Below are 57,447 nucleotides of genomic sequence, written 5' to 3' on the forward strand. Positions count from 1 at the left end.
GCGACAACCTGGTACGTTCCCGTTTCATTTTCCACTGTCCCGACATATACCTCTCTGCCTGCCTCCCCGGTCTTCTCCAAAGCGGAAATGACTTTGCCGTAGCGAGCGGATAGAGACTCCTCCACTTCCCCGATCGTGCGCCCTGCTTCCGGCTCTCCTCCAGCAATCCGGGAGAGGGCGAAAACAGCTGCCGCTGCGAAGAGCAGGGCCAAGAGCCACCACACACGTCTTTGTTTCAAGCGTTCTCCCCCGCTTTCTCTTGGGCTGCTTTGGGCAACGTCACCGTAAAACGGCTGCCTGCCCCGACTTCACTCTGGACATCCAGCCCGCCGTTGTGCACATCGATAATGCGCTTGGCAATGGACAGACCCAGTCCTGTGCCGCCTGTATCTCTTGCCCGCGCTTTGTCCACGCGGTAAAAGCGGTCGAAAATATGGACAAGGTCTTCTTCCGGTATGCCCACTCCCTGGTCGATCACAGACAAGCTCACCGTGTCCCGCTGTTCGGCGATCTCGATTCGAATAGCCTTTTGGCTGTAGGTCAGCGCATTGTCGAGCAAAATCACCAGCAGCTGCTTGAGCCTTGACTCGTCAGCGAGCGCGTACACCGCTGCGCTTTGCGCCTCGACGCGGATTTCCTGCTCGTAGGTGCGCCTCATCCATTTGCTCGTCTCTTCGCATAGCTCGACCACGTCTACTGCCCGCATATCCAGATTGGCTTCCTCGTCCGGGTTCGCCAGCATCAGCATTTGCCGCGTCAGCTTTTTCATCCGCACCGCTTCGGAATAGATCGCCTCGACAGACTCTTCCAACAGCTCCGGCTTGTTCATCCCCCATCGTTTCAGCATGGTCGCATATCCTTCGATCACGGTGAGCGGGGTCTTCAACTCGTGGGACGCATCGAGGACGAACTGCTGCTGCTTCGTGAAATGCAGCTGGAGAATGTCCATCATTTTGTTGAACGTATCCCCCATCTGGTACAGCTCGTCGTTGGATTTGACTGGCAGCTCCAGCTTTTTGAACTGGCCTTTTTTCTGGATTTCTTCCATCGTGCGAATCAGGGAGCGGATCGGCTCCACGATGAGTTTTGCGAGCATCCGGCCGGCAAGAAACGACGGCAGCAAGACGACGAGCGAAGCGACCAGCAGCACGATGAGCAATGTTTGCATCGTTTCCTGTACGTGCGACAAGCCCGTGGTTACTTCCAGAGACATGACGCTGCCGTCACCCGCAATCATCGGCACCTGGCCGACAGCATGCAGCACGCCAGCCTTTTCCACAACCTGGTACGTTTCTTGCGCACTGTATACAGGTCGCCAGTTGGCATAGTCCACATCTTTCGTCGCTGTCACTACCGGATGCGACTGTTGATTCACGATACGGATCATCTCAATCGGCGCCAAATACGCTTGCAAAAGCTCAGTCGCATCTGCCTGACTGCCTGCTTCATGCAGCCGCTGCGCGATTTTTTCGCTCTGCAGTTGAAGCCGCTCCAATTCCAGCCCGGTCATTTGCTTGTAAAAAAGCCAGTAGATCGAGGTGTTGATAATACACAGCACGAGCACGAGCCACACGGTTGAAAACAGATGAATTTTGCTGCGAATCGTCATCCCTTCTACTCCTTCAGCGAATACCCGATTCCCCGCACCGTCGAGATGAGCGGAGGATGAGCAGGATCGTCCAGCTTTTTGCGCAAATAACGGATGTACACATCGACGATATTCGTATCGCCGTAGTAGTCGTAGCCCCACACTTCGTTCAAAATTTGCTCCCGGCCGAGTACCTGGTTGACATGCCGCACCAGATAGACGAGCAGATCGAACTCTCGCGGCGTCAGCTCCACTGGCGATTCGCCGCGCATGACGAGCCGTTTCTTCTCGTCGACAAACAAATCGCCCACGCGCAGCGGCGCCTCTTCCTCTTCTTTTTTTCGCGCCCCAGCCATGCGCAAGCACGCGCGAATCCGGGCAAGCAGCTCCTCGATGGCAAACGGCTTCGTGATGTAATCATTCGCCCCCAAATCCAGTCCGCTGACTTTGTCGGGCAGCGAGTCTCTGGCGGTCACCAAAATGACCGGAGTCAAGGTGTCTGACGTGCGAATCCGCCGCAGCACCTCCATCCCGCTCAGTCGCGGGATCATCACGTCCAAAAGGACCAAATCCCACGCTGCGCTTTTGAAACAGTCCAATCCGGCTGCTCCATCCTCTGCGACCGTCACTTCATATCCTTCGTATTCCAGCTCCAGCTTCAGCAGGCGGGCAATTTTCTTTTCATCTTCAATCAGCAAAATGTTGGCCTGACTCATGCTAACGACTTCCTTTCGCTGCCGCGGGACACGGCATGCCATACGCAATCTGATACCGTAGATTAAACCATAAAAGCCTCGCGCAGTGCGGGTTTTTTTCCAGAGATTTTTCGAACATGACGTGCGGGCGATTGCCAGCGAGTGCGAGCTACATACAACACGAGCGCGAAAAGTGGCTTGCCCGCCATGCCCTTTCCCGCCGGAAAATCGCCCAAAATGCGGAAATGGCGACTTTGCCTGCCGTTCTGCGCGAATCGTATAATAGAGCCATCGAGAACAAGAAGGAGAAACGATTTTCGTTGGAATTACCCAATTGGAAAGCCATCTTTTTTTGAACGTACCTGATCGTGACCATGCAAGCGGTCGTCACATCGATGATTACGCTGGAAGTGACCAACCCAGCGCGTGTGCAAGTAGCCGCACCGCTGAACCAAGCGTCCGGATCGGCGCCTAGCGAATGGTCGCCTAATCGGAAATAAACGCGATAAACGAATAAAAAGGCCCGGACCTTTGGCACATCCAGAAAGTCCGGGCCTTTTTCTGTCACGAACGAAAATAACCTCGCCGCCGAAACGAATGAGTCTGTCGTGCGAAAAATCGAAGTACATCCTTATGACCCGCGTTGGGCTGCACAATTTGCCAAGGAGGCCGAACTGCTGCGGAATGTGTTTCAAGACAATCTCGTCACCATCCACCATATCGGCAGCACAGCTGTTCCTGGTCTGAAAGCCAAACCGATTATCGACATGCTGCACCCCGCAGGCTACGTCAAAGGAAAACATGATCTGGCACTGTCCTTGGAACCAAAAGCAATGGCCTCAGAAAGAGCGCAGCCAAACATCAAAAGAACACCTCGCCCAAAGCAGGAGCGAAGGTGTTCTTTTGTAAGTGCCTCTCGTGCATACATGATGCGTTTGCCGAGTGGCTGGCGTCTACACGCAAATCAGCGAGGCCAGGTCGCGCGGATAGTACGTCAGCATCTCGATGCCGTCTGCCGTAACGGCCACTGTGTCCGAATGGCGGAATCCGCCCAGGCCGCGCACGTATATTCCCGGCTCTACGGTCAACACCATGCCTGGCTGAATGATCGTATGGTCGCCCAGGTCAAAAAACGGCGCTTCATGACCGAGCAGCCCGATCGCATGTCCTGTATGGTGTGCGGTCAGATGCTGAATATTTTTTTCTTTAAAATAGGCTTGCACAGCTTCTTCCACCTGCGACATCGGAATACCCGGCTTGATGTGTTGAAAAGCGACGTCCTGGGCTTCCAGCATGTATTGAAAATACGTTTCCTGCTCTTTGCTCGCTTCCTGGACAAACATCGTCCGCTCCAGCTCGCTGTGGTAGCCCCACACTTCTCCTGCCGCTCCCGTGACGAGCGTATCGCCTTTTTTCAGAACGAGATTTTGCGTCACGGCGTGCGGGAAAGCCGACATCGCGCCTACCTGTCCGCGGAAAATCGCGTAAGCCGTGTTGCCGTGCGGCTTGTAATCCGGTCCCAACGTCTCGATCATCGCCATCGTCGCCTCGGAGCTGGCGCGAGTCGTAATCTCGATCTCGCTTAATCCCGGCTTCGAATACTTTTGCAGCAAGCGGTGGGCGAGGTTGCCCCAGCGGCACGATTCCTTGATCAGCTCGATTTCCGCTGGCGATTTGACCACGCGCATTTCTTCCACGACACCGTATATCGACGCAAACGACTCTGCTTCCAAAAACTGACTCACCTTCGGCCCGCGATACCCCATCGAAGAGCCGTAACCATCTGCGTCAAACCCTACGCGTTTTCCCGCAAATCCAGCTTCTACGAGCGCGTCCTTGAAATACTCCATCGGGTGGCGCAGTCCGGGGTATTCCGGATACGAGTGCACCTTGTCGACGCAGGCAAACTCTTCTGCGTGCTCATGCTCCAGGGCAGGAACGAACAGATGGGTTTCCTGATTCGGTGCGATGAAAAAGCCGATCGGCCGTTCTGTCGGGTGGAAATGAAAGCCCGTCAAATAAAAAATATCGGTGACTCCAAACAAGATCGCGCAGTCGAGCTGCTTCTCCTGGACTTTGGCAAAAAACGTTTGCTGGCGCTGCAAAATTTCGGCTTTGGAAATCGCGAGTAACATGAACATCTCCTCTTTTCTGGCAAAATGGGATTTACGCGTACAGGTGGCAGGCGACGATGTGCTCGCCCAGATCGACGACGGGCGGCTTTTCCGTCCGGCAAACCTCCATGCACGCGGGACAGCGCGGGTGAAACGTGCAGCCTTGCGGCGGATCGAGCGGGCTTGGCACATCGCCGCTGAGGATGATCCGCTCTCTCGTATCGTCTGGATGCGTGATCGGAACGGCAGACAAAAGCGCCTGTGTGTACGGATGCTTCGGTTCTTGGAACAGCTTTTCCGTCTGCGCCTGTTCTACCAGCTTGCCAAGGTACATGACTCCGACCCGGTCCGTGATGTGGCGAACCACACCCAGATCGTGGGAAATAAAAATGTAGGTCAAATGAAACTCGCGCTGCAATTGCAGCAGCAGATTGATCACCTGCGACTGGATCGATACATCCAGCGCAGATACTGGCTCATCCGCCACAATCAGGTCAGGCTGGAGGATGACCGCCTTGGCGATCCCGATTCGCTGGCGCTGTCCGCCGGAAAATTCGTGCGGATACGAATGCAGATGATAGTCAGACAAGCCGACAATTCTTAAAATCTCGCTCGCCTTTTTCACGCGTTCGTCCGGGCTGTACAGGCCGTGCACCCGCAGCGGCTCGGTTAAAATTTGCAAGATCGTTTTCTTCGGGTTGAGCGAAGCGTACGGGTCCTGGAAGACCATCTGCATCCTCCGGCGGAGGCGGCGCATCCTTTCATACGGCAATCGCGCGACATTTTCCCCGGCAAACCAGATTTCGCCCGCATTCGCCTCTTGCAGCCGCAAAATCGCCCGGCCCGTCGTCGATTTGCCGCATCCGCTCTCCCCTACCAGCCCGTACGTCTCGCCGCGATACACTGTGAACGAGACGTCATCGACCGCTTTCACCTGCTGCTTGGGCGAAAACCAGCCCTTTTTCAACTCATAATATTTTTTCAGATGCTTGACTTCCAAAAGCGGCTCAGGTCGCATGGGCCACCTCCTCCAATGCAGTCTCCTCCTCGCCCGCATACAGCCAGCAGCGACATGACTGCCTCGGCAAAGCCACAAGTGGCGGCCTGTCATGACGGCACCGTTCCATCGCCTGCGAGCAGCGCGGCGCGAAGGTGCAGCCTTGCCCGACCTCATCTGGGCGCGGGACGCTTCCCGGGATCGATTTCAGCTCCCCCTTGCGCTCGTTGGCATTTGGCATCGAGGCCAGCAAGCCTTGTGTGTACGGGTGGCGCGGCTGGTCAAAAATCGTCCGCACCTCCGCACTCTCTACCACCTGCCCGCCGTACATGACGACAACCCGGTCGCACATCTCCGCGACGACGCCGAGGTCATGCGTGATGAGCAGCATCGCCATTTGCTGCTTTTGCTTGATCTCCTTCATCAGCTGCAAAATTTGCGCCTGAATCGTCACATCCAGAGCAGTCGTCGGCTCGTCGGCGATCAAAAGCTTGGGCTGGCACAGCATCGCCAGCGAAATCATGACGCGCTGACGCATCCCGCCCGACAACTGATGCGGATACTCGTCGATGATTTGCCCGGCGCGGGGAATCCCTACCGATTGCAGCATTTCCACCATTTTTTCGCGGATTTGCCGTTTCGTCAGACTTGTGTGCTGCCTGAGCGGTTCCGCCATCTGCTGTCCGATCGTAAACACCGGATTGAGCGAAGTCATCGGCTCCTGAAAAATCATCGACATCTCATTTCCGCGCAGCTTGCGCATCTGCTTTTCGGGGAGATGGGTAATATCGCGCCCGGCAAAATGGATCGTGCCCCCCACAATCGCCGCGGCCGGCTTGGGGAGCAGCCCCATCACCGACAGCGATGTAACGCTCTTGCCGCAGCCTGATTCGCCGACAAGCCCCACCGTTTCCCCTGCATATACGGTCAAATCCACGCCGTTCACCGCTTTGACGACGCCATGGCCGCTGCGAAAATGGGTTTGAAGCTGTCGCACCTCCAAAATCGGGGAACGATTGCCCATGCTGCTCACCTCCTTCAATGTCCTTTCAGTTCCGGATCGAGCACATCGCGCAGCCAATCCCCGAACAGATTGACACCCAAAGCCGTCATGACAATCGCGACGCCAGGAAACGTAATCAGCCACCACGCGCTGAAAATGTAGTCTTTGCCTTCGCTGAGCATATTGCCCCAGGCTGGCTGCGGCGGCTGGACGCCAAAGCCGAGAAAGCTGATCGACGCCTCGGCAATGATGTAGGTAGCGATCTGCAACGACGACAGGACGATGATCGGCGTAAACAAATTCGGGACGATATGCTTGACGATGATTTCCCAGCGCGGGACGCCTGTCGCCACACAGGACAAAATAAATTCCTTTTCGCGCAACGCCAGCACTTCGCTGCGCACGACACGCGCATAGACGATCCAGCCTGCGAACACGAGCGAGATAATGATATTTTGCAGTCCCGCTCCGATCACGGCATTGATGACCAGTACAAGCAAAATGAACGGGAAGCTCAGCTTGACGTCGACAATGCGCATGATGATGATGTCTGCCCAGCCGCGAAAGTATCCGGCAACGACTCCGAGAATCGTCCCGATCAGTCCGGCGAAAAGGACCGTGCAGCTCCCGATGATAAGCGACACGCTCGTGCCATGAATCAGCCGGGAAAAGATGTCTCGTCCCAACTGATCCGTCCCGAGCAGGTGACCATCCGTCAGCGGCGGCAGCAGCTTTTTGGCAAATTCAGCCTGGTTCGGATCGTAAGGAGCAAGCCACGGGCCGAATATGCCGAGGATGACCACTACGAAAATGATGAGAAAGCCAGCCAGCCCTGTCGGACTTTTGACCAGCCGCCGCATGTAGGTTCGCCACGCTGGCTCCCTTTTTCGGGAAAGTGAGGCAGGGCGTGGATTCGCAGCGGCTTCTGTCAGCGTCGATTGATTCATGCGGCACCCCCTATTTGAAGCGAATTTGCGGGTTGACGTAAGCGTAGAGCAGATCCACGACAAAATTGATGACGGCGTAAATAAAGGCGATCAAAAAGACCCCGGCCATGACGACAGGAAAATCGCGGTTCAACAAAGACTGCATCAATAACCGCCCCATTCCCGGCCAGGAAAAGACGACCTCGACAATCACCGCCCCGCCGAGCAACACGCCCAAATCGAGTGCAACGAGTGTAATAATCGGGATGAGCGTGTTTTTCAGCGCGTACACCGAGAGAATTTTGTAGGTCGGCACACCGGACGCCTTGGCTGTACGGATGTAGTCTTTGCGCAATACATCGAGCATCGTGGAGCGTGTAAACCGGGCAAACCTCGCCACGCTGTACGCCGCCAAAGTCAGCGCCGGGAGAATCAAATGAACCAGGGAGCCGCCCCCGCCTGTCGGCAGCCATTGCAGTTGGACCGCAAACAAGTAAATCAGAATCAGTCCGAGCCAAAAGCTTGGCAGCGCTTGACCGAGCACGGTCGCGGCCACTCCAGCCTGATCGAACCACGTATTGCGCCTGTAAGCGGACTGGATGCCGATCGGGATCGCGATCAAAAGCGACAGCCCGAGCGAGGTAAAGGCAAGCTGAAACGTCGCCGGAATCCGGTTGATCACCATTTGCAGCGCATCCTCGCGCGTCCGCAACGACGTTCCGAAATCGCCCTGGACTGCTTTGGTCATAAACTCGGTGTACTGCACATGCAAAGGCCGATCGAATCCGAGCTGCTTGCGAAACTGTTCCAGCTGCTCGCGCGGGGCATCAGGCGGCAGGAAGAGCGCCGTAGGATCGCCTGACAGCCGAATGATGAAAAAGACAGCAGTCAGTGCCAGGAACAAGACGACTACGACTTGACCCGTTCGTTTGATGACATAATCGAGCATCGTATCCCCCCTTCCATGAGACGGCTTTCGCTTACTGCCCCCACTTCATTTCAAACACGAGGAACTTCTCGTCCGGTCTTGGCGCAAACTGCAAGTTTTTGGCCACCGCGTACAGGTCGCCCTGCTGCCAGAGCGGCACCCAAGCCGCTTCTTCCACCAGACGATGCTGCAGCTCGTCAAACGCCTTCTTGCGCTCTGCCGGATCGAAAATCGGCAACGCTTTTTGAATCATCGCTTCCACGTCTTTGTCGTAAAAGCCGCTGTACGGTGCTTTTTCCGTAAACAAGTTCTCAATCGTTCCCTGCGCGTCAAAAGCAGGTCCCCAGCCGAGAATGAACATGTCCTTCATTTCATGCTGGCGAATTTTCGCGAGATGGTTCCCCCACTCGTTCGCCTGCACGGTTACTTGAATCCCAATCCGTTGCAATTGCGAAGCGATGGCTTGCGCGACGTGCGTATCCATCGGATAGCGGCCGTTCGGCGTATCAAGAGTCAGCTTCAACGTCTTCGGATCGATGCCCGCTTCTTTGAGCAGAGCAACCGCCTTGTCCGGATCGTAGCCGTAATCTTTCGTCTCCGTATAGTCGGCATTGACTTTGGAGAGCGGGCCTGTCATCTTCGTCCCGTTTCCGTTCAGCACGGATTTCAGCAGTTCGTCCACATCAATCGCGTAGTTCAGCGCCTGACGCACACGCTTGTCTTTCAGCGGCCCCTCATAAAAAGTGTTCAGCGCCAAATAGTTGATTCGCGAAGATCCGACCAGCTCGATCTTGCCGTTTTCGCTGCTTTTTACGCGCTCGACCGAGTCGACCGGCACGTTTTTGAACAAGTGAATTTCCCCGCCGAGAAAAGCGGACAGCCGCGCGCTAAACTCGGGAATAATCCGGAAGGTTACCCGCTTGATCGACGGCGCTCCTTGCCAGTATTCTTCATTGGCGACCAGCTTGAGCGAATCGTCCCGCGTCCATTTGTCAAATTTGTAAGCGCCTGTGCCAACCGGGTCGGTAGCCGCTTTTTCCAGGCCGACTTCCTTTGTATGCTTCGGGGCCATGATCAACAAATCATCGGCGACCCTGAGCAAAAGCGTCGGGAATGGCTGCGATGTAATCACTTGAACAGTCTGGTCGTCGATGACTTTGACTTCCTTGACGTCCTTCCATCTGGAGCGGTAAAACGAATTGTTTTTTTCATCCAAAATGTAGTCGATATTGAATTTGACCGCCTCGGCATTGAACGGCTCGCCGTTCGTAAATTTCACCCCTTGGCGCAGCTTGAACTCCCATGTGAGCGGGTCGATGTTTTTCCATTCCGTTGCAAGGACCGGAATCAACGCGCCTTTTGCATCTCGGTCGATGAGCGGATCGTATATGTTGCGAATTTGAATATCTGTCACGTAGTTCACGTCCGTATTCGCCAGCATCGTGGCAGCATCTGCCTCGAAGCCGATCACCAGCTCTTCGGGAACGGAAGCGGGGGCTGCGGTGTTTTCGGTTCCGCCTGCAGGCTGTGGAGTGGCTGGCGCAGTAGGCGTGGTGCCCGCCGTCTCCGGTGTGCAGGCGGCGAGCAAAACGGTAAAACAGATGAACAAGAGCAGAAACAAATGATTTTTTCGTAACATTTTCATCCCCCTCGTCTTGTATTTCGGAGTGATATAACGAAAAATTCCGAATTAACTTACATTTTAACAAAGTGACTGTTTCTTGCTACGTATGTTTCTATGAATTTCGCGAGGAAAACTTGTAAGTTTTAACGAAAAAAGCGAGACCGCCATAGTCATTGCCCCCGGGATTTTCTATAATGAAAGTTGGATGAAGCTTCCATAAGCGATTATCAAAATTTTGCAAACAAAAGGGTGGCCCTATGAAACGAGAGCTGAGTCACAGACAGTTGCAAATGCTGATTCAAGTGTCCAACGCGATCAACTCTACCCTGAATCTCGATATGGTCTTCAACACGATTATGCGGGAGACGCTGGCCGTCATCGAAGCTGCGGATGAAGGCTATTTGTTTTTGTACGATCCAGAGGAAGACATGCTCGTCGCCAAAAGCATTTTCTTGCGCAGCAACGACATTCTCTCCGTCGTCCGCCTCAAGCCGGGAGAATCGATGACCGGCATCACTTTTTTGAACAAGGCTTGCACGCATTTCCCTGACCGGGACAGTGTCTATCAGGCTACGCGCACCATGTCACCGGGCAACCAGGCCAGGCTCACGGCAGCCGATCCGATTTTTCCGTACTCAGCTGCCTGTGCCCCGATCATGACCAACGGCGAGTGCATCGGAGTCATCACGCTGGACTGCTTCCACCCGCACAAATCGTTTCAGCCGGAAGATTTGCAGCTTTTGGAGGCGATCTCCCATCAAGCCGCTGTCGCGCTGGAAAAAGCCAATCTGTACCGGGCGCAAGAAAACTCGATTTCCTTGCTGGAAGAACTGAACGTGCAAATGAATCGGCAAAACCAGCTGCTGAACCGCTCGCTGGAAATTCATCAGCACTTGGCGCGACTTGTGTTGCACGGAGAAGGCTTGCAGGCGATCTTTACGTATTTGCATCAGTTGCTGGGAAAAACGTGCCTGTTGCTGGATCAGACGGGTGAACTGATTGTCGCTTCGGTCGAGCCGCTTCCAGCAGCTACGCAAAATCAGCTTGCCAACCTCCGCGCTTTTCTCCACCCGCTGCTCGTCAAGGCGACCTCGCTCCCGCTGCCGGAAGCGCCCCATACCTTGATCGATTGCGTCCTGTTCCCGATCGGGGCGAAAGCGAATTTTCTCGGCTATCTCGTCATCGTCACCACGGAAGCGCTGGAAGAAGTCGATCGCGCAGCTTTGGAGCATGCCAGCACCGTCATTTCCTTTGAGCTGGTGAAGAAACAGGCGATTTTTGAAACCGAGCAAAACTTGAAAGGGCAGTTTATCGAGGAATTGTTTGCGGGCAGGATGAGCGAGCAGCTGACTGAGCAGGCGAAGCATTTGCAGCTGGATGCGAGTCGGCTCTATCAGGTACTGACGATTCATTTCGAAGCAGACAAGCTCGACTTTGCCGAGCTGTACTCTTTGATTTTGACGGTACGCAGACACTTGACACAGCTGGCGGCAGACTTGTTCCTGAAGCGCTTCCCGCACGGCTTGATCGTAGCCAGACACGATCACCTCATTTTGCTGCTGTCCTATCCGCAATCGGTTGCCGAAGCAGAGGCTCAACGCTACTTGAAGGAACAGTGCCAAATGTTTGCCGACTACGTGGCGAACAAAAAGTGGGGGCTGCGTGCAGCCTTTGGAATCGGCAGCGTCAAGCGCGGGCTTTCCGAGGTGTACAAATCGTCGGAAGAAGCGGTCAAGTGCCTGCAATTTTTGAAAAATTACAAAACAGGCTCGTCCTACATCAGCTACAGCGAGCTGGGAGGCAAGCGCCTGCTCTTGCAAAACAGTGCGGACGAGCTGACCGACTACGTGCTGGAAGTATTGGGGCCGCTCCTCTCCTATGAAAAATCGCGCAAACGGGAATTTTTGCAAACGCTTGCTGCCTATGTAGCCAACAGCCTGAAAATGAAAGAAACGGCGCAAAGCTTGAACATCCATCTGAACACTCTTATTTACCGGATCAGGCGCATCGAGGAAATACTCGGTATCTCGCTGGCTGTCAACAAGCACTTCATGGACGTCTGTCTCGCGATCGAAGTGTACGGGCTGCTGGAGGTGCAAGTCGAGCAGCGGATGAGTCAGTTGCTTTCGCCTGCCCGTTAGTGTGGTTGGTGTGCCTGTCATGGTTGATTTGCTATGAAAAAAAGCGAGAGTCTCGCTTCTGAGCTGCCCTCTGTAAAATAGACAGGAAATAAAAAACACGTTAAGTAACCTGAGTCTGTCCGTCTGTATGAATCACGAACTCAGGTTACTTCATTTTTTCTAGAAACGCTTACGGTTGTAGGTTCAAGGGGGAAATAAAGGTGAACAAACTATTATCAGCCCTATTTACTGCTATTTTTTATTGTGCCTTGTTGGCTTTTATAGAATACACTCCAATGAATATGCGCGAAGCAAATACATATTACTTTTCATACTTTAGTTTACTGCTTATATATCTCACATACTCGGTTCCGTTTTTGATAATCGTCGGGATACCTTTCTCCATCTTCATTGAGAAAATGGAAAGTAGAATAGCATTTACCTCTCTTGTCAAAAGGTATTGGTTTAATGTCGGTCTATATATCCTATCGGGGATTATGGTAGCCTTATTTTTCTCTTTGCTCTCGAAAGGAAACATCCTGTTGAGATTACTCGATTTTGAAGGATTCTTTATTTATATCATTCCCTCAATTCTTTACTACCACTTTTTACTACTTAACAGTCTATGGATCAAAAATTAATTTGTCAGGAAGACAGGAAATAAAAATTCATGAAGCAACCTGAGCTCAGCATTCGTCGAACTCAGGTTGCTTCATGTTTACAGATACAATCATCCATCGCAAGCTTCAAGTCATACTTTTTTACAAATGCGTCACTTGTCGAACTGACGAACTAATGCCCCACCATCCAAGGCCGCTTGCTCCCGTGCTGGCGAGCAGGTGCGTGCTGCCCGTGGGCATGTCCGTGGCTGCATCCCGCTCCGTGATGTCCATGCGACTCTTTTTGCACCACTTTCGGTTCCACGCCGCGCTCGATTCTTTGCCGCAGTGCTTGTGGCGTAAAAATCAGTCCCGGAGCGGAATACAGCCGCTTTGACTGCTTTTGGCATTCCGGGCAGTCGACGCAATCAGTCACTTCGCTTATTTTCAACCATTGGATAAACGGGCCGCATTGTTCGCACAAATAGTCGTATCTCGGCATCGTCTCTGCTCCTTTTTCGGCAATTTTTCCGCTCGGTGGTCGCCTTTTACCTCGGCAAAATATCGCGGTCGAAGATGCTGGTCGGGATCGAAATCGTGCAGCAAGTGTTCGGAATGTCGACGATTCCGGCGATCCGTCCCTCCACTGGCGCGGTTCCCAGCAGCATGTACGCCTGCTCGCCCGTAAAGCCCATCACGGTTTTCAAATACTCAATCGCGTTCAGGCAAGCGTTGCGATAGGCGACATGCGCGTCCATGTACAATTGCTGTCCGGTCGTCTCGTGTACGGAAATTCCTTCAAACACGAGGTATTCCGTAAAGTGCGGCTCTACCGGGCCTGGCTTGAACACCGGATTGTTGATGATGTTGTACTTCGCCATGCCCCCCTTGATCACGTCGACATGCAAGTCGAGCCAGCCCGCCATCTCGATGCCGCCGCAAAACGTAATTTCTCCATCCCCTTGCGAAAAGTGCAGGTCGCCCATGGACAGCTTCGCGCCTTCCACATAGACAGGGAAGTAAATTCTCGTCCCTTTGGACAAGTTCTTGATATCGCAGTTGCCGCCGTGCTCGCGGGGAGGCACGGTACGAGCCGCTTCCCGCGCAATTCGCTCAAACTCGGCTCCCTTCAAGCTGCCCAAAACAGCACTGTGCGGGGTGGGCAGATTCGCCAACGGCGGCACGCGCTCCGGATCGGTCAAGACCAGATCGCGTTCTCTGCGGTTCCAGCGATCCAGCAGCTGATGAGACGGCGCCGTTCCAATCAGGCCGGGATGGAGAATCCCCGGAAATTTGACTCCCGGCAAGTGGCGGGAAGAGGTGTAGATGCCATGAAAATCCCAGATTGATTTCGCGGCTGTCGGGTAGTGATCGACGAGGAAGCTGCCGCCATTCTCCCTGGCGAAAATGCCGTTGAAGCCCCATTCCGATTGCGGCAACGCTCCAATATCCAAAATATCGACGACCAAAAGATCGCCAGGCTGTGCTCCGTTGACCCAAATCGGCCCACTCAGCACGTGCACGCGATTGAGATTGACGTCGCGTATATCTGACGGATCGTCGTTGTTGCTGATTTGTCCATCCGTCCAGTCTTTGCATTCGATGCGGAAAACCGCTCCGGGATTGACGGATACTGTCGCGGGAATGTCAGGATGCCATCGATTGTGTCCGGGTGTATCCTGTTCCTCCATCGGTTTGTTCAAGTCGACGCGAAATAATACTTCTGGCATGCTGCATCCTCCTTTATCTGCTGTAGAATGAGTGCTGCTCAGTGAAGGATGGAAGCAACATGCATGCCAATGACAGAAAATTCTTAAAAATTAACCATTCGCGATTCTTTTGCCTATATTTTCCTGTATACTAAGTGGAGAGCCTGTCGCAAAACAGGTCAGCTTGCGACTGCCCATGCTTGTTTTCCCCTGTTTTCTTTTCGTACACTTGTCCCACAATCGGACAGCCACAATCAACCATTTTACCAAGAAGGGATGCGAGTACCATTACTGAAGCCGGCGTGCTACTCTCGTTAATCGGAGCTTCATCCGTCATCGGGCGTTCGCATCATCGCGCTGTCTCTCACGCACTCTATCACCCTCCTGATTCCTTTTACCAGCACAGATTGCACCACCATTCACACGTGCAAACGATTCTTTTGTCATGCACGGCTCCTGCCTGCTCTTCCTCCGCCATGCCAGACAGCCTTTGCCCTATACACCGCTTACAGCGAATGGAAGAATGGCACAACCCTGCTTGCTCCAAAACACCGCTGCCGTTCTTGTTCACACCAGGTTCAAGCTTTTGTCCGACCTCTCGTCCCAACACACCTTCTCAAGCAAGCAATCTGTCCGAGTCAGCTACTAGCTTGCATGTCGCGCAGCACACTGACACTGCCTCAAGCTTGTCCATCCATCCGCAGCCCGATTGGCGCCGTTTGCTCTTTTTATGGGGAGAAAAAAGCCGCGAGCCGATCCTTGCGCTGGATGCAGCCCGCACGGTCGTGTTCGCCTCCCGCACGGCTCGTGAGCAATGCGGTCTTCACACCGGAATGACGTTGGAAGAACAATGGTGGACTTCCTTGGAAAAAGACTGGAGCATCGAAGAACAGTCCTTGGAGGATGCTGCCGGGACGCGGCTTTATTTGTTGCGCACGCGAACCGCTCCCTTGCCTGCCCGCACAGAACCGCATGTTTTCCCGGCGATCGCCACGAACAGTCCGCTATACCGCAAGCAGTTGCAAACAGCGCGGATTGCCGCGGCTTCGCTTTCCCATACGCTGTTATTGGGCGAAACAGGTTGCGGCAAAGAAGTGTTAGCCAAAGCGATCCACGATTCCAGCCCACGCAAAGACGGACCGTTCATCGCGGTCAATATCGCTTCGCTCCCCAAAGATTTGCTGGCGAGCGAGCTGTTCGGCTATGCAGATGGCGCATTTACGGGGGCAAAAAAGGGCGGGCAAATCGGAAAATTCGAAGCGGCAAACCACGGCACCTTGTTTCTCGATGAAATCGGAGAAATGACGCTTGAACATCAGGTGCTGCTGTTGCGCGTGCTGGAAGAGAAAAAAGTCACGCGGCTTGGCTCCCATACGGAAAAAGAGCTGGATGTGCGGATCATCGCCGCGACCAATCGACTTTTGGAGGAGGATGTGCGAAACGGGTTGTTCCGCGCTGACCTGTTCTATCGGTTAAACGTCCTGCCGATTCGCATCCCGCCGCTGCGCGAGCGAAAGGAAGACATCGCCGCTTTGGCAAAGGAGTTTCTCGGGCAACTGCACGAACAATACAAAGGCGGGCCAAACGCCCTTTGCGAAACGGTCCTGCTCGCCCTGCATCAGCACTCCTGGCCGGGCAATATCCGCGAGTTGCGTAATGTGATGGAACGCGCCTTTTTGCACGCCTTTTCCGAAGCAAGGATTTCCGTCCAACACCTGCCGCCAGAGTGGGCTTGGACGACCAGCACTGAGCAAGCACCGCAGGCAGACGATCCGTCTCCGTTGCTGCGGACGTTGGAGAAGCAAACCATTCTCCAGGCGATTCAGGATGCTCCTTCCATGAGCGCCGCAGCGAAAAAACTCGGCATCGCCCGCAGCACCCTGTATCGAAAAATGGGCGAGCTGGGGATCGGACAGCTGAGCGATAGCCGAGCCTGAAAACGTCTTTTCCATACATGGCGCGCCCGCAAGCCTTAGCAAGATTCGGCCAGGGCGCGCTTGATTATGTCCCTCGCCTCTTGTGCCACCCGTGTATCGCCCGTGTCTTTTGCCTGCCTGTAAATCAACATCGGAATGTACACAGCCATCAGACGAGCCAACAGCTTCGTTTCCTCGTCCACTTCGCCGTATTCACGGAAAAAATCATCCCGCGCCTCTGGCGGCAAAAAGCTGTAGGCGATGTTCAGATCACAGCCGGGATGTCCGATGCACATGTCTCCCCAATCAACGATTCCTGCGATCTGCCCGTTTGGAGTCACCAGCATATTTTTGAAGTGCAGATCGCCATGCATGAACACTTCCTTCGGCTGCAGACGTTTCGCATTCAGGTCGTGCAAGTAATCCATAAGGAGCGATCGGTCGCTTTCCTCGAAAGGCAAGTGCGGATCAGCCAGCAGCTGGACCATTTTTGCTTTTCGAGCCGCAACATCCAGCAAGGCCCGGTGATCAGCAAGCACGCCGTTCTCTTTGGCAATTGCTACGGGGAAGGCATGCAGCCGCTTTAAAAATCGCGCCAGGAGCGGCCCGGATGACGCCCGTTGCTCGTCAGTCAGCCCTACTGGAAACTCTCCCTGCACATACACGTACCCCAAAAACGGCACGGGATACTCGGGCGTCCCTTCCCCGTAAAAAAGCGGCTTTGCATACGGGAGTGTTACGTACGGAGCAAGCTTGGGCAAAAGTCGGCCTTCTCGTCCGATCAGCTCCACGGCGAGTTTTCTGCGCGGGAAGCGAAAGACGTATTTTGCTCCAACCAGATAAACCGTATTGTCCCATCCGTCTCCCAGCCGCTTTACCCGCATGGACGAAAGCGCGGGAAACTGGCTGTAGATCAATGCTTGCGCCAGCTCCTGCGTGACGTCCCACTCCGCTTTCCACGGATTTGCCTGTGTCATTTTTCTCACCTCTTTTTTGGTTGAATAAACTGGCAACATGGCATCCCGCAGGCAAAATAGTCTCACTTGCTGCTAATAGCCACGTGCCAAAGCTTTTCCATTATACGTCAGATGCGAGCGGCATTTGAGTTGTTTTTCCTGTAGATCGCCAGCGGGCTTCTCTCCGGCTGAAGGCAGGTGGAGCGATGGAACGGCGCGCGCGTTTTTGCTCCACCTTGTCTTTGGTTCAGCCTGGTTTTATGGACGATCTACGGGAGAGTGTGACTGTCGTTCTGACCCGCCTATTCCTCCCGGTTCTTTCAAACCATCATCGGGGGCTACACCTTTCGCCTTGACCGCTCTTTCCTCCCGATTCTTTCAAACACCCTTCGGTGGCTACGCCTTTCCGTCTTGACCTCCGATTCAGTCTCTCTCCCAGTTATTTCAAACAACCTTTTAAAGCTATCCCTATCGCTTTGAGCGCTTATTCTTCCCGCTTCGTTTCGATAGAAAGTCCGTCCACATGCTTGCGCGCCATCAGTTTGCGTTTTTTGCGGTTTTCTTTTGTTTCAAACACGATGTCCATGTCGTAATCGTCCGGGTACAGCTCCTTGCCCTCAATGTGCAGGGTGAGACGCTTTTGGTTGATTTTGAATTTCTGATTTTGAATCAGCACGCCCACGTTCCCTTTGCCATCCTCCACCGTGCACACGATACCCGTCCGGCCTAACGAAGACACGAAGACGCAATCCCCGATGGCAAAACGCTTTCTGCCGCTGGGCGCGGGGGGAGGGGAGTCTGCGTGCGACTCTGGCTTTGCTAGTTCTGTGCTGGCTGATCGAGCTGTGCTATCAGACCTTTTTTCGCTACTTGACCGTTCTCCGCTACCCAACCGTTCTATACTACCCAGCCACTCCGATCTACCCAACCATTCTCCACTCCCAAACCGTCCCTCGCTACCCAACAACTCCGATTCTACCGCAACCACCTGTTCGGCAGAACCCATCTGCTCCACCAAAGCTCCCCCAAAGAAGCCTTGCCCTTGCCCTGCCTCCCTCTCCGCTTCCTTCTCCTCGACCCGACGAACAAAATCCTCCCCTCCTGCTTGCCCCACCTCGGAAGCCATCCCCGCTTGCGTCCGGGCAAAACCATGCTGGTTAATCTCTTGCGAACGCTCGATCATGGCTCGCGGAATCCCCAGCTTCATCGCGATTAAAAAGGCATAGCTGTGGCCCGCCTCGCCAATCCGCAAGCGATAGAGCGGCTGCAACGTCTCTTCGTCAAACTCCATGCGCGCATTTTGGAAGCCTGCGGTCGCACTTGCAAAATTTTTGATCTCGTTAAAATGAGTCGTCGCGATCACCGTTGCGCCCCGCTTGTGCAGCTCCTCCAAAATAGCAATCGACAAAGCCACCCCTTCCCCCGGATCGGTGCCGGAAGCCATCTCGTCAATCAGCACGAGAGTCGAATGATCGGTGACCTGCAAAATTTCGATGACGTTGCGAATGTGCGCGGAAAACGTACTCAACGCATGCTCGATGCTCTGCCCGTCGCCAATATCGACGACGATGTTGCGGAAAATGGCAAACTGGCTGCCTTCCTTCACAGGCACCAGCAAGCCCGATTGCACCATCGCGGTCAAAAGGCCGACCGTTTTGAGCGTCAACGTTTTTCCGCCCGTATTCGGCCCGGTAATGACCAGCGTCTGAAAGCTTTTGCCAATCTGAACATCGAGCGGAACCATCTGCCGCCCCATTAACGGATGACGCGCTTCCTTGACGTCAATCCGTCCCTGTTCATTCAACTCCACATTCACTGCGCCCAACGCCAAGGCGTACTTCGCTTTGGCGAACAAAAAGTCGTACATCCCGACTGTGTCCACGTTCACATGCAGCTCTTGCGAAAACTCTTCGGCCACTGCCGACAACTGCATCAGCACTTTCGTCACTTCCCGCGCCTCTTCTGCTTTCAGCGCGGACAGCTCGAACTGCACCGCTCCGATCTCCGCGGGCTCCATATAGACCGTTTGCCCGCTCGCCGATTCGTCCAGCACACTGCCTGCCACTTGTCGGCGATGCTCTTTTTTAATCGGCAGCACGTATCTTCCGTTGCGCATGCTGATCATGTTTTCTTGCAAAATCGAACGGTATTTGTTCATCAGCGTATCGAGCTGCCGTTTGAGCCGCTCTTCGAAGACGACGATTCGCTTGCGTGTTTTCAGCAAATCTTTGCTCGCCGTATCCACCACCTGACCGTGCCGGATGCACTGCTCGATTTCCGTCTTCAACCGACTCAGCGTGTACATCGTCGTCGCGTAAGAGCTGACACGCGGCGCCGCCTCCGCTTTGCTCGCCATGTACTTGGAAAGCTGGGCGCAGCTCACGAGAAACTGATGCAGATGAGAAAAGTCTTGTTCCGTGAACACATACCCCGTTCCCAGCAGGGACAAAATCATCTCCATTCCTTCCAGCGAAGGAACAGGAACGCTCGCCCCTTGCTGCAACAGCGCTTTGGCCTCGGCGGTTTCGTCCAGTTTTTTGCGCAGCACTTTGGCTGAATCGAGCGGCTGCAGCTGTTCGACGTGCTGCCTCCCGGCGTACGATACGGCGTACTCCATCAATGTTGCTTTGATTTTGTCGTATTCCAGTCGTTGCAATGCTTTTTCGTTCAAAGTAACTCGCTCCTTTTGCTTTTATCGTGTATGCCCCTCAACGAAAAAAAGGGCGGAGAATGAACAAACGTCATTCTCCGCCCTCTTTTTGGGTCCATCCCTACCGATGCGCACGCAAACCGTACCCTAACAAGACCGCCAGCCGCTTGATCAAAAAGCAGGCAAACGATCCAAAAAGGGAATAAAAAAACCGCGCTGAACACAGCACGGATTTGGGCGCAATGATAGGTTGAAAACCTGGAGCAGTGATGATATCCGTTGTTCTTAACTAATTCCAAGGCAGGAAATGGGCCAACGCAAATAAACTTTGCAAACAGCGCAAAATTTTGGTGGGATTACTCCTTGCCTTCGATATGGAATTGATCTAGTTAAGAACTACCGCCGACATCAACATCTCTCCCTTGATAAGGTTAGTTTCACTATAGCGCACCGTTCCGGCAGCCGTCAAGAATGACAGCGACCCATCGCTCTTGACTGGCTGTTTCGCTTCGCACTAGGAGCGCAGCCGCAAAAGCTTCGCGGCTTCCTCGTAGCGCTTCTGCCTTTCCCGGTCTTGCTCGGTAGGCACTGCAATCCGCGACAAGTCGAGATTGTCCTCGATGTCGCCCAGCTTCACCACTCGGGCAATCGGGTCTTCGCTGGCCCGCCTGATAAAGTCTGGATAGCTTTCGCCTTCGCGTCTGGTCAGGGCAATCACGGCTGAAACAATCGCTTGGGAAAAACCTGCCGCCCGCAAATCTTCCTCCGTGATCGCCGTGTCTTCCAAAACGTCGTGCAAAACCGCCGCGATTCGCGTCTCGTCCGTCGGCATTTTCAGCATGACCCGCAACGGATGCAGGATGTACGGGTGATTGCCTTTGTCGGTTTGGCCCGCATGCGCTTGAGCCGCAAGTGCAATTGCTTTTTCCACCGTTCCCATCTTCCTCGCCTCCTTGACACTAATAAGCCCTTGTCCTTCTATGAGCAGCGCTCCACCTCAGACCGCCTTTTTCTTCTGAGGGCAAACAGACACAGTCCGTACAGCACAGAAGCTGCCACGCCCATGTAATACATAGGCGAACCTGCGCTAAAAAATACCCCGCCGACCTTCCAGAACAACAAGACGGTCACGCCTATTCCGGCTGCACCGTAAAGAGCCAGCTCCACGAAAACCGCTCCGGCACTCCTGTTCAGACGCAGCAATCGCATCAACCGATCGATCACGAGGGAAGCAGGGATGCCACACGCAAAAACCAGCGGAAAGGTAATCATGGCTGTAGGCAACATCATGAAGCGATCGTGAAAAAAGACGAGTGCGGCACCGAGCGTAAACAGGAAGCTGGTCATCACAGCGGCTATAAAACGGTCTGCCATGACGAAACATCCCCCCCTTCCTACGCCTTGCCTGCTTCCGCCACTGCCAGATTTTCGCGCACAAACAAGTCCGGATACGCCAGCACAAGCCCCTGCTCATCGACCGTGATGTTTTCCACAAATGAACCCGCCCGATACTCAAAGACAGACGAACCCGCATCAGCCGAAAGCAGCGTATATTGCTGCCTCACTCGCCGCCAGGTCAACTCGTAAGCCGAAAAGTACACGACGTCAATCTCCTGCGGCACATGCGGGGCAAATGACAGCCTTCTGATCGGCAGCGTATTCGTAAACGGCGTGCAGGAAATGTCAATATCCACACAGCCCGCCAGTTCGGGGATTGGCTCACCTTCCGCATTTGTCCACTCCCCCTGCCCATCTGACAAAAGGCACAGTCCGTCTGTTTTTCCCAGGTGACGAATCGTTACTTTTCTCGTCGCCCACTTGCTATCCAGTTCAATGACATAGTGGGTTCTCACCCATTCGCCCTGTTCGTTCATCCCCATTACAAGGCTGTCAAAAATCAACCGCTCATTGCTCTCGCTAATTTCCAGATGCTCGAAGCCCGATCCGCTATGCGGCTTCCAAATCACATTAGCAGGCAGCATGCCTATACCCCCGATCACACGTTCTCATTTCTTTCCATCCCCAGTTTACCACGCATTGGATGGAATTGGAATCTAGCAAACACAATTGCGCCCAGCGCAGAATACGCTATTTTCACAAGCAGAAAAAGGAGAAGCCGCATGGAAAAGACTTCATCACCCTTGAGCGAAGCGCAGATGCTATCGATCATCCGCGATGGCCTGGCTCGGACAACACAACCGAAAAAGGTTTTGATCGCAGGTGCTGGCATCGCCGGTCTGGTAGCCGGCTCGCTGCTGAAACAAGCCGGGCATCATGTCACGATCGTGGAAGCCTCGGAACGAGTAGGAGGGAGAGTGCTTACGCTGCGCGCCCCTTTTACAGACGGGCACTACGTGGAAGCAGGAGCGATGCGCATTCCGAACACTCACTTGTTGACGATGGCGTATATAGCCAAATTCGGCCTGCCACTCAACGAGTTCATCAACAGTACGCCGAACGATCTCATTTACGTAAACGGGATCAAAACACGCCGCCGTCTGTACGAGCAAAATCCTGATCTGTTGCACTTTCCCGTCGCTCCGCACGAAAAAGGCAAGTCAGCCGATGCCCTTGCCCTCATGGCCATCCGGCCGCTTATCGATTTCATCAAAAAACATCCCGCCAAGCATTGGCCCATCGTCATCAAGGAATACGACCGCTACTCGATGGAATACTTTTTGCGCCACAATCCGATCAGCACGTCGCTCTCAGCCGCTGCCGTCGACAAAATCAAAGTGATGAGCGGCTTCGAAGGATTCCCGGAGCTGTCTTTTCTGGAGATTTTCCGCGATTTCATCCTGTTCGATACGCCCACCCGCTTTTATGAGATCACGGGTGGATTCGACTTGCTTCCCCAATCGTTTGCCCCCTCCCTGAACGAACGTATCCGCTTCCATCACAAAGTGGACCGAATCAGCCAAAAAGGGCAGCAAATCGCCTTTTCCGGGGTGGACACCGCCACACGAACGCCGTTTGAGCTTACAGGCGACATCGCGATTATTACGATTCCGTTTCCGGTCCTGCAATTTATCGACGTCGAGCCGTCGAACCTGTTTTCTTTTGGCAAATGGAAAGCCATCCACCAGTTGCACTACGTCTCGTCGACGAAGATCGCCTTGCAATTTTCCCGCCGCTTTTGGGAAGAGGCTGGTCTGTACGGCGGGCAAGCGATCTCAGACCTGCCTTTGCGCTTTTCCTACTTTCCAAGCCATGGATTTGACCAGTCTGGCGGAGTCGTTCTGGCGAGCTACACGTGGGAAGACGATGCGCTCCCCTGGCTTTGCCTGTCCCATGACGAAAAAATTTGGCAAGCGCTGCGCCAGCTTGCGGTCCTGTTCGGCGAGCAAGTCTACAAGACGTTTGTGACCGGAGTTACCCATCATTGGCTGCTGCAACCTTACGCGGGTGGCGGCTTCGCCCTGTTCAAGCCGTTTCAGGAGACGGAGCTGTCGGCAGCCTTGACCTCGATGGAAGGACCAGTCATTTTCGCCGGAGAGCATACTTCGCCCGCTTATCACGGCTGGATTCAAGGCGCGATCGAGTCGGGAGTGCGCGCGGCTGTGCAGGGACATCACTCGCGCATCGGCGATTTCTAAATGTCTGAGACGGAAAGCTCGATCAGACCATTTCCTTCTGCCGTTCATCCACCTGCACTCGCACACTGCCCGTCAAAAGCTTTTGCATCAGCTCTTTTTTGATCGCGATGAGCTGTGTTTGTTTGGCCTTTTCCATCGCAAGCTTTGCGAGCACGCTTTTGATCCCGGCCACGATTTTGTGCTGTTCGGTGAGGCTCGGCAAAGGAATCAGGAGCGTCTCCACCCGTTTCAAACCGAGCTTGGGCACTCCCGTCACGCCTTTTAACGCGGCAATCTGTTTCTGGCAAAGCTCCGAGCCAAGGGCAAACATCAAAAAATCAAGGTCGATCCGGTCGGAGGTCGGGGTGATCTTGGCCGCATTTTCTGTCAAAAGAGCGCCGTCCAGACAGTCGGGAACACGGCCCGCCACTCCGAGGTAAATGCCCGCGATCGACAAGTACATATCTTGCTTGGAGATCGTGTAGCGCTTGATTTTGCCGTAAATTTCTTCGCTCACGTATTTGAGCTGTTTTTGGCTCACGGTATAATCGCGAAAATCGGACACGCGGATGTACGGATACGGAGTCTGCTCTTCCAGCAAGCTGTAGCCTTTGGGCACTCTTTTCCCGCCCTTGACTCTGGCAATCTCCTGGAGCTTGACCAGCGTCCAGCTCGCCGGAATCGTTCCCAACTCGGTTTGCCGGAAAGAAGTGTGACCGATTCCACGCGTAAACAGCTGCTGCATCAGCCCTCTTTTCACGACCTCGACTTGTTCGATCATCGCTTCTGTCTTCTCGATCACCCCATCTACTGCGGCGAGAATGGAGGCGATTTTTTGCTGTTCAGCCAACGGCGGATACCAAACCGGAATGGATTCAAGCTGCTTCGTGCTGATATTGAGCTGGGCCACGCCAGCCGCCATCGTCCACACTTGATCGCGAAACCACTTGGAGGTCACCACGTATTTCAAATATTCGCTGTGCAGCAACGAGCTGTCTTTTATTTGCAACCTGCCCACCCGCTGGTTCAATAGCGCGGGGAGGTCGGTCGCTTTGACCTCGGCAAAGTTTTCGATACTGCCTGACATGCCGAGCAGCAGATCACCCGGTTTCAGCAAATACGCCGAGTGCCCAGCCAGAGCAGTCTCGTCCATACATTTGGCCTGTGTCAAGTCCAGGCGGCCGTTCTTCATGTTGCTCATCCGCACGACGGGAACCCCTTCGTCCACGAACGCAGCGGAGGGGAAAGGATAACCGCCCTGGACATGCACAGCCCAGCCGAGCGGCCCTTTTTTCCACTCAGGCATCATATCCCAACTCCTTTAAAAAGCCGAGCATTCTGCCCTCGATCTCGCTGCGTTCTTCCTCCAACCTGCGCAGCTTGACAAGCGCTGCCCCCACATCAATCTGCGCCTCCTGCTCGGACGAGTCGATGTAGCGTGCCAAATTCAAATTATAGTCATTTGCCTGAATTTCGCTGTCGTGGACCAGCCTGCAATACTTCTCGATGTCCACCCCGCGTTCGTAGGCAGACACGATGCTCTCCACGTCGGAATCGCGCAAAAAGTTTTGGTTTTTTCCTTCGTGATAGCCCCCGGTGGCATTCAGGAAAAAGACATGCTGCCTTTTCGCCGCTTCTTTGTTTTTGTTCAACAGCAAAATGCAAGCCGGGATTCCCGTGCCGTAAAACAAATTCGGCGGAAGGGCGATCACCGCTTCCACCAGGTCTTCTGCCAAAAGTCCTTTGCGGATGGCCGCTTCTGCACCGCTGCGAAACAACACCCCGTTTGGCACCACGACGCCTGCCTTGCCGTTTGGGTTGAGCGTTGCGACCATGTGCTGGACGAAGGCGAGATCGCCTTTGTCTTTGGGCGGAATCCCGAAGCGAAAGCGGGACAGTTTATCTGCCTTCGCTTCTTCCTGCCCCCAGTTGCTCAGGCTAAACGGCGGGTTGGCGATCACCCGGTCGTATAAAATCAGCTCTCCGTCTGCAAGCAGCTTCGGCTCGCGAATCGTATCGCCTTTTTCAATCCGGTGGTCGCACAGGCCGTGCAACAGCAAATTCATCTTGCCAATCGCCCACGTCTTCAGATTGCGCTCTTGTCCATGCAGCGCGATACGGCGCGGATTGCCGCCTTTTGCCCGGATGTAGTCGGCCGTTTGAATCAGCATCCCGCCAGACCCTGCCGTCGGGTCACACACGCGCATGCCTTCCTCCGGTTTGATCAGCTTGACGATCAACTCTACCACTTTGCTCGGCGTGTAAAACTCCCCGCCCTTTTTTCCCGCATCGTCTGCAAACTGTCTGATCAAATATTCGTACGCCCGTCCCAGCATATCCGGCTCGGTCAGACTGGCGTTTCCTAAAGAAATCGCAGAAAAGTGCTTGATCAGCTGCTGCAACAGCCGGTCGGGCAAACGTTCGGAATCGTTGTAATCGATCGTCGCCAGCACCCCGGAAAGCGTGGCGTTTTCCTGTTCCAATGCCGCCAGCGCTTCGTTGATTGCCTCGCCGATCCCTTCCGTCACGCTCTGGATTCGCTGCCAGCGAGAGCTTGCCGGAACGACAAACTGGTGAGCGTCATGCTCTGCCTGCCGCGCCTCCTCGCCTGTTGTTGGCGCAATATGCACCTGGCTTTCCTCAAACACATCGTTCAGGCGTTTCAGAAAAAGCAGTCCGAAAATATAGTTTTTATAGTCAGCGGAGTCGATGCTTCCGCGCAAAATATTGGCTGACTCCCACAGGTGAGACTCCAGTTGCGATAGCGTTAGTTTGGACATGCTGACCTCCCGATTTACCATAAAGAACCACTATTCATTCATAGTGGTTCCCTGTCCTCGCATGAGCATAAAAGGGATGAGTTCTGTTGCTCGATTTTCACTTTAGCCGATTTTCCCCATGTTTACTAGCGAACACATTTTGAAAACAGGATCTCAGAAGAGCTTCGTACCGAGCACTACATAGCCTCCTGCCAAAAACCAGAGAACGTTGACGATTTCCATGATCCCGACTGTTTTGACAGGCAGTTTGACTTTTTTCGCCGCGATCGCCATTTTGACGATGCCTGGAACAAAAATCAGGCTGAAAAGCGCAGGAACTGGCAACACCAAGGGCAGTGCGAGCAAAAGCAGATGATAGACGATGCCGACGCTTTGAAACATCCGGTTGTTCTTTTCGCGGAACACGGCTTTCACGAAAAAGACGCTCCCTGTGAAATACGCCACGTTCAACGCCATCGCTGTGAGCAGTTCCTGCGTGGGAGCGCCTCCGCCAAGCGCAGCGGAGACAGGCAGCAGCATCGTCAATCCGACGATTCCGAGCAAATCGTTGAGAAAATGCCGCTCCTGCTTGCTGCGGATAAACCAGATGCTGCCCGCGGCGCAGATTCCCATCACGACGAGCGGCCAAAAGGCCAGCGCGTTATGCAGCAGCGGATAGGCCAAACATATGGCGGCCACTCCTCCGAATACGAGCAAGGTGCGCAACACTTGACGCGCGAGCTTTGGCTGCCGCATCAAGACCAGTGCCGCGTTGACCGCGATAAAGCCGCAGAGCAAGCCCGGTCCGGCCAGCAAATGCAAAACATTGTTTTCCACCAGAAATACGCCGAACAAGTACGGCACGACAAACATGGCCCAGACACCGTGTTCGCGGGGCATTACCAGGGAAGCCCCGCCTCTTTTTCCGTTCGCCACCTTTGTTACACCCCTCTTCCTGTTTCTTTCACAGCTTCCATGATCGCCGCTTTTTTCGCCTGATCCAGCACATGCTCTGCCATCGGAAACAGCAGCTTTTCTTCTTTATGAAAATGATCGTGCAAAAGTCGGTACAGCGTCGTCGTGACTTCGCGCAGTCTCGTCGTTTCGCGCCCGGCACATTGGCAACATACGGTTTCTTCGCGCAATTTGCTCAACTGGCTGACAAGCTGGCGGTGCTCCTCCATCATCATCTGGACAGGCTGCGCCGTGTACCCCAGCGACTCCGTCAAGGCGACAAACAATAGCTCCTCTTCCCGTCTGTGATGCTCCTGCAAGCTGTCCACCAGCTGTGCGATTGTCAGCCGAAACTCTTCCACCGTTTGCGCGCTCATGATTCGGCTTTGATAGACGAGCTGTTTCAGCTTTTCCATCGATTGCTCCAAGCTTGCGTGCTCCGAAGAAAACAAATGACCAAGCCGCTCTTCTCCATCCGTTTGTTGACCGTTCATACGGGTCCCTCCCCCGCCGCTTTCTCAAAGACCTCTTTTAAGTGCCTTACAAGCTGTGAACACCCTTACAATTGGAGTATAAGACGCTAGGAAAAAAAAGCCAACCTATCTTGCAACGGTTGACTTCATTTGGCAAAAGCGATCGTGTACTTGAGTTTTCCCCTGCGATCAAGTGCGGTGAGCACGATCGCGTCCTTTTCCAGCGCGAATCCAACTTCTTCTTGAACCGGAACAGCGAGAAACTGGCAATGGTTAAAATACAGGCGAACATGCTCACCTTCTTCTGTAAACTCCCATTTCGCCAAATGTCTCTCGATGATCGGGGCTGGTTGAAGCTCTGCATCTTCCGCCAAGTCTGTAATGCCGATTCGCATGCGCGCGTTTGTCAGCTGTGACAGCTGCTGGTCGAGCATCAACTTATTCATGGCTGCGCCCCTCTTTTCGATAAAGAAATACCGCCAGCGGAAACAGCAGCAGATTGACGACGGAAAGCCCAATCACTTCTTCATATCGCGCAAAGTAAAACAGGTTGACGGTATATTGGGTGCAGATCAGGTTGGCAAACAGCACGAGACAAAGCAGCAGTACCCCGCGATAGCTACGCTTCATACGGCTTCACCCCAATCGCGTATATCACGCCATGTTCAACCGCCAGCTCGATTTCCGGAAGCGGTCGGCGCGGCGGGCCCGCCAGCGGATTTCCTGTCTCGACATCAAATTTGCCATGATGGCACGGGCAGAGCAGCTCATGATTTTCCTTGCTCCAGAACACCGGGCATTTCAGATGGGGGCAAGCGTTTTGATAAGCTTTGTACTCGCCTTCCCGAACACAGACGAGAAGGGCGCTGTCATGCGTTCCCGGATAGGCAAATTCCTTGGCATCCCCTGCTCGCAATGCAGCCACTTCCGCAATTTTTTGCCTCGGCTGCTCACCTGCTTCCCCATGCAGCAGCTTCTGGGCCGCCATCGCTCCCCACGGGAGAGTGGAGACGGCGAACAATCCGGCAGCACCGACCAGCGTTTTCATAAAGCCCCGCCGATCGAGACTCCGCTCGTTCGACTTGACGATGTTGTGGGTATACGTATCATTCCGATCGGATCGTGGTTGTTTCTCTTCGTTCATGCTGCAGACCTCCTTCGACTAGAAAAGCTTCTGCACCCCTTGCAAAATACCGGGCAGACTGATTTTTACGTTCGTCTCGCTCTCCAGCGGCTCCAGGCTTTGACTGGCGATCCATTTGCCGCCTGCGAGCCGGTGCGCGGATTGTTTCTCGGCAAGCTCACTCTCCGTTAGCCACTGGAGCGTGTTGGTCGGACAAACCGAAGCGCACATCGGCGGGATTCCATCTTTGGTCCGGTCGTAGCACAGATCGCATTTGTACATCAGGTTTTGCTCCTGATCAAACTTGGGAATCCCGTACGGGCAAGCAATCGTGCAGTTTTGACAGCCAATGCACTTCTCTACGAGCGCCGAGAGCACTGCACCAGTGTCGGCGATTTGGATCGCTTGCGCCGGACAGCTTCGCGCACAAGCGGGATTGACACAGTGCAGGCACATCAGCGGGATCGTCTGACGCGTTTGCATCGGATCGACATCCATGACGTAGTTGCGATTTCGGCTGTCGTGTCCGCCGCATTGCGTGCAGGCAGCCAGGCAACTGCGACAGCCGATGCAGTTGTCCATTTCGATGTAGAGCAGTTGTTTAGCCATGCTGCCGTTCCTCCTCTTCGAGCTTGACGATCTCGGCTGCGCACGCCTTAAATTCCGGCATTTTGCTGTACGGATCAAGGGCAGGGTTCGTGAGCAAATTGATCGATTCATGCTTGCCCCAATGGTACGGGACAAACACTGTATCCGGCCGGATCGCCGCGATGACTTTTACCTGGTATACCGCTTCGCCCCGTCTTGTTTTCAGCAAAACCTTTTCTCCGTGGGCGATTCCGTATTTTTGCGCTGTATCAGGATGCACTTCCAACAGCGGGTCCGGGTACATGTCACGCAAAAACGGGATTCGCCTTGTCTGATTCCCTGACAGGTAGTGATAGACGACGCGGCCTGTCGTCAGGCGCAGCGGATACTCTTCATCCGGTTCTTCGGCTGGCGGACGATAAGGCAGCGCACAAATTTTTGCCTTGCCATCCGGATGGTAAAACGTTTTGTCGAGAAACAAATGCGGCTGTCCCGGGTCTTCTTCATCTCTGCACGGCCAGAACACGCCTTGCCGCTCTTCGATTTTCTCGTAAGTAATTCCGTAGTAGTCAGCGGTGCCGCCTTGGGAAACGCGGCGCAGCTCATCGAAAATTTCACGCGGCCCGCTCAGATGCTCGAAATATTGACCGCGGCCCATCCGCTTGGCAATTTCAATCTGTATCCACCAATCCGGCCTGGACTCGGCATACCAGCTTTGGGCCTGGCGATGGCGGATGACGCGCCCTTCCAGATTCGTCGTGGTGCCATCGTCCTCCGCCCAGCTCGTCGTCGGCAGCACGACATCCGCATATTCCGCTGATTCCGACAGGTAAAAGTCCGAACAGACCATAAAATCGAGGCTTTTCAGAGCTTCCCGGACATAGTTCAGATTGGGGGCACTGACCGCCGGGTTGGAACAGAGCAAGTACATCCCGCGAATCGTCTTGTTGTGCATCAGTTCAAACATTTCGTAGGCAGATACGCCTTTTTGCGGCATCTCCGCCACGGGAATCCCCCAGGCGCAAGCCACTTCCTGCACGTGCTGCGGATTATCCATTTTCCGATAGCCAGGCAACTGATCTGCCTTTTGACCGTGTTCCCGTCCTCCCTGGCCGTTGCCCTGCCCGGTAAAGGTCGCCACGCCTGATTTCGGACGGCCGATCTTGCCCGTCGCAAGCGCCAAATTTGTATAGGCCGATACGTTATCCGTTCCTTTGGATTGCTGTTCGACACCCCGACAAAACATCACGATTGCCTCAGGTGCCTTGCCGTAAATCTCGGCTGCGCGAATGATTTTTTCCTGCGCAATGCCTGTAATCTCGCTGACGACCTCAGGTGTATACATTTCGACCAACGCTTTTGTTTCGGCAAAGCCATTGGTGTGATTGTGAATAAATTCCTCGTCGATGGCGCCATTTTCGATCAAAAGGTGCAGCAGTCCGTTCGCCAATGCGAGGTCTGTCCCTGGCCGCAAATCGAGGTGGACGTCAGCGCGGCGGGCAAGCGGTGTCTCACGCGGGTCCACTACAATCAAGTAGCCGCCGCGATTTTGCACTTCCCAAATCCGAAACATGCTGGTCGGATGGCATTCCGCCGCATTGGAACCGGCAATCAGCAAACAATCGGTTTGGTGAATATCTGTCCACGGGACGGTTGAGCCACGGTCGATGCCAAAGCTGCGGTTAAACCCGGCAGCTGCTGACGACATGCAAAACCGCCCGTTGTAATCGATATATCGCGTTTGCAGCCCCACGCGGGCGAATTTGCCTGTCAAGTAACACTTTTCGTTCGTCATCGAAACTCCGGAGTAGACAGACAGCGTATCTTTGCCGTATGCTTCCTGCAATTCCGTGAATCGGCTTGCAATGAAAGTGAGCGCTTCATCCCAGGACACCTCTTCGAAGCCTTCCGCCGTTCCTTTCCATGCCGGATTGCGGCGGATGAGCGGCCTTTTGATCCTGTCAGGATGGTTGACCTGCTGATAAGCGGTAACCCCTTTTGGGCACATTTTGCCTAAATTGACCGGGAAGTCGTAACGCGGCTCTACCCCGATAATCGTATTCGTTCTCGTATCGACACGCAGGTTCATCCCGCACTGCATGCCGCAATAGCTGCAATGCGTGCTGACCAGCTTTTCTCCCGGATGGAGCTTGTTTTGGATCTCCTTGAAAAATTTATCCTTTTGCATGCTGGTTCGCCTCTTTCTCCGATCGGTGATGGGTAGGAATGCCGGTAAAACGGAAGATGCGATATTTTCTGCGACAAGGCAGGCACAACTCCGCAAGATGGAAGCCTTCTGCCGTTTCGAAGCGAATCTGGTTTTCCTGCAAGACATCGATCACGTCACCAGACTGCTCGGCGGACACAAACCGCTCTCCGCACACCTGGCAATGCTTCATTTCCTGCTCGGCATAATGCTCGCGATAATTGCGGGCGAAGACGCTCATCGGCCGGAACGGAATGTGCGCCAGCTTGCCAAAGGGCAAATAAATCAAGGTGACGATGACGGAAAACTGATGGATCATGCTCATCACCGGATGGCCGAAGCCGTGGAGAAACAGGTTGCTCACCGTCAAAAGCAAGCCGGTGATGCTGATGAACAGAAGCAGATAGAGCGGCAAGAAATCGTACAGAAAACTTTGCTCCGCACGGGCCTGCCAGTTTTTCAAGCGGCGGTACAGCGCCATGCACACTCCTGCGATCACCATGAACGCCGTAATGTTAAGCGCGTTGTAGAACAAAAAGGCAATCCAGCCATCCGCTTTGACTTGCAAAAGATCAATGCCCATCCCGACGACGGTGTAGGTGCCGTTATCCCCCATGGTGAAGTACATCCAGCCGAAGACGAGCGGAAATGTCACCAGTGCCGAGAGAATGCAGCCCCAGCCAAGCAGGATGTGCTGGGTCCAGCGATACCAGCCGCGATTCCAGATAAAGCGGTAGGTCGCCAGATGATCCACTGCCGTTTGCGGTGTGCTTTTGCGCAGCAACAGCCGCAACCCTTTTTTCAGGATAATGTTCGTTGGCGGTCGGTCAGCCCAAGCCGAGAACCGATAAAGAAACCCGCCGATGAACACGACTGTTCCCACCATGTAACCGTACAAGGCAAAATCCATGTGGGTAAAAAAACGAGAACCTAGGTACGAAGCCAAAAACAACACACAGACTGTATAGAAAGCCCTTCTGGCCACTTTGGACGCAAATGCCCGCTCCATGCGAACAACCTCCTCTGGTACAAAGCTTTGTCGATCGTTGGCTTTATTGTAACAAGGCCGCTGGCGCTCCAAAGTGACATACCTCACACCTGCATGCGATCGCCCAGAAGATGACACGCCTTTGTCAAAATCTCCGTGCTATAATGGGGCAGCAGGTTATGCGAGAGCAGAGCGGCAAGGAAAGCAGAGGTGCAACGATTCATGAAAAGTCTCACGTTTATTGAGCAGGTTTCTCCTGCTTTTGTTCATCAATTGGCACAAATCGGCACGAAGAAAAAAATGTCCCCTACAGAGTCCGTCCTGTTTATCGATGGGGAAGTTGCAGATAAGTTGTACTTGCTGGAATCAGGACAAATCAAGCTGACCAAAGCGACAGCCGACGGCAAGGAACTGACCTTGCAAGTATTTGGGCCAGGCGAGCTGGTCGGAATGGTCGGGCTTTTTGAGTCAGGCGTTACTTATACGTCTACAGCGACCATGCACGAGCCGGGCGAGGTCAACGTCATCCAGCGGAGCGCACTGGAGAAGCTGCTCTTGGAAAACGGTGAGTTTTGCGTCGACTTTTTGCGCTGGATGGCCATCATGAACCGGAGAATCCAATCCAAGTTCCGCGACTTGCTGTTGAACGGCAAAATCGGAGCCTTTTACTCCACGCTGATCCGCATGAGCAATACGTACGGAGAAGAACGAGAGGACGGCATTCTCATCAAGCTTTCTCTCACCAATCGCGATCTTGCCCAATTCATCGGCCTCACCCGCGAAAGCGTCAACCGGATGCTCGCCGATTTGAAAAAGCTGGATGTCATCGAGATCATGCCGCACGGATACCTGTTGATCAAAGATGTGGAGTATTTGAAAGAAGCAATCTGTTGTGACGATTGCCCGCCGGAAATTTGCCAAATGTAACAACGAACGCTGCACCTTTTGTCTCCTCCAAGCAGGAGAGCGGGTGCAGCGTTTTTTGTATAAAAAAGACAGCCACGCGAACATGGCTGCCTTTTTTTCTAGCTGGACGCAGGAACTGCCGGATTGCCTGGTTGAAGCTGCTGTGGTGTCAACTCGGTAAACATGCCTGCGTAATACTGGACGTCTCCCGCTTCATCCCGGATCGAGCTGATCGTCAGCCATTGGCGATAAACCTCGCCGCTCTTGCGCCTGTTCCAGATTTCGCCCTGCCAAAAGCCTGTGGCGGCAATCTGCTGCCACATCTGCTGGTAGAAGCCCGGTTCCTGCATCCCGGATTTTAACAGCTTCGGATTTTTGCCGACCACTTCGTGACGCTCGTAGCCCGTCACCGCAGAAAAAGCGGGATTTACATCGCGGATGATCCCTTTCGTATCGGTGATGACGATGGCTTCTCCCGTGTTGTCGACGATCGTTTTGGCCAACTGCATTTTTTCCTGATAGTACATCCAGAAGACGAGGATCAGACTGGCTAACGCTACCTCGGACAAGGCCATGAACCCGATAGCGTAGTGACCTGTAAGGCTAAATAATAGCGAGAGAATCAATGGCGGGAAAAATCCGCCAAGCCCGCCCATCGCGGAAACGATCCCGTTGACGATCCCGGCTTGCTTGGAAAAGTAGTACGGAACCATTTTGAAAATCGTCCCGTTCCCGATTCCCGCGCAGACAGCAATCGCCAGGCATCCGATCGAATACAGCTGCAACGACGGCGAGAACGACAGAACGACCCCGAACAAGCTCAGTCCGGCAAAGACCACCATTAACACCTTCAAAGCATTGAAGCGATCTCCGAGCCAGCCTCCCAGCGGCCGGGCGATGGTAGCCAGCGCAATGAATCCCGCTGTCCGCATGCCCGCGTCTATTTTATCCAACCCGAAGCTGCTGACGAGAAAGTTTGGCAAATAGACGGTAAAAGCGACGAACGAGCCAAACGTAATAAAGTAAAACAGGCTGAGAAACCACAGCTTTTCATTTCGGTAAACCCCTTTGATCTGCTCCATCACGGGAGTCTTAACCCGCGTTTCTTTACGGTCGCCCCAGACGAAGTTAAGGAGTGCAAACAGCACGAGCAACCCCAGATAAAGCTTCACAGTGCCCGACCAGCCAATCTGCTTCGCCACGATGGGCGCGAAAAACGTGGAGAGCGCGGTCCCGGCATTGCCTACTCCGTAAATGCCGTTGACGAAGCCGTGCTTTTCCTTCGGATAATATTTGGGCAAGGAAGTCACGCCTACCGAGAAGATCGCGCCGCCAATCCCCAGAAAAAACCCTCCGATCATCAAATCCGCCGCCGAACGTGCTTCACTTATGTAGTACACAGGCACGAGCAGCAGAAGAAAGCTGACGGTAAACAGCAGTCTCGCCCCGAAGCGATTCGTATAATAGCCAATCGGAATACGCAACAAGGAGCCCAGCAAGACAGGTATCGCCGTAATCCAGGCGATTTGTCCTGCTGACAATTGCAATTCCTCTTTCATAAACGGCATCAAAGAAGACAAGATGACCCAGACCATGAATCCAGCAACGAGGCTGAATGTTTGCAAGGGTAGCTGAATTTTGCGAACCATCTATCACCACTCCTTTTCTTTAGGAAAAAAACGGAGTCGGCCAGACGAGGATGTTTCTGTGTCAGGCCGAACTCCCAATGCTCATCCCCCTTTTTACCTTATCCTCATCCTCGACGCTTCGTTGTGAGGAAAATCACAATCGCGCTCATTCACAAAATCGTTTGGAACCGTGTGATCGTACGCACAGTCAATTCAGCTCGTCTTGACCTATGCTTGGGGCACGACTGAGTTCGAGGTGACATGAGATGATGACAATTGCCGATATACAAGATGTCTTTTTTCTATGCGGCTTTCCCTATTACAAGCAGCTGTCGATCCAGGGACAGCAGGCAGACTGTACGTTTTACAGCATCCATTCCGACTATCGGAAAAAGGTGGTTCTCCAGCTGACAAGCAAGGCGGAGCTTCAACACCAGATTGCCCTGGAAGTCATCAAGTTTTGGGCGCACGATCTGAAAGCGCTTGAAGAGCAATTCATCGAGCACAGCCTGGTTGACTAGAGGGCTTGCCTTCGCTGTGCTCACAAGCGCTCTGGGTGTTGCGGCGCGATTTTTTCCAGAAGCTCCTGCTTTTCCTCTTCATTCAGCAGCTGTTGGGCCATGGGAAACAGCACTTGCTCTTCTTTTTGAAAATGCTGGAGCAAAACCTCGACAGCGCTTTGCAAATAGTCAGGGAAGCCATCCTCCAAAAAGCGGTTCAGAAAGCGTTTCGCCTGTTCGTGCTCGTATTCCATCACGGCAATAGGCCCCGCCTCCCTCCCGACATACTTGGCCATCATCGTAAACAATACGTCCTCTTCCTTCGCGGAGTGAGGCTCAAGCTCGGCAATAAAGGCGTTTGCGTTCGTTTGCAGTTCCGTTAGCAATTCTTCTTTGCGAATCGCGTCGGCAGCCACAAACTGTGTGGCAAGTCGCTGAAGTTCCACCATTTTTTCCACGAGCGGACCGTGTTCTGTTTTCAGTTGGGTTAAAGCGGCACAAAGAGCGTTTTCTTCCGGAGTCATTCCCATGGAACATCCAAACGGCATCATGCTTCCCCTCCCTTTTCTTTTCACAAATCTACTGTAATGGAAAAGAGGGGGAGACGCTGTTAAGTACGTCACACCTTCCCCCTTGCGCCCCCTCCTTTTTTCGGCAAACAAAGAAAAATGACCGCCCCACAAGGGACAGCCATCTTTTCCTGCCATTAATGCACGCCGAGCATTTCTTTCATGTCTTCTTGGGCATCGCCAATCAATTTGATCCGGAACAAATCTTGAAGCACGGTGAGCACGCCTGGCTGGATAAACTCCGGCAGCTTGGGACCAATTCGGATATCTTGAATGCCCAGGCTGAACAATCCGAGCAAAATTGCGACGGCCTTTTGCTCAAACCAGGAGAGGACGATGCTCACAGGCAATTCATTGACCCCGCAGCCAAACGCTTCCGCCAGCGCTGTCGCGATCTTGACTGTAGAACCGGAATTGTTGCACTGCCCCAGATCGATGTAGCGCGGAATATTGGTGCCCGGAACGACGCCGTAATCCACATCGTTGAAGCGGAACTTGCCACAGGAAGTTGTCAGGATGACGGTTTCTGGCGGCAAGGAAGTAGCCAATTCCCGATAGTAGTCGCCGCCTTTGCCTGGTGCATCACATCCGGCGATGACGAAAAAGCGTTTGATCTGCCCCGCCTTGACGGCATCGATGATTTCCGGCGCGATTCCCAATACCGTCTCGTGATGAAATCCGGTCGTCAGCGTCTGCTCCGATTCGATATGGGCTTTTGGCAAGGCAAGCGCCCGTTCGATGAGTGGCGTAAAATCGTCGTGTTCAATTTTGGTCACGCCCTCAAGCCCCGTAATATCGTAGGAGAAGAAGCGGTCCGCATAAGTGCCTTTGATCGGCATCACACAGTTGGTCGTCGCCAGGATCGCCCCCGGAAACTCTTCAAACAATCTCCGTTGGTCAAACCACGCTTTGCCGATATTGCCTTTCAGATGCGGGTACTTCTTCAGTTCGGGATAACCGTGCGCTGGCAGCATCTCCGAGTGGGTGTATATATTGATGCCTTTGCCTGCGGTCTGCTCCAACAGTTCCCGCAACGCAAACAGATTGTGCCCGGTCACAACGATGCAGTGTCCCTCGATTTTGTTCTGGGAGACGGTAATCGGCTCTGGAATGCCAAAGCGATCTGTGTGCGCCTTGTCCAGCAATTCCATCACTTTGATGGCTGCGCCCCCGACTTTCATTGCCATTTGCAAGTGTTCCTCTAAGTTAAAGTTAACGTTTGTCAGCGTGAAATATAAAGCTTCCTGCGTGATCCCATCCACTTCCGGATCGATGTACCCCAATTGTCTCGCATGTGTCGCATAGGCGGCGATCCCTTTCAGGGCAAAAATGATCGTGTCCTGGATGCTCGCCAATTCCTCGTTTTTGCCACATACGCCGATTACCTTGCAGCCGCCCGTCGGTGTTTGCTCACATTGATAACAAAACATCTTTATTTCCTCCTCTGTGTTGGCTGATCTTCCTCTTGATCATACGGCGGCTGCGACTTGGGCGTGGTGATAAACATCACACTTTCGGACGCTTTGAAAAAATCAGCTTCTTCACGGCAAAAAACCCGCCAAATCGCTTGGCGGGCTTGTCTTTTCCACGTGAATGGAACCGTGTTACTCCACTGTATCGAGAATCGTCTGAATCTCGCGCAAGCTCACGATTTCGTGCACAGGGGTGATATCCCCCGCCAAAGTCGCGCCGTGCCGATTGATCCACATGTTGCGCATACCGACTGCATTCGAGCCTTGAATATCCGTCGTCAGCTTGTCGCCGATCATGACGCCCTCTTCCGCTGTAATGCCCAGCAGACTCATCGCATGTTCAAAAATTTCCGCCGCGGGCTTTCCTCGTCCGAAATCGCCGGAGATGACGATATGGTCGAAATAAGCGGCGAGGTTTGGCACGCCAGCCAGCTTTTCCTTTTGCAAGTCAGGCGAACCGTTTGTGAGCAGCAACAGCTTGTACTTCGCTTTCAACTGGTCCAGCACTTCGAACGTTTCTTCATAGACGATCGGGCGGCTTCTCCGCTCAGCGACGAACAGTTCTCCCAGCTTGTGTCCAAGCGCCTCGTCTTCTATGCCAAGCGCACGCAAGCCGCGCGTCCAGGCTTCCTTCCGATACGTCGGAACGAACGATTGCAGCTGGCGAAATTCCTGCTGCTTGCCTTCTGCAAATTGCGCCCACAGCCCTTCGAACGGGTTAATGCCAATCATTTTCGTAAAAGGAAATGCTTCAAACGCTTCGTACATCGCCCGTGCTTCCTGGCGCACGGCCGCTTCCAGACGTTCCCCGTCCAGCTCGTAATGCTTGGCAGCTTCCGCGCAAGTCGCCTGAAACGCCTCTTTTACACTGCGCTCATCCCACAGTAACGTATCGTCCAGATCAAATAAAACCGCTTTGATTGCCATTTCTCTCGGTCCCCTTCTCCTGCTCGTCATCTGTCTCTCCCTCTATGATTACGGAAATCGGCTGTTTTATCAACAGACTTCTGCGAAAAATCAGCCGAAGCTTCCTACAAGCTGTCAGGCTGTTCCTGCTCCTCCGCCGCAATCGGCAAGACGGTCGAAGATTTGATCTCTCGCAGCGACAGGTTCGTCTGCAACCGGGAAATGCCCAGTCGGTTGAGCTTGCGGATGAAGCTGTCCAACCCTTTGCGATCCTTGATGGCGACCTTGAGCAAGTAATCGTACTCCCCGGTTAAACAGTGGCATTCCAGCACCTCCGGCATGGAACGCAGGGCGCTCTCCAGCGTCTCCAGCTCCTTTTCCTGGTGAATGTTCGTGCTGATAAACACGAAGCACAAAAGGTCGAAGCCGAGCTTCTCCTGATCCAAAATCGCCACTTGCCGATTGATATAGCCTTCCGCTTCCAGACGCTTCACCCGGGTATGCGTCGCGGGAGGCGACAAACTCACTCTCCGCGCCAGTTCGGCATTGCTGATCGTCGCATCTTTTTGCAGCACATCCAGGATGTGAATGTCGACCTGATCCAGCACCCTGCTTACAAATGCTTCCATGCGGTTACCACCCTCTTTTCATTCTTCCAAAAACGCCAAAGATTCCTTGTCTGTAACGAATGAAATTTCCTGTACAGATACTTTACGTGAGTTTTATTTCGAATTTTCCTTATTATACAGAATCTTATTTTGAATGTTCAACAAAAATGTTATGTTCATTAACAAGCTGATTCCTAACGACACCGTTCATGAAAAAGGGGCTATTTGCTATGCCAAATCGTTATGTACTGTTGCTATTGCTCACCAGCCTGTTGTGGGGCGGAAACTTCGTCCTGGGAAAATCGCTCGTCGGGCACGCTTCCCCGCTTACGTTGACCAGCCTGCGCTGGCTGATTGCGATCGTGTGTCTGTTGCCAATGGTCTGGTGGAAAGAAAAAAAGCTTTTGCCGCCAAAAGCAGCCGTGCTGCCGCTCGTACTGATGGGCGTTACAGGTGTCGTCCTCTTCAATCTGTTTCAATTTCTTGCGCTGGAGAGGACAACTGCGACGAATGTCGGACTGATTTCGACGTTAAACATGATCTCGATTGCGCTGTTTTCTTTTCTCTTTCTGAAGGAACGAATCAACATGTTCCAAATCGGCTGCATGGTTTTCTTGCTCGCAGGCGTGCTGCTCGTCTTGTCCAAAGGCAATGCCGACTACTTGCTCTCCCTGCGGTTCAACTCGGGTGATTTGTGGATGCTGGCCGCTGTTGGCGTCTGGGGCGTGTACTCGATTTGCAGCAAATGGGCCATGACGAAGACGACTCCGATGATGTCGATTCTTTACTCGGCTGTTTTCGGCCTGGTGATCCTCCTGCCTTTTAACCTGGCTGACTTCGCCGTATCTGATTGGAATGGCTCGTTTGTCGGCTCGCTTCTGTATACCGGGGTCATCTCCACGGTCGTGTGCATGGTGCTGTGGAACATCGGAGTGCAAAAGCTGGGCGCGACTACTTCCGGCCTTTTCCTCAATTTCAACCCGATCTTCACTTCAATCTTGGCGTTCCTGTTTCTCGGCGAGCAGATGACGTGGATTCAAGGAGTGGGCAGCAGCATCGTGATTGCGGGATGCTTTCTGTTTTCATATGGCAAAACGAAAGCAAAAGCAGTGGCGACCAGCCAGTTGACCGCCCGGCAAACGTAAACACGAAAAAACCGACCCAGTTTTAACGGCAGGTCGGTTTTTATGCTTTTGCCTTCCCCCAAAGCTCCTGGCCGCAACGACTCGTTTACGTCCGCGACCAGACATCTTTGGCGTATCGGCCTTCCGCTTGCAGCTGCTCAAGCCACGCTTGCGCCTCCGCCGGGTCCGCGCCACGGACGCGCTGGTAAATCCGCAACACAGTCGCTTCCACATCCGGCGCCATATGCGTACCATCCCCGCACACATATAAGCGCCCTCTGTTATCGAGCAAGTCGACCAAGTACACGTCATCTTGTTCGAGCAGGTGCTGGACGTACGTTTTGACCATGCCGGAAGAGCGGGAAAAAGCCGTATGCAAGGTGACGATGCCGTCTCTTTGGTATTGCTCCAGCTCCTCGCGGTACAAAAAGTCCAGTTCGTTTCGGCAGCCAAAATAAAGGTGGGCTTCGCCAAGCGGCACTCCTTGTTCTTTCAAAGCAGCTCTCGCTTGCAAAAACCCGCGGAACGGTGCGATCCCGGTTCCCGGCCCGACCATGACGATCGGCAGCAGCGGATTTTCTGGCAGCTGGAAGCCCGACTCGGGAGTACGGACGAACATCCATATTTTTTCTCCGGCGCTGCGCTCTGCCAAAAAGGTAGAAGCTACTCCGTGGTATTGCCCCTGGCCGCTCCAAGCTGGCCCGTTCACTACTGCCACTGTCAAGCTGGCCTGATCTTCCCAGTGCATCGGAGAGCTGGAGATCGAGTAATATCTGGGCCTTAGCGGCGGCAGCAAATCCAGGAACTTGGCAAAAGGCAATTCGCAAGCCTCGTACTTTTCGAGCAATTCGAGCATCGTGAGCCGTTTTTTCAACACTTGCTCGGCGTAGACCGTCTCGTCCAGCAGCGTTTCCAGCTCCCGCTTGTGCGGAGGGCAAACCGTGCAGGCGGCCAGCGCTCGCAACTGGGCGCGGGTAGCTGCTTCCTGCACCTCGACGCTCGTCGACAGCAGATCGCGCAAGCTGACGGGACGATCCAAAGGGAGATGGACGGCGCTTCGCCCGTGAACGCGCAAAATCAACTGCTCCGTGCCCTGCAAACGGAATCGGCGCAAAATCCGCTCGACGATCTCCGGACGATTGTTCGGCAAGATGCCGATGTGGTCGCCCTCCTGATAGATGACTCCCGCTGGCAAGGCAAGCTCGATGTGCCGCGTGCTGCGACCGCTGCCTGGCTGTTGCAGTTCGCGGTTCGCCAGCACAGTCGCCTGGACGCAATCATACGCTTCCGCCAGCGGAACGGTTGGATGTCCTGCCACAAACTGGACTTGCAGCTCCGTCTGCTCGCCTTCTGCCTGCTCTTCCCGATGCAGGCCAAAAGCGTCCGTCAAGTCGTTCCACATCGTCTCGCGCCAGTCGTCCACCTGTTTTTCAAAATCTCCGCCCGCATCGGCTTCCCCGCGCCCGGACAGTCGCGTGCCGCCCTTTTTCGCGAGCTGCTCGTCAATGAACACAGGGACACTTTGATACGTATTCGACCAGTTCCGATCCCCGCATCCGAGCACAGCGAACTGCACGCCCGCAAGCTCCCCCGGCTGCACCTGCTCCAGCCATTTGACGAAGCCGGCCGCATTTCGCGGAGGTCTGCCGTTGTAGGACGCGGTTACGATCAGAACAGCTCCTTTTGTCGGCAGCTTTCCCGCCCAGTCGTTGAGAACGCCTACTTCACTGGCAAAACCGTACTGGCGCGCCGCATCCGCCAGCTCACGCGCTTTGCCTTCGGCCGTTCCGAGATTCGATCCGTACAGGACGAGCAGCGGAATGGCCGTGGCACCTACTGGCGTTTTCGCTGCTTGCGGCTTCACGGGAGCTTGTGCGTTTCCTTTTGCCTGCTCGCGGTGCTTGTCGGCAGGTACGCTCACTGCGCTTCTGTCTGTGCGCTGCCGGACGCGAATCGTAAAGCCATCCGGCTTGATCGTGAGCGTCTGCGCTACTTTCAACTGGTAGTTGGCGTAGTCGACCAACCGGAAATTTTGCAAAATCATCCCGAGCACGAGCGTCGCCTCATACAGCGCAAACTGCATGCCGATGCACGCACGCTCGCCGTTTCCAAACGGCTTGTAGGCATGATGCGGCACTTTTGCCGGATCGCTGAACCGCTCGGGACGAAACTCTTCCGCATCCTCGCCCCACGCATCCTTGTCCCGATGAAGCTGCGGCAAAATGACGCTGACCGTCTCACCTTTTTTGACCGGATACATCCCGCCGATTACCGTATCTTCCCTGGCGAACAAATCGAATCCGGGCGCGGTCGGCCACAGGCGCAAAGCTTCGTTCAGCACCAGCCGGATGTATTTGAGCTTTTGCACTTGCTCGTATTGCGGGATCGGCGTCGTCATCACCCGATCCACTTCCTCGTATGCCTTTTGCAGCACGCTCTCGTTTTTCAGCAAGTAGTACAGCGCAAAGGAAAGCAGTCCGCTCGTCGTCTCGTGTCCGGCGATCAAAAACGTAATGATCTGGTAACGAATATTCTCGTCGTCCAGCCCTTCGCCTGTCTCCGGATCTTTGCCATGGAGCATGCGTGCCAGCAAATCGGCTTCACCGCGATCTCCGTTCCGCTTTCTTTCCTCGATGATTTTGTCGACCAAGGAAAACATCGTCTGGATATCTTCCTGGAACTGCTGGCGCGTCTTCACCATCAACATATTCTGGATCGCGAGCCGCGAGCTTTTGTGCATCGCTTCGTTCAGCGCGCGCACCATGCTCTCGATAAACGGGCTGTGCTTTTCTTTGTAAAAACTGTTGAAGCGGTAGTTAAAGCCGCATATCCCGATCGTGTCGAGGGTGAGCCGGGTCATGTCGTCGGCCACGTCAATCGTCTCGTTTGGATTGAGTCGCGCCCACTTTTGCACCAGTTGCGAAGCGATATCGACCATCATGTCGTGGTAGCCCTTCATCGCTTGCTGGCTGAACGTCGGCAGCAAAATGTTGTGTGCCTTTCGCCAGTTCGGCTCGGTTGTCCGGCTCGTAAACAAGCCATCCCCTGCAAATACGCGCACATTTTCCAGCACTCCGCTGACTTCCTTGTCAAAGCGGGTAATGTCACATACTTCTGCCACCAGCTTGTGCCCTGTGACGATCAAAGTAGTGAAACCGGGAAGCGTAAGACGGTAGATCGGGCCGTATTCCTTCGCCAGATCGCCCATGGACAAAATCGGTTGACTTTGGTCGATAGACGGCAAATTGCCAAGTGGACCGTACGTTTTCGGTTGCGGAATCATGACTGCTTCGCTCACATGCAACATCCTCTCGCAATGAAATGGCCTTGCTTCCTGCCGGACGGCGATGACTTCGTTACCTGGCGCTTACCCCGTGAAACAATGTATCCGTGACCAGTTGCGCTGCCGGCCTTTTGGCGAGACGCCCATCCTGCACCTGCTGCCACGCAATGAAAACAAGCATGTACAGCGCATTCCAGACCCAATCCACGCTCATATCCTGGCGCACGATCCCTTTTTCCTGCAACAGGCGGATCGCGTAGCAAACCGGCTCTTTGAGCTTGTGCTCGGCCGCGATAATTTCCTCGCTGTAATAAAGCGTCGCGTCGTGCGTCAGGAAGTAAATTTTGTCGCCAAGCGGAATCAGCGCCTCGATCAGCGCCGGGATGTAGTCCTCCAGCTTTTCCTCATCGAGCGGGATTTGTCGCATGCTCTCCCCCACAACTTGAAGGGCACGCAGCCCCAACTGAAGCATCAGCTGCTCCCTGCTCTCGATGTACCGATGCAGCGTAGCGATGCCAATCCCCGCATATTCGGCGATTTCGTTCAGCGACGCTGTCGGCTTTTGAATCAACAACTCGGTAGCGGCATCCAAAATGGCGCGAAGCCGCGCTTCTTTTATGGCAGATCGGGGATGGTTCACTCGGCAGCCCTACTTTCTCATGCTCATGGTCGCACATTCATGCTTGTTTTTGATAGTTTTATCTATCATTCGATACAAATGTATATCAACTTCCAATTTCTTTCAACACAAGAACCGCATTGGTCACGGATTGTTCAAGAATCGGCTGGCTTGCAAACCGAACTGCTTCTTTGGAACTATTTGAGAAAAAAAGGATGAATTGTATACTGTTTCAAAACGAATCGAGGGGGGATTGTTCGTGAAATTCACGGATGCTCCAAAATGTTTTTCCTGCAATCAAGCCATCAAAATAAACGTGCACATTCGCCCGGTCGGAAACTCATCTACGTTCGGCACAATCGCTGAGGTGAGGCTTTTGAACAAAGTGGAGGGGGGAGAGGAAAAGCAGCTGTACCTGAGCGCCCGAGCTCAGTGCTACAATTACGCATGCCGAGCCGTCAACCTCTTTTACTACGTCGTCGGCGAGCAAAGCATGCGCTACCAACGGGTATTTCCCGCTTTCACAAGCGCAAACGGTTGATGCTGCTGCAATAAGCAAGCCCCACGTAAAAATCCCTGTCCGCGGATCACACCATGGACAGGGATTTTTACGTCTTACTTCAACAAGTTTATCGTCGTAATAATAATCGGCATCGCAAACACGTCGATCAGGAAGGCCCCGACAATCGGCACGACCAGATAAGCTTTTCGCGATGGGCCGAAGCGCTCTGTCACTGCCGCCATATTCGCCATCGCATTCGGCGTGGCACCGAGGCCATGACCCGTAAAGCCCGCCACCATCACAGCCGCATCGTAGTTTTTGCCGAGCAAACGGAACAAAACGAAGATGCCGAACAAGACGATGAAGACCACTTGCACGAACACGATCACCAGCATCGGAAGCGCCAGGGCAGCTACTTCCCACAGCTTGATGCTCATCAGCGCCATGGACAAAAAGATTCCGAGTGTCACATCGCTGATCAGGTTGATGCTTTTCATATCAATCGCATCCGGTTTGAATTTGTCAACGACATTGCGAACGATGACAGCAACGAACATCGCTCCCACATAACCAGGCAAAACAAATCCCGTCGCCGTGGAAAACAGTCCGCCCAAGTATGTGCCCACCGCCATACAAAACGTGATCAGCAATACTTGCGTGAAAAAAGCGTTCGTGGCGATAGGCTGCGCCGCCTCTTCCACGTTTTTCGCTGTGTCCTCCACTTCCGTCGGCTTCAGATTGTGCTTCGCAATCAAATACTTCACGGTCGGCCCGCCGACCAATCCCCCGGCTACAAGACCGAACGTAGCGGCAGCAATCCCGATCGCGAGTGCAGATGGAATCCCCAAATCTTCCACCGTTTGACCAAAAGCCGTCGCAGCACCGTGACCGCCTTCCATGGAAACGGCGCCAGCCATCATGCCGATGAGCGGGTGAATACCGAACAGCGAGGCCAGCGAAACACCGATCACATTTTGCGCCAAAGCCAAAAAGCCACAGGCAATCCAGTAAATGACGAGCAGCTTCCCGCCCAGCTTGATCAGCTTGAAACTCGCTCCCAGTCCCACCGTAGTGAAAAACGTGAGCATGAACAAGCTTTGCAAAGACGTGTCCAGGGAAATCTCCACTGCCCCGCTCGCTTTCAACACTGTAGCGACAATCGCAAACAACAGCCCGCCGACCACGGGCGCCGGAATGCAAAATCGTTGCAGCAAGCTTGCTTTTTTCACCAGAAAGCTTCCCAAAACGAGCAAAGCGACAGACAGAAAAATGGTACTGACCTGATTAAGTGCGAGTGTCATTGTTGTCTCCTCCTAAAAATCCCGCGATGGCCTCGTTCGTCAAATAAGCACCTAGCTTCACCGTTTTCCCGTTTTCATCCAACAGCGGATTCACTTCACAAATATCGAAAGAAAGCGTTTTCTTATGAGCGGCAACGGTACGAATTAGACTGCGGACGATCAAAGGCGTCAAGCCAAAAGGCGATGGGGCACTCACTCCGGGAGCGCTTGCTGCACTCAGCACATCCGTGCACAGTGTGAGCATGATCGCATCGCGTTCTTCCATAAAAGCGTTAAGCTGGGACACGATGTCCGCCATCCCCGCTTCCGTCATCTCTTCTTCCAAAATATAGCGAACGCCCAGCTCGTCCGCTTTGTCGAACAGTTCCTGCGTATTGCCAAACCGCTGGATTCCGAGCACAAAGTAGTCGCTGTTCGGGTCTTGCTCCAAAATTTGCCGAAACATCGTCCCGGATGAAGGCTGCCTATCGTAGGCCCGCAAGTCAAAATGAGCGTCGATATTGATGATGCCAAGCGATGCTTCTGTTCCAATATGGCTACGGACACCTGCATAATGTCCGTACAAAGTCTCATGTCCTCCGCCCAAAATGATCGGTGTTGCTGATTTTGCCAGTATCGCCGCTACCGCTTGCCCCAATTCCTGCTGCGCCTCTTCCAGTCGTTCATGCGGGCAAGCGACATTTCCCACATCCAGAAGACGGCTGCTTTCGCTTTGCCTCCACGGCAGGCTTGCAAGCGCTTGCCGAATCGCGTTTGGCGCTTTTGCCGCCCCGACTCGCCCTTGGTTGCGGCGTACGCCTTCATCGCATTCAAAGCCGACAATCGCGCAAGCCCTGCCTGGCGTTGCCTGCAAGTGCGTTAGTTCGATCTGTTCCACCACTTGATGGTAGCGAAAATGGCTTCTTTGCGTAGGATGGTCTGTCCGCCCGGTCCATATCGTCGCTGAAACATGCTCTCTCAAGATGTTCATCCTTTCTGAACCTTCTGAAGTAGATTTTGTTTATTGATTATATAATGGCGAACTTATTATGACTAATATATAATTTTAATAAATTAATAGCTTGAAGCTATAAATCTAAAGGAGCGACTCAGGTGGACATCAAGCAATTGCATTACTTCGTCACGGTTTCCGATCTGTTGAGCTACTCCAAAGCCGCACAAAAGCTGCACATTTCCCAGCCTTCGCTAAGCAACGCGATCAAAAATCTGGAACAAGAGGTGGGCTCGCCCCTGCTGGAAAGAAACACGCGGAAAATCGAGCTGACGGACGCTGGAAACATTTTGTACCGAAAGGCGATCCTGCTTCTCTCCCAGATGGCCACGCTGAAAAAGGAAATGGAGGAAGTCAAGGAAACCGGGAGCGGCCAGCTCATCATCGGCATCATCGAGTCGGCCAAGCATTGGGTGCCCAAAGTCATTCGCAACTATCAGGAACACTTCCCGTCCATGAATATCAAGCTGATCGAAGTGCTGAGCGGACAGGCTGTCAAAGATTCCTTGCGCAAATACCACACCCATCTGCTCATTACGAACCAGTCTATCCAGGAAGACGATCTCGAAACAATTCCGCTCTACATCGAGAATTTGGTGCTTGTCCTGCACAGGAGCCATCCGTTAGCGCAGCAAGAGTCCGTCTCGCTGAAAGAAGTGGTGGCTGAACCTTTTATCATCAGCACAGAAGGCTTCCAGACTCGGGAAAACATCTTGTCGGCTTTTGCCATGGAAGATGTGGAGCCGCGCATCAAATTCGAGATCGAACGCTTCGAAACCGCGCTGTCGCTCATCCGGGAAAATCTGGGGATCACGATCATTCCCGAAAACTATTTGGCTGGCGTAAGCGACCCGTCCATTGTGCGGAAGAAAATTGATTCATCATTTTTGCAAAGAACCGTTTTTTTAGCTTACTTAAAAAATCGTTACTTGACTCCGGCGGTTCGGGCATTTTTGGCAGGGATACAAGAGGAGTTTGGTTGTGGGAGACGAGAGTAGTTTTTGTCAGGAAAGGCAGGGAACGTTTGACTTTTGCTGCGGGTGCGTTCAATCTGGTCAGCTTTTTCATCCGCCTGCTCGAATGATTGATTCGCCACGCTTTGGTTGTAAGAATGCTCTTGCTAATTTTCTTCTTCATTTCCTTGCTATTTCTTTGCTGTTTCCTTCCTATTTCCTTGCCGATGCACGTAACTAACGGTCCTCACTCGCTTGCGTTACGGGAACTTCCCATTCCCAGCCGCAAGCGGGCCGTTCTCATCCGTTTCCCAGTTTGTGGTATAATGGAACAGACAAAAAGGAGGGAACATTTTGACGATTATTCGAAAAAACCCCGAAACGGTTGCACCACCTGTAGGCTCCTACACGCATTTGACGATCTTGCCAAGAGATGCCGAGCTGCTCGTGCTGAGCGGACAGGTTGGCATGGACCCGTCTGGCAACCTCCCCGATGAAGTCGAACAACAATTGCGTCACGCTTTACAAAATGTGGCCCTCATCCTGCAAAGCGAGGGAGTCTCGCTGGACGGAATTGTCAAAATCAACATCTGGATGACCGAGAAACTGGAGCGCACCAGCTTCCAGGCAATCTGGAACGAATTTCACGGCGGCAATCCGCCTTCGACCACAGTGGCCTACGTCTCTGCCCTGGCCCAGCCAGCATTGAAAGTAGAAGTGGAAGCGTGGGCAGCGCGATAAGCATGAGGAGGTGCCAAGGTGCTTAAAAAAATCCAGGAATCCGTGTACATGGTTGTCGTCTCGCTTTCAGTCATTGTGGAATGGTTCGCATAAAAAAGTGGTCTTGTCTTTCCAGGATGTGCCCGGCATGATGATGTCTCGGGCTTTTTTTACGAGGTGGTTCGCTTGTGCAGGTGCATCCGCACCTTGCTCGGGCTGGCTTCCTTTTGCAGGTGCATCCACACCTTGCACTCGCTGGCTCCCTTGTGCAGGCGCATCTACCTTGCACGGGCTGGCTTCCTTTTATAGCCGCATCCACCATCCACTTTCTAATGCAAACAAGCCAAATTTCCCAACCAGCACACATGCAGCCGGAGTGCCACATACTTTCATTTTCAAGAGGTGCAAGCTATGTTTTCCCCCATTATCAGTATCTTAATGAGCATCTGACTGTACAGAGAAGCAAAGCTTCGCAACGAGCCGCGAGCGCTTTGGGCGATTTCCGGGCTGTTCTTCTCTTTTTTGGCGATGGGTGTGTTTCACTTGAAATACGGGAATCGCACGCAAGGCATTGTCGCTTTGTTCTTCGGGATTGTTGTTTATTCTTTTTGGCTTGCGGATTTTGTGCGTGCATAACGCTTCTAATGCCAGTGGAGCAGCTCCCTGGTTTTTTCTTTTGTCTGTTTGTCTTTGGTCTATTTGTTTCTGGCCTGTCCCAGCTTTTTCCCCCTGTCCAATCGCACTTTGCCCACTCTCTGCTCCGCTCCCCTCGCCTGCCATTTCTGCCATGGCCGACTCGCTCTTTCTGTCCTCATGAAATGAACCAAGTCCCGCATACCTGAAAAAACCCCCGGATATCCCGGAGGCTGTTGACGGATGTACTGAAAAACGGCTGCGAAATGGTGTATTTACCAATCCGGCTTCTTTAATAGAGAACTTCCAAAACAAATTCATTCGATCGAAACAGCATTTCCAACGACTTTTCCTCAATCCTGACCCTGGCAATGAGTTCTTGCGGGTTGGCAAAGCATGCGGCATCCTCCGCGCCATATTGGCAAAAACAGCGGCCCTTTGGAGTATTCGTGATGGAGTAGCGCTTTTCTTTATACGTAAATTCCACTTCTCTGCCTTGGAACAAATCAAGCATAAATTGATCGTATGTATAAGCCATAAGCGCCTCCGCGAAGATTAGTGCCTTTTCATGTGGATGCTTGTTTTGTCATAAAAACAGCTTTTCGCTGCCGATTAAACTTGCTCTCGCGTCTCTTGCCCGCTTCGCCTGGTTGTTCACCTGCCGCTGCCTGTAACCAATCTCATCCAAACACGTACTTCATGGCGAAAGGAGCGCTCGGTATGTATGACTTTTTCTCTGCCGTGTTTGTCGTCATCTTTCTCCTTGCCTGGGGTATAATCGTACAGGTCAGGTCGCTGCCGGGAAAATGGCTGTGTCTCGTTGTCATGCTCCTGTTTTTGTGGGGGCTGGCCGAGTTGCTGGACTATATGCATCCTTCGGCGCCGCACTACGAGTAGGCATCTTGTCTTATCAACTTGTTACGCGGTTACGCCCTCTGATCCATCCCCTCGACATGCTGGCCGTTTTTTAGGCTTGAAGACGGCATCACCTTTATTCCTTGTTCTTAGCAAAATACCCTTTTTCAAATACACACACGGTTTCAACGGGAAGACTTGTGTTCTCGAAGGCAAATTCGGCATAAACACCAAAGCCCAACGCTAATGAAATAAAACCCGCTCCGTTCGTTTGGATGTCAGGATCATATTGCCTGACAAACGTTTCTGCTTCCTCGTAAGGAATATTCATGAGGTTTTTTCCATGAAACATGACCGAAATCCGCTCCGAATAAAACTCCATAAAATGACATTTATTGGTATCATTTTTAAAATACACAAAACAACAACGGTAATCATCCATTTTGTCATATGTATCCGTACCATAATGGAACCTGCGCCCCGCACGAGGTTGAAAATTCAGCGCGGCCTGCACTTCGTCGGGAGTCATGCCAAGCAACAGCTCTCCCGCCCCTTTGTATGGGTCTATATGAAACTCTGTAGTTGCCGGATATTCTGTCCTATTTCTCGGAGGTGGGAGTCGTTGCTCCGAGTTGAATGGCGTTGGTTCCTCCAGATTGTATTTCTTTTTCAACCGTTCTTTTACATCATCGGGAATCATCTGCACTCTCCCTGCTCTGGTTAATGTTCCCCCAATCGCTCCAGCCACTTTGCGAGTTGTTTCTTGGAGAACTGCACATCGTGGGCAGCGTGTGCTCCTTCTTGGCTTACCCACTTTTCCGCAATCTCCATGACGATGTCTATGGTCAATTCGTCTGTCTGCTGAAACAAGTCATCCTCATCTGCTCTCCAGCGCGACCAAAAAAGCCAGCACCATTCCGCCAGTTCCGCCGCGGTGTGCGAGTTTGCTTGGGTGCATGATTGCTTTAGCAAGTGGAGCAGGCTTTCTTTCGTGTGCCGGTAGTCTTTCAAGGGGATCATCGTATGTTCACTTCCGTTTGTAAAATTGGGGGAGTTTGTTTGTTGAGCGCTCATAAATTGGTATAATTTACAATAAACGAAATCAATTCGATTTTCAATTTCAAGCAAAAGGCGGGCATTTATTTGTACTACTGGCGAAATCAGTGGGGCTACTTTTTGGCGCTGGTGTTGATGTTATCGCTTTACTTCACGGTTCAAATCGTCTGTTCATACAAAGGCATCTTTATTGACCAACATTTCGAGCTTTTTTTAACACTACTCGCAACAATACTTTTGATTCGTCTCATCTTTTCCCCAAAAAGATAACATTCTTTGGCTTGATACACGTTCTTACAGTCCATGAAAAAGCGCTTTTCTCTGATTGGGGGCGCACTCTGCCAACAAAAAAGAGGCGCAATCGCAGCCGCCTCGTTCGCTAATTCACTATCGGATTTTTGACGCTCAGTAACAGCTTATCTTCTTTTCCAAAAACATCGATCGTCTGCACGTGCCCCTGGAGCACGGCTCCGTTTTCATTGACCATGCCCAAAAACGGATGCGTCAGCTGATCAGCGATTTTCTTGCTTTCTTCTGATTCCGTCAATCCGGTGTAAAGGCCAAGCTTGTAAAAACCTTGCTCGCCCTTCGCGATCGCCAGTTTCAGCTCTTTTTGGTACCACGATGTCATCGAGAAGTTTTCGTGATAGTCCTTTAGCATCACTTTTTCAAGCTCGGCCAATTTTTCAGCCGGAAGGACCGCGGACTCCTCCGCCCCCTTGGCCGGAACTGCCTTTTCCGTCGATTCATTCTGTCCACTCGGAGCAAAAAGCCCCAGCGCGATGGAAACAAATCCTACAGCCGCAATGATGTTCATTCTCTTAAAAATTCGTTTGGCTTCATTCTTTTGCTTCTGCGCGTCCTTCCTCATCCCGACAAAAGCCATGACAATGGCAACAACCACCGCGATAAACCCAATTGGCAAAAATAATACAAAAGACACGCTGTTCCCCCGTTTCCTCGTCGTTTTCCGGCGTCTTCTTCTATCGCTATCTGCATTGATTGTACCATTAACCTCTTGGTAATGAAATTCAGTCCTGACATATACTCTGGGGAAAACTGAGTTGGCTGCGGGCATACAGTCAACGATAAAACGGCTTGAAACACATCGGGCGCTGATTGTGGATTCTCCTTGTGTAGACTACTGGCTGCTGTGGTTGTGGTGACTCCATCCTTACCCGAATCCAGAGTTGAGCCGCCCCATAAAAAATCCCCCCAAGTAGACAGAGGTAAGTGTTTGATTTTTCTGGCGCTATGAGAGGATCGTATTAGCATGTGGGCGAGAGTTCTCCTGTTATGGCCGCTCTCCGCTTTGATATGTCACGATCGGAGCTTTAGGAGCAACTGGTCGCTCTCCGCTCTGGGCAAAAGCACTGCCAACCGAGCCGAATAAAAGGCACAACATCAGCCCGAGACTGATTTTTCTCATTTTAAACACCCCCTTCAGATGCCGCTTCGCAATCGGATCAGCTACGCTCAAAATCACCACTTAAACGAATTGGCGTCTTATTGCCGATCGCTCCGTTTGGATGACCACTTTCTTTTTTTTTCACGATCCTTTTTTATAAAAAGAACTTTCCTCTAGTCTGGCACTTCAATGTACTCGGACACTCTGGACTTGAGTATCTCGATCAGTTCTTCATCCATGAATCCATAATCATCGGGTATACTGAGACAAATGACTTTCTTGCCTGCGAGCCTTGCTCCAAACTTATCTGTCAGCCTTCTAACATGCTTTTTCTCCATGGCAAAAATCAAATCAGCCCAGCCAATATGACCAGCAGTGACTTTGATCCGCGCATTTTCCTCTGTTCCCGCAGATCTCACATCATAGTGATTGTATCCGTGAAAAATGTTCTCTGCTGTTAAGCTGCGCCATTTATTTCTGCTGCAAATGAACAAGATTTTGATGCTCGCCGCCTCCATTTTCCTTTCGCTCTGAACCTCGACACTCACCATCTCGTGTGCAATGGCTATTTGTTCAGCGGTTATTCCGTGTCGTTCGACTCAATACTCCTGCTGCAAGACATCCCGCCCTCCAAAAAGCAAACTCACCACAATAGTACCATTTTCATATTTTTATGGAGATATTTTCATACGAAACAAAAAAAGACGAAGTTACCTTGTTTCTAATGAATAAAGAGATACGCCTCTACTCTTATGGTAAAATCCCCTAGACTTGCCAACAAAACAAACAGGGAGAGCATGCCATGATCCTTACCTTTTTCAAATGGCTATTCGCTACCATTCTCATTGTTGAAATACCAGTAATGATCTATGTTCATTTTGTGTACGGTATTAGTCTTCGATTGGGAGGCATCGGGCTCTTGCTAATCATTACGTATCTCTTATTTGCTTGGGATGCGAAGCGCACAGCAAGAAGGCTTGGCCATCGTTAACAGTTCTTTTGGGGCTTCTTTTCTTTTTCAGCACTTCCATGCAAAAGCAAGTCGTAGACGCACCCAAATGTTATACTATTCACAATTCAACGAACAAAAGAAGCGCCACAAACCGCAAAAGGATGATTGGATTGAAAAAACTGCTGCTGTTCCTCTACGACTCATTCGCAGAATTTGAAGTAATTACATTAGTCACGGCACTCAAGAGAACCGACTACACGCTTGTTACTTTTTCGACCAAGCCGAAAGGAGAGGCTATTACAGCCTTATCTACGCTGTGTTACCTTCCTGCCCGATCCGTTCAAGATATCGATGTTGACGAATTTGCAGCCCTGGTTATTCCGGGCGGCGCCCCCCATCCGTTTCTGCACGACCAAAAATTGATACAAGTTATTCGGTCATTTTACGAACAAAACAAATTAATCGCAGCGATTTGTGGTGGGCCTTCCTTGCTCGGCGCAGCCGGCATTCTCAATGAAATTGCCTATACTGCCTCTATTGAACCGAGCGATCTGGAATACGAGCACGTGATGAATTGGGAAAACAAGCGAAATGAACGGCTTGTCATCGATAAGAACGTGATTACAGCTACAGGTTCCAATTATCTTGATTTTGCGGAGGAAGTGTTGCGAAGGCTTGGCGGTGTAGAGCCGGATGATGAGAATCCTTTGGCATACTTTAGAGAGCCGTCGATGTCGTAGGTGCAAGTTGCTATCGATACTGCAATCGGTCAAGGAACCACTCATCATAGAAGCACTCTCAACCTCTTCTACTTTTCATTGTAGTTTAGGGGTTGAGAACACAGCGGGTCGTTTTTGTAGCCTTCAATCTTGGAACATCACCAACGAGTAGTTTTGGTTCCAATAACACAGGTATATATAGATTGGTTAAATCGCCGAACAGATTTCCTTGTTTGTTTGAAATGAAGAACCGTCTTATCTGACGGAAACCATAGTTGCCTTGCAAAAGGATAATATCTTCTGCTTAGCTTATCAGTTAAAGCATCTCAAACCAACCAATAACTAAATATTAACAATTTTGGTTTTTTCTCCGATACTCCTAATATATTCTGAATAATGATATAGGAGTGAGGCATTTATGGCAAAAAATATATCTATTCGTGATTACACACCTAGCAAAAGTAACACTTCGCAAACTACAAAAGTTACAGTTCCAACTAAACCAGCCTCTCCGCCTAAAGAAGTAGCCGTAACAACCACAAATCCAAAAAGTGACTCCGTTCAAATTAGTCCAGCAGCACAACAAGCTTATAAGAGCAGTCAAGTCACACCAGCCCTGTCCACTCCCCAAAATGAAAAAAATCCGACTGTCCAACCGAAATCAACAGTAATCGCCAAATCCATTCCAGAAGGCACTCATAGCGGGAACTCAGGCTCAATAACCACCGATAATAAATCCTCAAAACAAGAGCCTGTTGTAAAAGAACGTATTGACAAAGATAAAGAAGCACATGGTGTTGTTGTGAAAGACCATAGAGATAAGGATAAAGATTTACATGGTTATACCAATACTAAACCGAAATCTAACAAAGACACCTATGACCCCTATGCCATACTTAAGCTGAAAGCACAGACTACGCTCCCCAATAAGAATCTAATCAAAATACTTAGCAATCAACCTTCTCAGCCTTCTATAACAAATTCTAAGTCTGAATACATAAAACAAGAGAAAAAGGTCTCAACAAATACTTTTGAAGGTCCTGTTGGAGAAATTGATTATATTTCATTTGGTGGAAGTGCAATTGCAGGCGGTGGTGGTGGTGCCGCAATCACAATTGACAAAAACGGAAAGGTATACATAGGAGGAAATATCGGGATTGGCTTTGACGTCGGATTCAGTGGTAAAGCTGGTTACATACCTGATGATATTAAACCAGAAGATTTCATCTCAGGAACTGCAATAAATGAAAGCATACAACTTGGACCAATTTCAGGAGGGCTCACTAAACCTTACAGTTCTACAGGTAGTTCTCCAACGGGACTCGAAGTTGGTGTAGCAGGAAAAGTACCAATTGGTGGCAGTATTACTTACGGAGGAACTAAAGAAATTCTCGATATTAAAAGGGACATTGTAGAGCCTGTTAAAGACATTGTTGAGGACGTAAAGGACCTATTTAGAGAAAAAAGATCAAGAGACCGAGAAGAAAAGGAGAGTAACGATAGAAATATTGTCGAAAGAGTAATTCGATCTATTTTTGGTTAATCAAATTAAATCATCAATAGTAGGAGTGTATATTTCTTGAATGACTCGCCTTGGATATTAATCGCACTTTTAATCCTTTCCACTATAGGTTTTTTCACTGCGTTCAGAACCAAGGACGTCCAAAAATTACGTTCTAGAATAATTGGATCAGCAAGCGATCCTCATAGCCAATATGATTATTGGTTATTTAAAATCATTGGATTCTTGATGTTTGCTATTGGAGCACTCGTAATAATAGCGAGAATATTAAACCTACTTATTTAGTGTCCCCCCTCTTCTGCTTGTATAGCAAATGCAAAGCATGTAGCTAGAAGATGAGGGCATCGTTAGAAGTCCCTTTGGGGCTTCTTTTCTCTTAATTACTGCTAAGTGGGTTACTTGCTAGATCAGTGAATCCGCTCAGCATTTCTCATCTTGTGACGATGATGCAATAAGGCCCTATTCAGTTGCCTGATCCGCCCCTGACTTTGATTGTAATCGTCCGTCCATAAAATCATCTCGGCAACAATGTTGCTTAGACTTAACTAAGAAAAACTCTCTACCTTAGGCTCAAAAAATTTCCATATTTTGTTTTGCAAAAACTAACTCAGTGCTCTATATTTTTATTGGTTCCTATTATCTTTTTTTGAAAAATAAGGAGGGTTCTTGTGCGTCTTGCAAAAGGGTATAACTCAATTTTAGTAAGTCTTGTACTGGCATTTTCTATCTTATTTTCGGGACAAAACATTGCTTTAGCAGAAGATCAACAGCCTACTAAAGATCTTGTTCCAGCAATGACTGACTTCGATAAACCTGCTCCCATCGTCATTAGTGAAAGCGCCCATTATGGGTCTGGTGGACGTAATGATTATGGATGGAAAGCATTTGATGATTCTGTTGATTTTAATCACTTAGATTTTTGGTACGTTTATGCAACAACACCGCCTGAAGGCGGCCATTTTTTAAAAGTTGATTTCGGTTCAACTGAAAAAAAGAAGGTTAATCAGATTACTATAACCCCTTTGTTCCACAATGACTCCGTAAAGTCACTTATCAAGGACTGGAAATTATATGGGTCAAATGATAATACAACATGGTCCCTTGTTACCGAAGGGAAGTTAGAAAATGATAGAACTCTAGTAACAGTAGAAACGAATAATAAGAAATACTTTAGATACTATCGTATCAACGTTTTAAATAGTTATTATGATCCGACTGGGAGTTCTGTAGGAATTATGGAATTGGAAATGATCGGAGACACACTCATAAACACTGATCCTGATCCAACTCCCGATCCTACGCCAGCTGGAGAGCGTGCATTACTTGTTATTAAAATGATTAGTGGTCTTGAAAAAGAATTTGATTTATCTTCAACTGAAGTAGAAAGTTTCATTAATTGGTATAATAATCGTGCAGATGGACGCGGCAACGAAACATACATATTTGAAAAGAACTTTAATAAGGGGCCGTTTACATCACGAAAAGATTACGTAGCCTTCAACAAAATCCAATCCTTTGAAGTCATGGAATATAGCAAATAACATAAACGGCACCCTCCATGAGGGCGCCGTTTATGTACTTACGCCTTACAGCTATTATATGATTCATGGATATTCACTAGATTTCCTCATCATTTAACAGTTGAAGTTCCTATCGATTCGATCAATTCACTCAACATTGCACAAAGTTTTAGCGGCTGATCATGAATTATTCCGCAGACGATGTAGGA

General features: G+C 52.1%; 55 protein-coding genes and 1 pseudogene (1 of these 56 only partly in view). 14 read left to right on the forward strand and 42 right to left on the reverse strand.

The features are described from left to right. The 3 genes in view from NST23_RS18255 to NST23_RS18265 are tightly spaced (at most 5 nt apart) and all read right to left on the reverse strand, a layout consistent with a single transcriptional unit that may run on beyond the window. Positions 1-239: the beginning of a PepSY domain-containing protein gene (locus NST23_RS18255; protein ID WP_122964899.1), read on the reverse strand. Its footprint begins 331 nt before the window's first position; only the first 239 of its 570 coding nucleotides appear in the window; it begins with the start codon at positions 237-239; its stop codon lies beyond the left edge, outside the window. After that, entirely contained in the window at positions 236-1,609 is a 1,374-nt protein-coding gene (locus NST23_RS18260; protein ID WP_340964204.1) for a sensor histidine kinase, read from the reverse strand. The genes NST23_RS18255 and NST23_RS18260 overlap by 4 nt, the downstream gene beginning before the upstream one ends. 5 nt (positions 1,610-1,614) lie before the next feature. Next, the gene (locus tag NST23_RS18265; protein WP_122964897.1) at positions 1,615-2,304 is read right to left on the reverse strand and encodes a response regulator transcription factor; all 690 of its coding nucleotides are present in this window, start codon (positions 2,302-2,304) and stop codon (positions 1,615-1,617) included. 347 nt (positions 2,305-2,651) lie between these two features. Between NST23_RS18265 and NST23_RS18270 the strand changes: the two genes are divergently transcribed. Continuing rightward, on the forward strand, positions 2,652-2,783 hold the full coding sequence (locus NST23_RS18270) for a hypothetical protein (RefSeq protein WP_255679103.1): 132 nt from the start codon (positions 2,652-2,654) through the stop codon (positions 2,781-2,783). Positions 2,784-2,891: 108 nt separating this feature from the next. Beyond that, positions 2,892-3,050, forward strand: a pseudogene (locus tag NST23_RS18275) (GrpB family protein); the annotation flags it as partial. Positions 3,051-3,236: 186 nt separating this feature from the next. On the opposite strand, the gene NST23_RS18280 reads toward NST23_RS18275, so the two are convergent. Genes NST23_RS18280 through NST23_RS18305 form a run of 6 tightly spaced genes read right to left on the reverse strand, consistent with a single transcriptional unit; the run spans position 3,237 to position 9,890 of the window. Then, on the reverse strand, positions 3,237-4,418 hold the full coding sequence (locus tag NST23_RS18280) for a M24 family metallopeptidase (RefSeq protein ID WP_217022974.1): 1,182 nt from the start codon (positions 4,416-4,418) through the stop codon (positions 3,237-3,239). A gap of 31 nt (positions 4,419-4,449) precedes the next feature. Next, positions 4,450-5,415, reverse strand: a complete 966-nt coding sequence (locus tag NST23_RS18285) for an ABC transporter ATP-binding protein (RefSeq protein WP_340964207.1) — start codon at positions 5,413-5,415, stop codon at positions 4,450-4,452. Next, entirely contained in the window at positions 5,405-6,418 is a 1,014-nt protein-coding gene (locus NST23_RS18290; protein WP_287101981.1) for an ABC transporter ATP-binding protein, read from the reverse strand. Before NST23_RS18290 ends, NST23_RS18285 begins: the two co-directional genes overlap by 11 nt. Positions 6,419-6,432: 14 nt before the next feature. Continuing rightward, complete coding sequence (locus NST23_RS18295) at positions 6,433-7,344, reverse strand: ABC transporter permease (RefSeq protein WP_173599849.1); 912 nt, start codon at positions 7,342-7,344, stop codon at positions 6,433-6,435. A 10-nt stretch (positions 7,345-7,354) separates the two neighbouring features. After that, positions 7,355-8,272, reverse strand: coding sequence for an ABC transporter permease (locus tag NST23_RS18300; RefSeq protein WP_122964892.1), 918 nt, complete (start codon positions 8,270-8,272; stop codon positions 7,355-7,357). A gap of 31 nt (positions 8,273-8,303) precedes the next feature. Further along, positions 8,304-9,890, reverse strand: coding sequence for an ABC transporter substrate-binding protein (locus NST23_RS18305; RefSeq protein WP_173596981.1), 1,587 nt, complete (start codon positions 9,888-9,890; stop codon positions 8,304-8,306). Positions 9,891-10,132: 242 nt separating this feature from the next. On the opposite strand from NST23_RS18305, the gene NST23_RS18310 reads away from it, so the two are divergent. Further along, positions 10,133-12,016: a helix-turn-helix domain-containing protein gene (locus tag NST23_RS18310; protein ID WP_217022978.1), complete on the forward strand. Its 1,884-nt coding sequence runs from the start codon at positions 10,133-10,135 to the stop codon at positions 12,014-12,016. Positions 12,017-12,787: 771 nt separating this feature from the next. Here the strand turns inward: NST23_RS18310 and NST23_RS18315 are convergent. Both NST23_RS18315 and fmdA read right to left on the reverse strand, forming a co-directional pair. Beyond that, a complete protein-coding gene (locus NST23_RS18315; RefSeq protein ID WP_173596979.1) occupies positions 12,788-13,096 on the reverse strand; it encodes an FmdB family zinc ribbon protein in 309 nt (102 codons plus the stop codon). Between the two features lie 46 nt (positions 13,097-13,142). After that, the gene (fmdA, locus tag NST23_RS18320) at positions 13,143-14,324 is read right to left on the reverse strand and encodes a formamidase (protein WP_173596978.1); all 1,182 of its coding nucleotides are present in this window, start codon (positions 14,322-14,324) and stop codon (positions 13,143-13,145) included. Positions 14,325-14,818: 494 nt separating this feature from the next. Between fmdA and NST23_RS18325 the strand changes: the two genes are divergently transcribed. Continuing rightward, positions 14,819-16,240, forward strand: a complete 1,422-nt coding sequence (locus NST23_RS18325) for a sigma-54 interaction domain-containing protein (RefSeq protein ID WP_340964210.1) — start codon at positions 14,819-14,821, stop codon at positions 16,238-16,240. Positions 16,241-16,275: 35 nt separating this feature from the next. Here the strand turns inward: NST23_RS18325 and NST23_RS18330 are convergent, their stop codons facing one another. The 5 genes from NST23_RS18330 to NST23_RS18350 all read right to left on the reverse strand — a co-directional run bounded on the left by NST23_RS18330 (position 16,276) and on the right by NST23_RS18350 (position 21,807). Further along, a complete protein-coding gene (locus tag NST23_RS18330; RefSeq protein ID WP_122964885.1) occupies positions 16,276-17,196 on the reverse strand; it encodes a phosphotransferase in 921 nt (306 codons plus the stop codon). A 463-nt stretch (positions 17,197-17,659) separates the two neighbouring features. Beyond that, a complete protein-coding gene (locus tag NST23_RS18335; protein ID WP_340964213.1) occupies positions 17,660-19,846 on the reverse strand; it encodes an endonuclease MutS2 in 2,187 nt (728 codons plus the stop codon). A gap of 493 nt (positions 19,847-20,339) precedes the next feature. Continuing rightward, complete coding sequence (locus NST23_RS18340; RefSeq protein WP_122964883.1) at positions 20,340-20,765, reverse strand: HD domain-containing protein; 426 nt, start codon at positions 20,763-20,765, stop codon at positions 20,340-20,342. 38 nt (positions 20,766-20,803) lie between these two features. Continuing rightward, entirely contained in the window at positions 20,804-21,199 is a 396-nt protein-coding gene (locus NST23_RS18345; protein ID WP_280649015.1) for a hypothetical protein, read from the reverse strand. Between the two features lie 20 nt (positions 21,200-21,219). Further along, the gene (locus NST23_RS18350; protein ID WP_340964216.1) at positions 21,220-21,807 is read right to left on the reverse strand and encodes a putative glycolipid-binding domain-containing protein; all 588 of its coding nucleotides are present in this window, start codon (positions 21,805-21,807) and stop codon (positions 21,220-21,222) included. 138 nt (positions 21,808-21,945) lie between these two features. Here NST23_RS18350 and NST23_RS18355 point away from each other — a divergent pair, with 138 nt between their 5' ends. Beyond that, positions 21,946-23,421 carry a flavin monoamine oxidase family protein gene (locus tag NST23_RS18355; protein ID WP_340964219.1) on the forward strand — a complete coding sequence of 492 codons (1,476 nt, stop codon included), beginning with the start codon at positions 21,946-21,948 and terminating at the stop codon, positions 23,419-23,421. 22 nt (positions 23,422-23,443) lie between these two features. Here NST23_RS18355 and NST23_RS18360 read toward each other — a convergent pair whose 3' ends face one another. The 10 genes from NST23_RS18360 to NST23_RS18405 all read right to left on the reverse strand — a co-directional run bounded on the left by NST23_RS18360 (position 23,444) and on the right by NST23_RS18405 (position 32,512). Then, positions 23,444-24,709 (reverse strand): restriction endonuclease subunit S, encoded by a 1,266-nt coding sequence (locus NST23_RS18360; protein WP_340964221.1) that lies wholly within the window; start codon positions 24,707-24,709, stop codon positions 23,444-23,446. After that, complete coding sequence (locus NST23_RS18365) at positions 24,699-26,180, reverse strand: type I restriction-modification system subunit M (RefSeq protein WP_217022993.1); 1,482 nt, start codon at positions 26,178-26,180, stop codon at positions 24,699-24,701. The genes NST23_RS18360 and NST23_RS18365 overlap by 11 nt, the downstream gene beginning before the upstream one ends. Before the next feature lie 153 nt (positions 26,181-26,333). Further along, the gene (locus NST23_RS18370) at positions 26,334-27,095 is read right to left on the reverse strand and encodes a YwiC-like family protein (protein ID WP_173596969.1); all 762 of its coding nucleotides are present in this window, start codon (positions 27,093-27,095) and stop codon (positions 26,334-26,336) included. A gap of 5 nt (positions 27,096-27,100) precedes the next feature. Then, entirely contained in the window at positions 27,101-27,607 is a 507-nt protein-coding gene (locus NST23_RS18375) for a hemerythrin domain-containing protein (protein ID WP_122964877.1), read from the reverse strand. Between the two features lie 125 nt (positions 27,608-27,732). Further along, positions 27,733-28,032: a hypothetical protein gene (locus tag NST23_RS18380; RefSeq protein WP_173596968.1), complete on the reverse strand. Its 300-nt coding sequence runs from the start codon at positions 28,030-28,032 to the stop codon at positions 27,733-27,735. After that, a complete protein-coding gene (locus NST23_RS18385) occupies positions 28,025-28,216 on the reverse strand; it encodes a hypothetical protein (RefSeq protein WP_122964875.1) in 192 nt (63 codons plus the stop codon). The genes NST23_RS18380 and NST23_RS18385 overlap by 8 nt, the downstream gene beginning before the upstream one ends. Beyond that, positions 28,206-28,730, reverse strand: coding sequence for a Rieske (2Fe-2S) protein (locus NST23_RS18390; protein WP_173596967.1), 525 nt, complete (start codon positions 28,728-28,730; stop codon positions 28,206-28,208). Before NST23_RS18390 ends, NST23_RS18385 begins: the two co-directional genes overlap by 11 nt. 18 nt (positions 28,731-28,748) lie before the next feature. Further along, complete coding sequence (locus NST23_RS18395) at positions 28,749-29,318, reverse strand: 4Fe-4S dicluster domain-containing protein (protein ID WP_122964873.1); 570 nt, start codon at positions 29,316-29,318, stop codon at positions 28,749-28,751. Continuing rightward, entirely contained in the window at positions 29,311-31,485 is a 2,175-nt protein-coding gene (locus NST23_RS18400) for a molybdopterin oxidoreductase family protein (RefSeq protein WP_340964223.1), read from the reverse strand. Before NST23_RS18400 ends, NST23_RS18395 begins: the two co-directional genes overlap by 8 nt. Next, positions 31,472-32,512, reverse strand: coding sequence for a hypothetical protein (locus tag NST23_RS18405; protein WP_173596965.1), 1,041 nt, complete (start codon positions 32,510-32,512; stop codon positions 31,472-31,474). Before NST23_RS18405 ends, NST23_RS18400 begins: the two co-directional genes overlap by 14 nt. A gap of 201 nt (positions 32,513-32,713) precedes the next feature. On the opposite strand from NST23_RS18405, the gene NST23_RS18410 reads away from it, so the two are divergent. Continuing rightward, positions 32,714-33,418 carry a Crp/Fnr family transcriptional regulator gene (locus NST23_RS18410; protein ID WP_122964870.1) on the forward strand — a complete coding sequence of 235 codons (705 nt, stop codon included), beginning with the start codon at positions 32,714-32,716 and terminating at the stop codon, positions 33,416-33,418. 98 nt (positions 33,419-33,516) lie between these two features. Here the strand turns inward: NST23_RS18410 and NST23_RS18415 are convergent, their stop codons facing one another. After that, positions 33,517-35,046, reverse strand: coding sequence for a nitrate/nitrite transporter (locus NST23_RS18415; RefSeq protein ID WP_340964224.1), 1,530 nt, complete (start codon positions 35,044-35,046; stop codon positions 33,517-33,519). Positions 35,047-35,291: 245 nt separating this feature from the next. Between NST23_RS18415 and NST23_RS18420 the strand changes: the two genes are divergently transcribed. Then, complete coding sequence (locus NST23_RS18420; protein WP_122964868.1) at positions 35,292-35,546, forward strand: hypothetical protein; 255 nt, start codon at positions 35,292-35,294, stop codon at positions 35,544-35,546. 20 nt (positions 35,547-35,566) lie between these two features. On the opposite strand, the gene NST23_RS18425 is transcribed toward NST23_RS18420, so the two are convergent. The 4 genes from NST23_RS18425 to NST23_RS18440 all read right to left on the reverse strand — a co-directional run bounded on the left by NST23_RS18425 (position 35,567) and on the right by NST23_RS18440 (position 39,101). Further along, complete coding sequence (locus NST23_RS18425; RefSeq protein ID WP_371736947.1) at positions 35,567-36,073, reverse strand: hemerythrin domain-containing protein; 507 nt, start codon at positions 36,071-36,073, stop codon at positions 35,567-35,569. A 158-nt stretch (positions 36,074-36,231) separates the two neighbouring features. Further along, the gene (hcp, locus tag NST23_RS18430) at positions 36,232-37,524 is read right to left on the reverse strand and encodes a hydroxylamine reductase (RefSeq protein WP_173596961.1); all 1,293 of its coding nucleotides are present in this window, start codon (positions 37,522-37,524) and stop codon (positions 36,232-36,234) included. Between the two features lie 174 nt (positions 37,525-37,698). Beyond that, positions 37,699-38,493: an HAD family hydrolase gene (locus tag NST23_RS18435; protein ID WP_173599840.1), complete on the reverse strand. Its 795-nt coding sequence runs from the start codon at positions 38,491-38,493 to the stop codon at positions 37,699-37,701. Positions 38,494-38,597: 104 nt separating this feature from the next. Continuing rightward, positions 38,598-39,101 carry an Lrp/AsnC family transcriptional regulator gene (locus tag NST23_RS18440; RefSeq protein ID WP_340964227.1) on the reverse strand — a complete coding sequence of 168 codons (504 nt, stop codon included), beginning with the start codon at positions 39,099-39,101 and terminating at the stop codon, positions 38,598-38,600. A 209-nt stretch (positions 39,102-39,310) separates the two neighbouring features. On the opposite strand from NST23_RS18440, the gene NST23_RS18445 reads away from it, so the two are divergent. Then, positions 39,311-40,225 carry a DMT family transporter gene (locus NST23_RS18445; RefSeq protein WP_122964864.1) on the forward strand — a complete coding sequence of 305 codons (915 nt, stop codon included), beginning with the start codon at positions 39,311-39,313 and terminating at the stop codon, positions 40,223-40,225. 85 nt (positions 40,226-40,310) lie between these two features. On the opposite strand, the gene NST23_RS18450 is transcribed toward NST23_RS18445, so the two are convergent. The 4 genes from NST23_RS18450 to hutG form a co-directional block, all read right to left on the reverse strand. After that, positions 40,311-43,487, reverse strand: coding sequence for a bifunctional cytochrome P450/NADPH--P450 reductase (locus NST23_RS18450; RefSeq protein WP_173597063.1), 3,177 nt, complete (start codon positions 43,485-43,487; stop codon positions 40,311-40,313). Between the two features lie 73 nt (positions 43,488-43,560). Next, a complete protein-coding gene (locus tag NST23_RS18455; RefSeq protein WP_122964863.1) occupies positions 43,561-44,127 on the reverse strand; it encodes a TetR/AcrR family transcriptional regulator in 567 nt (188 codons plus the stop codon). Positions 44,128-44,721: 594 nt separating this feature from the next. After that, positions 44,722-45,909, reverse strand: a complete 1,188-nt coding sequence (gene gltS / locus NST23_RS18460; RefSeq protein WP_173596958.1) for a sodium/glutamate symporter — start codon at positions 45,907-45,909, stop codon at positions 44,722-44,724. After that, the gene (hutG, locus tag NST23_RS18465; RefSeq protein WP_340964230.1) at positions 45,893-46,879 is read right to left on the reverse strand and encodes a formimidoylglutamase; all 987 of its coding nucleotides are present in this window, start codon (positions 46,877-46,879) and stop codon (positions 45,893-45,895) included. The genes gltS and hutG overlap by 17 nt, the downstream gene beginning before the upstream one ends. A gap of 122 nt (positions 46,880-47,001) precedes the next feature. Between hutG and NST23_RS18470 the strand changes: the two genes are divergently transcribed. Beyond that, complete coding sequence (locus tag NST23_RS18470; RefSeq protein WP_340964232.1) at positions 47,002-47,898, forward strand: LysR family transcriptional regulator; 897 nt, start codon at positions 47,002-47,004, stop codon at positions 47,896-47,898. Between the two features lie 309 nt (positions 47,899-48,207). Next, positions 48,208-48,594 (forward strand): RidA family protein, encoded by a 387-nt coding sequence (locus NST23_RS18475; RefSeq protein ID WP_173596955.1) that lies wholly within the window; start codon positions 48,208-48,210, stop codon positions 48,592-48,594. Between the two features lie 414 nt (positions 48,595-49,008). Here the strand turns inward: NST23_RS18475 and NST23_RS18480 are convergent, their stop codons facing one another. Then, on the reverse strand, positions 49,009-49,362 hold the full coding sequence (locus tag NST23_RS18480; RefSeq protein ID WP_340964235.1) for a hypothetical protein: 354 nt from the start codon (positions 49,360-49,362) through the stop codon (positions 49,009-49,011). Between the two features lie 136 nt (positions 49,363-49,498). Then, positions 49,499-49,744, reverse strand: coding sequence for a hypothetical protein (locus NST23_RS18485; RefSeq protein WP_340964238.1), 246 nt, complete (start codon positions 49,742-49,744; stop codon positions 49,499-49,501). Between the two features lie 182 nt (positions 49,745-49,926). Between NST23_RS18485 and NST23_RS18490 the strand changes: the two genes are divergently transcribed. Further along, a complete protein-coding gene (locus NST23_RS18490; protein ID WP_173596951.1) occupies positions 49,927-50,103 on the forward strand; it encodes a hypothetical protein in 177 nt (58 codons plus the stop codon). Between the two features lie 94 nt (positions 50,104-50,197). On the opposite strand, the gene NST23_RS18495 is transcribed toward NST23_RS18490, so the two are convergent. The 5 genes from NST23_RS18495 to NST23_RS18515 all read right to left on the reverse strand — a co-directional run bounded on the left by NST23_RS18495 (position 50,198) and on the right by NST23_RS18515 (position 53,043). Further along, positions 50,198-50,761, reverse strand: a complete 564-nt coding sequence (locus NST23_RS18495; RefSeq protein ID WP_340964240.1) for a hypothetical protein — start codon at positions 50,759-50,761, stop codon at positions 50,198-50,200. A 20-nt stretch (positions 50,762-50,781) separates the two neighbouring features. Beyond that, positions 50,782-51,081, reverse strand: a complete 300-nt coding sequence (locus NST23_RS18500) for a hypothetical protein (RefSeq protein ID WP_340964241.1) — start codon at positions 51,079-51,081, stop codon at positions 50,782-50,784. A 415-nt stretch (positions 51,082-51,496) separates the two neighbouring features. Next, the gene (locus NST23_RS18505; RefSeq protein ID WP_242775083.1) at positions 51,497-52,060 is read right to left on the reverse strand and encodes a hypothetical protein; all 564 of its coding nucleotides are present in this window, start codon (positions 52,058-52,060) and stop codon (positions 51,497-51,499) included. A gap of 351 nt (positions 52,061-52,411) precedes the next feature. Further along, positions 52,412-52,546 carry a hypothetical protein gene (locus tag NST23_RS18510; protein WP_256436801.1) on the reverse strand — a complete coding sequence of 45 codons (135 nt, stop codon included), beginning with the start codon at positions 52,544-52,546 and terminating at the stop codon, positions 52,412-52,414. 152 nt (positions 52,547-52,698) lie between these two features. Beyond that, positions 52,699-53,043 (reverse strand): low molecular weight protein tyrosine phosphatase family protein, encoded by a 345-nt coding sequence (locus NST23_RS18515; RefSeq protein ID WP_340964243.1) that lies wholly within the window; start codon positions 53,041-53,043, stop codon positions 52,699-52,701. A gap of 604 nt (positions 53,044-53,647) precedes the next feature. On the opposite strand from NST23_RS18515, the gene NST23_RS18520 reads away from it, so the two are divergent. From NST23_RS18520 to NST23_RS18530, 3 genes are all read left to right on the forward strand, one after another. Further along, positions 53,648-54,217, forward strand: coding sequence for a DJ-1/PfpI family protein (locus NST23_RS18520; RefSeq protein WP_340964246.1), 570 nt, complete (start codon positions 53,648-53,650; stop codon positions 54,215-54,217). A 397-nt stretch (positions 54,218-54,614) separates the two neighbouring features. After that, positions 54,615-55,739 (forward strand): hypothetical protein, encoded by a 1,125-nt coding sequence (locus NST23_RS18525; RefSeq protein ID WP_173599833.1) that lies wholly within the window; start codon positions 54,615-54,617, stop codon positions 55,737-55,739. A 647-nt stretch (positions 55,740-56,386) separates the two neighbouring features. After that, positions 56,387-57,259: a discoidin domain-containing protein gene (locus NST23_RS18530; RefSeq protein ID WP_340964247.1), complete on the forward strand. Its 873-nt coding sequence runs from the start codon at positions 56,387-56,389 to the stop codon at positions 57,257-57,259. Positions 57,260-57,447: the final 188 nt, after the last annotated feature.

The sequence above is a fragment of the Brevibacillus sp. FSL K6-0770 genome (genome assembly GCF_038000275.1).
In the GTDB taxonomy this organism is placed as follows: domain Bacteria; phylum Bacillota; class Bacilli; order Brevibacillales; family Brevibacillaceae; genus Brevibacillus; species Brevibacillus parabrevis.

Excerpts from the sequence above, each read along its gene's own strand:
- NST23_RS18445 (WP_122964864.1), top strand. The coding sequence starts at position 39,311 with ATGCCAAATCGTTATGTACTGTTGCTATTGCTCACCAGCCTGTTGTGG.
- NST23_RS18525 (WP_173599833.1), top strand. The coding sequence starts at position 54,615 with ATGGCAAAAAATATATCTATTCGTGATTACACACCTAGCAAAAGTAAC.
- NST23_RS18440 (WP_340964227.1), bottom strand. The coding sequence starts at position 39,101 with ATGGAAGCATTTGTAAGCAGGGTGCTGGATCAGGTCGACATTCACATC.
- NST23_RS18515 (WP_340964243.1), bottom strand. The coding sequence starts at position 53,043 with ATGGAGGCGGCGAGCATCAAAATCTTGTTCATTTGCAGCAGAAATAAA.
- NST23_RS18330 (WP_122964885.1), bottom strand. The coding sequence starts at position 17,196 with ATGACACAGGCAAATCCGTGGAAAGCGGAGTGGGACGTCACGCAGGAG.
- NST23_RS18360 (WP_340964221.1), bottom strand. The coding sequence starts at position 24,709 with ATGATGCCTGAGTGGAAAAAAGGGCCGCTCGGCTGGGCTGTGCATGTC.
- NST23_RS18325 (WP_340964210.1), top strand. The coding sequence starts at position 14,819 with ATGGAAGAATGGCACAACCCTGCTTGCTCCAAAACACCGCTGCCGTTC.
- hutG (WP_340964230.1), bottom strand. The coding sequence starts at position 46,879 with ATGAACATCTTGAGAGAGCATGTTTCAGCGACGATATGGACCGGGCGG.
- NST23_RS18400 (WP_340964223.1), bottom strand. The coding sequence starts at position 31,485 with ATGCAAAAGGATAAATTTTTCAAGGAGATCCAAAACAAGCTCCATCCG.
- gltS (WP_173596958.1), bottom strand. The coding sequence starts at position 45,909 with ATGACACTCGCACTTAATCAGGTCAGTACCATTTTTCTGTCTGTCGCT.
- NST23_RS18300 (WP_122964892.1), bottom strand. The coding sequence starts at position 8,272 with ATGCTCGATTATGTCATCAAACGAACGGGTCAAGTCGTAGTCGTCTTG.
- NST23_RS18405 (WP_173596965.1), bottom strand. The coding sequence starts at position 32,512 with ATGGAGCGGGCATTTGCGTCCAAAGTGGCCAGAAGGGCTTTCTATACA.
- NST23_RS18365 (WP_217022993.1), bottom strand. The coding sequence starts at position 26,180 with ATGTCCAAACTAACGCTATCGCAACTGGAGTCTCACCTGTGGGAGTCA.
- NST23_RS18305 (WP_173596981.1), bottom strand. The coding sequence starts at position 9,890 with ATGTTACGAAAAAATCATTTGTTTCTGCTCTTGTTCATCTGTTTTACC.
- NST23_RS18295 (WP_173599849.1), bottom strand. The coding sequence starts at position 7,344 with ATGAATCAATCGACGCTGACAGAAGCCGCTGCGAATCCACGCCCTGCC.
- NST23_RS18490 (WP_173596951.1), top strand. The coding sequence starts at position 49,927 with ATGTATGACTTTTTCTCTGCCGTGTTTGTCGTCATCTTTCTCCTTGCC.
- NST23_RS18435 (WP_173599840.1), bottom strand. The coding sequence starts at position 38,493 with ATGGCAATCAAAGCGGTTTTATTTGATCTGGACGATACGTTACTGTGG.
- NST23_RS18290 (WP_287101981.1), bottom strand. The coding sequence starts at position 6,418 with ATGGGCAATCGTTCCCCGATTTTGGAGGTGCGACAGCTTCAAACCCAT.
- NST23_RS18380 (WP_173596968.1), bottom strand. The coding sequence starts at position 28,032 with ATGAATAAGTTGATGCTCGACCAGCAGCTGTCACAGCTGACAAACGCG.
- NST23_RS18350 (WP_340964216.1), bottom strand. The coding sequence starts at position 21,807 with ATGCTGCCTGCTAATGTGATTTGGAAGCCGCATAGCGGATCGGGCTTC.
- NST23_RS18425 (WP_371736947.1), bottom strand. The coding sequence starts at position 36,073 with ATGCCGTTTGGATGTTCCATGGGAATGACTCCGGAAGAAAACGCTCTT.
- NST23_RS18355 (WP_340964219.1), top strand. The coding sequence starts at position 21,946 with ATGGAAAAGACTTCATCACCCTTGAGCGAAGCGCAGATGCTATCGATC.
- NST23_RS18500 (WP_340964241.1), bottom strand. The coding sequence starts at position 51,081 with ATGATCCCCTTGAAAGACTACCGGCACACGAAAGAAAGCCTGCTCCAC.
- NST23_RS18420 (WP_122964868.1), top strand. The coding sequence starts at position 35,292 with ATGATGACAATTGCCGATATACAAGATGTCTTTTTTCTATGCGGCTTT.
- NST23_RS18265 (WP_122964897.1), bottom strand. The coding sequence starts at position 2,304 with ATGAGTCAGGCCAACATTTTGCTGATTGAAGATGAAAAGAAAATTGCC.
- NST23_RS18485 (WP_340964238.1), bottom strand. The coding sequence starts at position 49,744 with ATGGCTTATACATACGATCAATTTATGCTTGATTTGTTCCAAGGCAGA.
- hcp (WP_173596961.1), bottom strand. The coding sequence starts at position 37,524 with ATGTTTTGTTATCAATGTGAGCAAACACCGACGGGCGGCTGCAAGGTA.
- NST23_RS18480 (WP_340964235.1), bottom strand. The coding sequence starts at position 49,362 with ATGGCAGAAATGGCAGGCGAGGGGAGCGGAGCAGAGAGTGGGCAAAGT.
- NST23_RS18345 (WP_280649015.1), bottom strand. The coding sequence starts at position 21,199 with ATGGCAGACCGTTTTATAGCCGCTGTGATGACCAGCTTCCTGTTTACG.
- NST23_RS18260 (WP_340964204.1), bottom strand. The coding sequence starts at position 1,609 with ATGACGATTCGCAGCAAAATTCATCTGTTTTCAACCGTGTGGCTCGTG.
- NST23_RS18280 (WP_217022974.1), bottom strand. The coding sequence starts at position 4,418 with ATGTTACTCGCGATTTCCAAAGCCGAAATTTTGCAGCGCCAGCAAACG.
- NST23_RS18315 (WP_173596979.1), bottom strand. The coding sequence starts at position 13,096 with ATGCCGAGATACGACTATTTGTGCGAACAATGCGGCCCGTTTATCCAA.
- NST23_RS18310 (WP_217022978.1), top strand. The coding sequence starts at position 10,133 with ATGAAACGAGAGCTGAGTCACAGACAGTTGCAAATGCTGATTCAAGTG.
- NST23_RS18495 (WP_340964240.1), bottom strand. The coding sequence starts at position 50,761 with ATGATTCCCGATGATGTAAAAGAACGGTTGAAAAAGAAATACAATCTG.
- NST23_RS18340 (WP_122964883.1), bottom strand. The coding sequence starts at position 20,765 with ATGGGAACGGTGGAAAAAGCAATTGCACTTGCGGCTCAAGCGCATGCG.
- NST23_RS18285 (WP_340964207.1), bottom strand. The coding sequence starts at position 5,415 with ATGCGACCTGAGCCGCTTTTGGAAGTCAAGCATCTGAAAAAATATTAT.
- NST23_RS18410 (WP_122964870.1), top strand. The coding sequence starts at position 32,714 with ATGAAAAGTCTCACGTTTATTGAGCAGGTTTCTCCTGCTTTTGTTCAT.
- NST23_RS18510 (WP_256436801.1), bottom strand. The coding sequence starts at position 52,546 with ATGAGAAAAATCAGTCTCGGGCTGATGTTGTGCCTTTTATTCGGCTCG.
- NST23_RS18375 (WP_122964877.1), bottom strand. The coding sequence starts at position 27,607 with ATGAACGGTCAACAAACGGATGGAGAAGAGCGGCTTGGTCATTTGTTT.
- NST23_RS18415 (WP_340964224.1), bottom strand. The coding sequence starts at position 35,046 with ATGGTTCGCAAAATTCAGCTACCCTTGCAAACATTCAGCCTCGTTGCT.
- NST23_RS18385 (WP_122964875.1), bottom strand. The coding sequence starts at position 28,216 with ATGAAGCGTAGCTATCGCGGGGTACTGCTGCTTTGTCTCGTGCTGTTT.
- NST23_RS18450 (WP_173597063.1), bottom strand. The coding sequence starts at position 43,487 with ATGATTCCGCAACCGAAAACGTACGGTCCACTTGGCAATTTGCCGTCT.
- NST23_RS18390 (WP_173596967.1), bottom strand. The coding sequence starts at position 28,730 with ATGAACGAAGAGAAACAACCACGATCCGATCGGAATGATACGTATACC.
- fmdA (WP_173596978.1), bottom strand. The coding sequence starts at position 14,324 with ATGCCAGAAGTATTATTTCGCGTCGACTTGAACAAACCGATGGAGGAA.
- NST23_RS18395 (WP_122964873.1), bottom strand. The coding sequence starts at position 29,318 with ATGGCTAAACAACTGCTCTACATCGAAATGGACAACTGCATCGGCTGT.